The following is a 54,391-nucleotide window of genomic DNA, read 5'->3' as shown; positions in this document are numbered from 1 at the left end:
AACCAGTCGCGGATGGTGCACCGATGACGGAACGACGACCGCTCCTGAAAGGGCTCGCCGCGAACGGCCGGCAGGTCCACCGCTCGACGGTCGAACTCGCCGCAAACGACAGGACGGCTCTCCCGTGCGCGTGGCCCCGGCCCGCACTGTCGTACCGACTGGCCGTCCGCCCCGGCTGGACCGACGAGTGGCACACGACCCGGTTCCGTGGCGAATGGAGCCACTGTTCGGTGACCAAGATCGGGCCCGCGGGCGCGGTCGAGGAGCCGGTCGACTTCGAGTACACGCTACCGTGCCCGTCGACCGGCGCCGAGGCCGAGTCGTGTCGGTGACCGAGCCGGACCGACGACGAGCGACCGACGGCGGAGCATCCGGGACCGCGGGCTTCTTACACCCCGACTCCTTACCTCAGTCCATGTCAGCACTGCGCGACGCGTTGCGCGAACTCCCCGAAGCAGTGTTCGCGGATCTCCTCGAATCGGACGAGCAGTACCTCCTCGTCCTCGATCTCCCCGGCGTCACGGCCGAGACGGTCGAGATCAAAGTGGAGCGAGGCCGGCTCGTCGTCGAGGCGCGCCGGGAGAAGGACCTCCCGCCGGAGTTCCGCTACGTCAGGGAGAACCGCTCGCTGTTTCTCGACGCCGAACTCCCGCTCCCGCCGGACGCCACCGGCGCAGGCGCGGAGGCGACGGTCGACCGTGGCGTGCTCGAACTCCGCCTCCCGAAGCGGGACTCCGCCCCCGAACGCACCATCCCGATCTCGGACAAGGACGCGTAATCGGGTGGGGTGGTCACGCTGGTCAATCTCCGCGCGTACTGGCGCTTCTTCGTCGTCCTCTACCAGTTCTTCCCGCTCATCGTCGCCTACAGCCGGGACCGACGGCGGTTCGTCCTGTTCGGTCGGTCGCGGCAGGTCGACGCCGAGACGCAGGCCAAGCGGGCGAACGTCCTCCTGGACTCGCTTCTAACCCTCGGGCCGACGTTCATCAAACTGGGCCAACTGCTGTCGACCCGCCCCGATATCCTCCCGCCGGCGTACGTCGACGTGCTCTCGCGGCTCCAGGACGACGTCCCGCCCGCCCCCTGGGCCGAGGCCCAGACCGTCCTCGAAGAGGAGGTCGGCCCGATCGACGACGTGTACGACGACTTCGACCGCGAGCCGATCAGCGGGGCCTCCCTCGGCCAGGTGTACACCGCCACCTACCGGGGCGAGGAGGTCGCAGTCAAGATCCGCCGCCCGGGCATCGAGACGCTCGTCGAGGCCGACCTGCGCGTCGTCCGCTGGTCGCTCCCGTTGATCCAGCGGTTCATCGGCGAGGGCCGGGCGTTCTCGCTGGAGAACCTCGCCGACGAGTTCGCGAAAACCATCCGCCAGGAGATGGACTACTCCCGGGAGGGACGCGTGCTCACGACCATCCGCGGGAACTTCGCCGACGACGACGACATCCGCATCCCCGAACTCCGCGAGGAGGTGTCGGGACCGCGCGTTCTCACGATGGAGTACCTCCCGGGCATCAAGATCAACGACCTGGAGACGCTCGACGAGCGCGGGATCGACCGAACCGAACTCGCCACCCGGTTACAGCGCATCTACCTCCAGATGATCATCGACGACGGTGACTTCCACGCCGACCCCCACCCGGGCAACCTCGCGGTCGACGACGACGGCGCGATCATCTTCTACGACTTCGGGATGAGCGGCCAGGTCGAGCCGTTCATCCAGGAGAAGATCGTCGACTTCTACATCGCCGTCGCCAACCAGGACATCGACGGCATCCTCGATGCGCTCATCGAGATGGGGACGCTCTCGCCCGAGGCCGACCGACAGGTGATGGGTGACGTGATGGAACTGGCCATCGCCGACGCCCGCGGCGAGGACATCGAGCAGTACCGCGTCCAGCAGATCGTCGAGCAGGTCGAGTCGACTATCTACGAGTTCCCGCTCCGCCTCCCGCGGAACCTGGCGCTCGTCCTCCGCGTGGCGACCGTCGTCGAGGGCGTCTGCGTCACGCTCGATCCCGACTTCGACTTCATCTCCGTCGCCACCGACTACCTCACCGACCAGGGGTACCGCGAGGAGACGATCAAGCGCGTCGTCAGTGAGACCGGCGACCAGCTCCAAGAGACGACCCGGTCGCTGTTCCGCGTGCCGCCGAAGCTCGAACGCGTCCTCGACACCGTCGAGCGCGACGACCTGACGGTGAACGTCCGCATCGAGGACCGCAACGACGTGCTCTCGAAGCTCGCCCGGCGCATCGTCTACGGCTTCCTCCTCGCCGTGGGCGTGCTCTCGACGGCGATCCTCTACGCGTTCGATGGCGTCGAACCCGCCGCCGTGGCCGCGGTCGCGACGCTCCCCGTGGTGTTCCTGCTCTACCGGTCGTTCAAGCGGAAGACCGGACTGAAAGCCCGCCCGCAGTTCACCCGGCAGAACCTCCGGCAACGCCGCGGTGACTGATCGACCGAGGCCACGGTTCTTTTTACCCCCGCTCGGCGTAGCCCCAGCGTGCGACTCGATCTCTTCGGCTACGCGTTCGACCTCGACGAGGCGTTCGTCGACGCCTCCATCGCGGAGATCCGCACGCAGGTCCGCGCGTACGAGGACGGCGACCGCCGCGCCTTCTCCCTGTCGGTCGCGTTTCCCGACTCGTTCACCGGGCGCGTGATGGCCGCGATGGCCACGATCCCCTACGGCGAGACGCGGAGCTACGGCGACCTCGCTCGCGTGTTGGAGACGAGCCCCGTCGCCGTCGGCGGTGCCTGCGGGCGCAACCCGCTCCCGATCGTCGTTCCCTGCCACCGGGTAGTCGGCGCGGACTCGGTGGGCGGCTTCTCGGCGGCCGGCGGCGTCGCGGCCAAGGAGGCACTCTTGGCGCACGAGCGGGGCGCTCCCGTCCAGCGAACGCTCGGCTGAGATATCAGTCGGGTGAACGTTCGGGAAGGGTATTATGTACGATGAACCGCATATGTACGGTGATGACGCGTTGGCACGCGGTCGTCACCGGGCTCCTCGTCGCGCTCACGATGGAGGTCGTGATCTGGCTCGTCTCCGGGCGGTTCTCGCTCATCGGCGGCCTCGTCGGGAGCGGCGTCGCCGGCTACGTCGCCGGCACCGAACCGACCGACGGCGCGTGGCACGGTCTCCTCACGGCGCTGGCGTGGGGGATCGTCCTGATCCCGCTCGGCGTGCTCGTCACGCTCACCCGGGGAGCGGGCGTTCCGTTCCCGCTGGAGTTCGTCCTGTCGGTGCTCCGGACGCCCGGCGACGTGACGACCGCGATCCTGTTGCTCGTGACGCTCCCGAACGTGTTCACGGGAACCGCCGGGAGCCTCGTCCGCTGGGGGACCGGCCCGCCGGCGTGGATTCCCGAGGACTGGGCGTAGCGACCGGGAGGGCGTTCCGCGCGACGAACCCACGCCGAGTCAGGCGGTTCGTTCGGCGGGGTTCACCGCGACCGAGCCCACCCACATCGCCGTCGCGAGAACCGATCCGACGCCACCGCTGAGGCGGAGCGGAACCGACGAGACCGCCCCGACGGCGAGGCCACCGACGAGGACGATTCCCATCGCTGCGAGGACCAGGTCGGTCCAGGCGAGCGGCGCTGACTCGGACGGTCGGGCACTCATAATTACATGTCATTACAGCCTCGCCCAAGTATCTTGTCGTTTCACCGGCAGGTCGTGAGTGTCACTCGCGGCCGTGAGAACCCGAGGCGGGCGGCCGTTCGTCCGTACGGTCGACTCTCCGCGATAGCTACAAAAGCGGCTACGTCCCGGGTTCGGGTGTTCGGTCTCCGATCTTCTCGAACAGCCAGCCACCGACCGCGCCGCCGAAAAATCCGGCCGCGCCGATTCCAAGCGCCATCAGACTGAACAAGACCACCAACACGGCTGCCGCTGGAGCGAAGGACCACGCCTCGGCGATGCTCCGTGCAGTGACGAGGCTCGGCGAGAAGATCCACACCAGTCCCGGCAGGGCACCGATAACCCCGGCGCGGAGTCCGACGGGTTCGGCGTCGATCGAGTCCCGCTTGGCGAGATAGCCGGCGAGGAGTCCGCCAACGAACACCATGTTGAGCGAGAAGCTGTTTCCCATGCCGGAGAGCCAGTAGCGGCCGAGCGTGAGCGGCATGGAGACGAATCCGCCGACGAGGGCGTACGTCCAAGTTTCGGTTACGACCCCGGGGACCTCGTTCGGCATACTCACGGATCGGCGACCGCACCACCCATCGACTGCGGCGTGCCGGAGCCGTCGAATCCGTCCTGCTCGTCGTCTCGAACCTGTAGATACGCGGCCGCTATGGTCCCGTAGAGGAAGACGAACAGGACGCTGCTGACCGTGTTGGAGACGAGGTCGGCGACGACCGGCGTGCCGGCCAGATCGAGCACCGACCCGACGGTTCCGGTCACGAGGTCGGCGATCCCCGAGAGGATCACGACGACGCCGAGTTTCAGTCGGTTGCCTCGCGACAGACGCCAACTCCGCTTGAGCGCATCGATGACACCTCTGTCTTCGACACTGACCGCGAAAACGAAGAACAGGAAGCACGTGGCGAGGAACACTCCAGGCAGTACGAGCATCATCAGTCCAGCCGTGACTGAAACCGCGACGAGCATCCCGCCGCCGATCATGGCGAGCGTCGCGCGTCCGAGTCGGCGCGTGATCAGATCCGCAGGGAACGTAGAGAGCTCCGCCAGTGGCCGGGTGAGCGCTCGGGACAGGACGACGAAGTAGACCGAGCTGAGGGCGAAGGTACAGAGGAACAGAACGGTACCGACAGTCCCCGAGACGGGGAGTGTAAGCCCGAGCGTCTCCCCGAGTTCGGCTGCGGCTCGGGGAGGGAGGAACCCGACGACTGCCGTATTGACCGAGGTCTGGAGGAGAAATTGGATAGCGAGGAGTCCGAGAAACAAGATCCCGCCTGTTCGGGTGAGCACCCGCCTGATACCGTCGCTGAACGTTCAGCCGAGTTGGAGGGCCTTCTGGTGTCTCTTGGCCGGGCGGGGTAAAGACGGTCGAGACTCAAACCGGCGTTTCAGTGTGACAACGGATTCCACGCCGTGTGTGACGTCGTACCGTTCGCTGCGCCCGACGAAGCGAGTCGGAGACCGCATCGAACTCCGAGCGCCCACCGTCTACTCTTCCCCGCGACGATCGAAACCGAACCGCCCTCAACGACACCGGACGACTGCTCCGAGCCCGGCACCCACGGCCAAAGAGAGGCTCAGTAGCCGACGAAGAAACCCGTACGGACTTTCCGCCACACGAGTTTCGGGAGCTGCAACAACACCGTCGGAAAGCTCAGCCCGAGCTGTTCGGGGATCTGTCGTGAATCGAAGTACGGTCGCCACTCGACCACCTGTCCGCCTTCCACGACGAACTTGTCGATCGCCCCGATCTCGATCTCCCGCCCCGTCGGCGGAACGCCCAGAAACTCCCCTTGATGAGTGCCGGACAACATTAGCTCCGCCATGGCGATGGTGTCGCCGGCAACCAGCTCCTGCATCGAGAACTCGATATCGGGGAACCCTTCACGGTTCGCTCTGATGAACGACGCCCACTCGTCACGGCTGTGAACCTCGCCATCCGGCAACGCGGGCCCGTAGACGTCGACCGACTCCGCTATCGCTTCGATCTTCGACGAGTCGCCGTTGAGCCAATCGAACGCGTCGTGAACCACTCGTTCGGTATCGGTAGCTTCGCCCCCCATAGCCAGCTCAGATTCGGTAACGGCCAACAAGTAATCACCCAGTGATATTATATGACCGTACGGATCTACCACGTCGCGCGGGAACGACCGCGTTGCACGAGCCGACCGCGGTGGGGACGAAGTGTGTATCCTGTCGTCACTCGATCTACCGAACCGAGGCTGGATAGCCACCCGCGTGGTCGAACTTGTCGCCCGTTTTTTGTCTCGTTTACAGGTAATTGTCCATATAATATCATTTTCTATTATGAACGACAATGGATCGACGGACGTTCATCGGAGCGTTGTCGGTAGCCGGAACAGGTGAGGTCGTTGGGTGCCTCGGATCGAGCGACAGCGGCGGTGAGTTGCGGGGGGAGTACACGGCAGACCCGGCGACGGCTGAGTTCACCTACGAGTGTGAGGAAGCCGACCTCTTCGAGGACGTCTTCTATCTGATGGGCCGAGCGAGTTCGCTCGTCTTCGGCAACTCGGCCGTCGAGTGGCACATCGACATGGAGGCGGGCAAGGACCTCAAGATCGGAGTGTACAACGTCGAACGGGCCTCGAAAGCGGGGGTCCCGAGCGTACAGCTCATCGGACCGGTCGGTGCAGTTATCCTCGACGACAGCAGTTTGTCTTCCCTCTACGCCGTCTCGACGGAGTCCGCCGGCCGGTACGTCCTCCGGATACGAACCCGGGAGTGGATCGCAAGGGAGGGGTGGCGGGTACTGGTCTCGTGGTACGACGAAACCGGCTGCACGCGGTTTACCGGGCAGGAGTGAGCGGCCGTCTCGCGTCGTCTCACGGCAGCCGCGGCTCGTCGCGACGCGGTCACTCGCTGTCGTTCGCAGAAACGATGCGAGGGAAGGGATTTGAACCCTCGAACCCCTACGGGAGCGGATCTTAAGTCCGCCGCTTTTGGCCTAGCTCAGCCACCCTCGCGCGTCTTCCCGTTCTCCCGTCCCCCGAAAGTCGGTTTCGGTCCGTCGCGGTCCGCTACCAGTCAACCGACAGGGTGCCGTCGCCGTGGGGGTCCGGCGCGATCTCCTCGTCGGTCCGGCGGTCGATGACGTGGATGACGCCGCTCCCTTTCTTCGCCGGGCACACCTCCGCGGCCTCGACGTTCTCCGCCAGTTCGTCCTCGGCGATGTAGTACGACCGCGGCTGTGCCAGCCCCGTGTCGATGCTCATCGTCCAGTTGTCCGCCACCTCGGCACACCGCCCCGCGCCGAAGCACTTGTTGGCCTCGAAGATGATCTTGTACGGCTTCTCCTCGACGGGCGGGGCGTTCGCCTCGTCGCCGATATCGCTCGGTTTCGGGGGAGCGTCGCTCATTGACGTGGATAGCGGCGGCCCGGTCTTTCCTCTTTCGTCTGCGCCCGGTGGGAGGTCGAGGCTGCCCGTGTCGTGTCGCATCACGTCGGCTGGTGGACCCGTCCAGCCCGACTGCTGATCGAGTGTCTCTCGTAACGGGCGGAACTGATATACATCTCGTCGAAGACCGAGCTCGTGAGTCCCTCGACCGATCGCGCGGTCGCCAGAGCGGTGGCACCACAGCCTCCCCAGCCGATTCCGTCGCTCGTTCGTACGACCCACTCGCTCAGTCATCCCTCGCGCGTGAGTCGCGCCGATGAGGCGGCGCGACGTCACGCGCCACCGCCTGCGGTCGGCACGCGATGAACGAGCCGGCCGGGAAGGCCTTCGTGAGCGAGAACGCGAGCGAACGAACGGCTCAAACGGCGAAGCCGCTCCAGTGGTGTGGTTTCACCGCCCTGGAGACTGCCTTCGCTCCGTGTGCCCGTCCAGACGGAGGCGTGCGGATCACCTGGACTGCCTACTGGGACGACCGCCACGTTCGCCTTCTCCGCTAGAGTCCGCTCGTCCTCGGTGACGACCTCCGATCGGGCACGGCGAGGGAAGGCTAGCCGACCGACTCACCCCGCCAGGGACGCGTCCAGCGGGTTCAAGCCGTTCGGTGGCCCGACGCGTCCGAACGCCTCCGTCGGCTCGACCGACGCCTCGCTGGGGGAGTCTGCGTGGTACCGCTCGTCCGTCCGCGCGCGGAGGCGGAGGGTGACGACGTTCCCCCTCGGGTCAGCCGACTCGTGTGTCACCGTCCCGCCCGACTCCGTGACGATCCAGTGGACGAGCCACAGTCCGAGCCCGCTCGCCCCGTCCAGGCTCGACTCCCGGCCGACGAGCACGTCCAGATCCTCGGCTGGGATGGGCGGCCCGTCGTCCGTGACCCGGACGTCGACGTACCGCTCGCCGTCGACCGCGACCCGGTCGACCGACACCGACAGCCGGGGTGCGGCGGCGTCGTTGTGTTCGACGGCGTTCTCCACGAGGTTGTCCACCGCCGAGCCGACGAGATCCAGCGCGCGGACCCACGCGTCGGCAGGGAGGTCGGTCTCGACGGTCGCCTCCGGGTGAGTCCGTGCCAGCGCCGCCGTCCGCTCGCGCACCACCCGCGCGATGTTTAGCGTCGACAGCGTCGGCTCGTCGGCGTCAAGGTGGCGTTCGACCTCCCGGACGGTCTCGACGAGTTCGCGCATTTCGGCCGCCCGGGCGGCGAGCCCAGCGACGTACTCCTCGTTGCCGGGGTCGCGTTCGAGGAGCGCGGCGTAGTTCTCGATGACGGCGACGTCGTTGCGGAGGTCGTGTCGGAGGACGCGGTTGAGCACGGCCACCTCCCGTTCGCGCCGGCGGCGCTCGGTCACGTTGCGGAGGGTCAAGAGCCGTCCCGCCGTCCGGTCGTCCCGGAGCGGCGAGACGCGGACCTCGTAGTGGCGGCGCGGCTCGGAGACGACGAAGTCCGCGGGGGGGTCGCCGCCGGGGTCGATCCCGTCGACGAGATCAGCGAGCGGCGGCGCGATCGCCCGGAGTTCCGCGCCGACCGCGTCGTCGAGCGTCGTCCCGAGAACCGACTCGGCGCTCGGGTTCAGATCGACGACGCGCCCCCGGTCGTCGACCGCCACGACGACTTCGGGGAGGCGCTCGACGAGTTCCGCGCGGGCGATGCCACCCGTGACGGGGTGGACGTCGAGCAGGCGGTAGCGGTGGAGGCCGCCGCCGAGGACGACCGCCGAGACGACGAAGCCGACGGACGTGAGGTCGACCGCGGAGACGCCGGCGAGGAACGCCAGGTTCCCGAGCCAGGGCGCGGAGACGCCCGCCACCAGCGCGGCCGTCTGTCGCCGGAACAGCCGAGCGTTCGCGGCCGACGCAACCAGCAACAGCGTCCCCGCGCCGACCAGGGCGTAGGCGTACGCCGTCCACAGCCAGAACACGGGGCCGTACGTGACCGAGAGGACCGCGAGGGAGCCGTCCGCCGCGGGCACCAGATCGGCGCTCGCCCACACGAACCCGGTCGAACGCGTCGTCCAGGCGAGCGTGACCATCGCCGCGGCCGGAGCGGCAAGCACGACGAGTCGTCCCCGGCCCAACAGGTCGCCGCGGCCGGTGTACGCGAGCGCGAACGTGAACCACGTGACGGGGACGACGACGATCCCGAGGTACGCGAGCCGCCCGAACAGGAGCGCGCCGGCCAGGCTCGGGCTGACCAGTTCCAGCGCGTAACAGACCGACCACCAGCCCGCACCGAGCGCGAGCGCGGTCATCGACGCCGACCCGGGGCGGTCACGGCGACGCCGGACAGCGACGGCGACGCCGACGGCGAGGACCGCGGCGATCACGACAGGAACCACGTACGGCGTCGGCTCGAACGACACCTGCGAGACGACGGACGGGCTGGCGGAGGGGGAGGCCTCGGCCACACCGTTGAGTGGCCGCATCAGTCCCTGTACGCACTGGGGCGGCTTCGCTTTTGCTCCCGGTTGTCCCGGTCGAGCAGTGGGTGACGATCGGCGGGACCGGGAGTGGATACTTGCGTGGCCGGTCCTAACGGTCGACGATGCCGTCCCGTCCGACGCTCGCGGCGCGCCTCCGCGGTCGCCCACGAGAGGAGATCGCGGCGTTCGTCGCGGCGCTGTACGCGGCACGGGGCGCGGAGACGCACGTCGACGGCGAAGCGGCGGTCGTCGACGGCGAGCGGTACCTGGTCGTCCCCGCCGGCTACCGCGCCCGCCTCCGCCACCGCCTCGGCACGACGGCCGAGCGCGCGGACCGCGTCGTCGCTGTCGACCCCGCCCGCGCCGACGCGCTCGCCGCGCGGGACGACGCGTCGGTACTCACGCCGACAGACCTCGACGACCTCGCGCGCTACGGCCTCGACCGCGCGGCCGCCGACGCCGTCTTCCGCGATCGGCTCGGAGTCGCCGTCGGCGACCTCGCGCCCGCGGGCCGGTCGACCCCAGAGACCAAGGGGGCGACGCCCCCGACTCGATCCGGGAGCCGCGACCCCGACGGGCCGAGGAGCAAGCCGGTTCCGGCGGCGGTGACGGTCGTCGCCGCGGCTGTGCTGGCCGCCCTCGTCCTGTCGGTGGCCCCGGGGTCGCTCGGGGCCGACGTCGGTGTCTTCGCCGGGGAGGCTGAGCGAGCGGGAGCGTCAGGGGGTGTGACGGCGACACCTGGCGCGACGACGGCCGAAGCCGCCGTGGCGAACAGAACGAGCCGAGCGAACGGAACGGCCGAGCGCGACCCGCTCGGCCTCGCGCCCGGACTCACCGCCGACGGCGTCGCCGATCCGGAGGCGCTCGCCGACGCGCACGCGGCGGCGCTGGCGAATCGGTCGTACACCTGGGAAATCACGTACGTCGAGCGATCTAACGGGACCGAGGTCGGGCGTGCGACCGAGACGGTCGCGGTCGCGGCTCCGTCGACGTACGTCGCGAACGTGAGCCGCGAGGGCCTCCACGTCAGCCGCGGTCCGGTGGCCGTCGGACCGTCGTACGCCGACGGGGAGCGGCGGTACCGGCCGACCGACGAGGGCGTCGCCGCGTCGGCGGTCGAACTCGACGACGGCGTCGGCCCACAGGAGTCCCGGGCCCGGCGGTTCCTCGGGGTCCTCCTCGACGGTCAGGAGACGTCGATCGTTCGGACGATCCTCGGTGGACAGCGGCTGTACGTCGTCGACATCGAGGGGACGACCGAGAGCACCATCCGGCGCTACAGCGCGACCGCACACGTCGCCCCCGACGGCGTCGTCTACTACTACTCGGGGTCGTACTGCCTGGTTCCGATGCGGAGCACCGCGGTCAGCGAGGTCTGTCTCTCGCTCACGATGCAGTACCGCGACGTGGGCGGGACGGTCGTCGAACCGCCGTCGTGGTACACGGAGCGGGAACCGACGTCGGCGTGAGCCGGGAGGTGGGTTCTTGCCCGCTCGCTTCGACGTGGGGGACGATGTCGAACCGTCCGACGCTCGCGGCGCTCCTCCGTGGCCGGAGCCGGGCGGCGCTCGTGGAGTTCGTCAGGGCGCTCCACGCCGCCCGCGGTGCTGAGACGCGCGTCGACGGGAGCGTGGTGGTCGTCGACGGCGACCGCGTCCTCGTCGTCACCGGCCGGCGGTTCGCGGTCCTCGACGGTCTCGGAACGCGCCGAGCCACGCCGTCGAGGATCGATCGGGTCGTCGCCGTCGACACCGCACGGGCCGAGCGAATCGCGGCACGGTACGACGCCCACCCCGTGTCGGCCGCCGACCTCGACGGTCTCGCGCGCTACGGCCTCGACCGCGCGGCCGCCGACGCCGTCTTCCGCGAGCAGTTCAGCCGCCCCGTCTCGGCGGTCGAACCGGTGCCGACCCGGGCAGACAGGGACGCCCGGCGCGCCACGCACGGCCGGTCGTCCCCGACCGTTCTCGCCGGCGCGGTCGTCGTCCTCGTCACACTCGCGATGCTCGGTGTCGTGCTCTCCGGTGCGGGTGTGGGTGCGACGGCGTCCCCGTTCCCCTGGGCGTCCGAGGCGGTCGATTCGGTCTCCGTCTCCGTCCCGCTGGCTCCGGGATCGGTCGCGCCCGACGGCGAGGAGACGAGCGGGGGCCGGGCGATCGGGAGCGGAGCGCGGACGACGCTCGGATCCGCGGGGGCGGCCGGGCCGGGAGAGGCCGGGGCCGACCGCGCCCTCGCGCCGGGGGTGTCCGTCGACGGCGTGACGGACGCCGACGCGCTCGCGGCGGCACACGCGGCGGCGCTCGGCAACCGCTCGTACCGCTGGGAGCTCAGCTACGTCGAGTCGGTGAACGGCTCCGTCACCGCCCGCGGGACGGAGACCGTCCGGGTCGGGTCGCGCCGTCAGTTCGTCTCCAGGGTCGAGTGGATGGGCGATCCCGTCGGGCTGACCCCCGTCGCCGCCCGTCCCTCGTACGCCGACGGAGCGGTTCGGTACCGCCCGTCGGCCGCCGACGGGGAGGTCGTCACCCGATCACTCGGCGACGTGCCGCCGGCGGGCGAACAGGGGTGGCGCGCCTCGCGGTATCTCCGGTGGTGTCTCTCGGCGCGGTCGTCGACGGTCGAGCGGACGGTCGTCGACACGGCACCCCCGGTCGCCGTGGTGACGCTGAACGGCTCCGGCGATCCGAACGTCGCAGGGTACGCCGCCCGGGCGCGTGTCACCGCCGATGGGTTCGTCCGGTCGCTCTCCGTCTCGTACGTGCTCGCGACCCGCGACGGCTCACCCGCGGTCGACGTCGACGTGACGTTTCGCTACCGCGTCCCCGCGGACGGCTCACCCGCGCCCCCGCCGTGGTTCACTGGGGCGAGGCAGCGGACCGGCTGAGGCGGGACTCAATCCCAACACTCGCGGTGGACTGCCTCCCCCTCGGCCCGCAGGAGTGGCCCGACGACGGTCACGTCGTCGCGCTCGTGCAGATAGTCGCTCGTCGGGACGTCGTCGTTCGGTCTCGCGGGCGAGAGCGTCGCGGCCGTCTCGCCGTCGACGCTGTACACCAGCCGACCGAGCCCCGCGTACGCCATCGCGCCCGAACACATCATGCACGGATAGGTGCTCGTGTACATCGTCGTCTCGCGGCGCGCTGCCGGCGCGAGTTCCCGCGCGGCCCACCGGGCGAGTTTGAGTTCGGGGTGGGCGGTGACGTCCTCGTCGGTCAGCGTCGTGTTCTTCGACTCGGCGATCACCTCGCCGTCGTGGACGAGCAACGACCCGAAGGGGGTGTTGCCGTCGGCGGCGGCCTCCCGGGCGAGTGCCAGCGCCCGCCGGAGGAACCGTTCGTCGGTCTCGGCCGCGTCCGCGTGGTCGGCTCCGTCGTCCATGGGTGGCGGTCGGCGGCCAGGACCGAGACGCTTTCGACGAGGCGTGTTCGAGTACTGCCTCGGTATCGGTCCACGTCGCTCGGCATCGGTCGACACCGATCCACGTCGGTCGACTCGGTCAGCATCGGTCTACGTCGCTCGGCATCGGTCGGCATCGGTCGACTCGGTCAGCACCGATCCACGTCGCTCGGCATCGGTCGACTCGGTCGGATTCGACGTTCTCGAAGAAACGGCTTTTGAAAGCGCCATGAACGGTCTCGAACTGTCTGTGTCGTCGATAAACTGTCCGAACGGTTCTCCGATCCAGCGACGAACCGACGTGAAGCGTCTGAACAGCGGCCAACGGTTTCCCGGTTATAGGTGGGTGGCCCCCGATGGATCACTCGAAGATCGTCCCCTATGTCCGTCTCCGAACACGCCCTCGCCGAACAGGTCGCCCGCACCGCCATCGAAGGGATCGATCGCCTCCAGCGCCTCCTCGCGACGCTCGTCGTCCGCCTCACGGGGTCGGTCCGAGCCGCCGCGTTCTGGGTCGCGACGCTCCTCCCGCTGTCGTACCTGCCGCTCCTCGCGACGGGCGTCACGGCGGAGAACCCGTTCGGGTTCGTCGCCCTCCTCTGTGGGAACGGGGTCGCGTTCGTGATCGGCCACGCCCACCGCCGCGGCGAGCGCGTCGAGGCGCGCTGACGGAGCGTTGAAGACGCTCGACCGGGTAGTGTTCTCGTGGTCGACGACTTCGACACGGACTCCGACACGCCCGAGGCGCTCGACGCCGACGAGATCGACGACATGCCGACCGTCTCCTGTACCCGCTGTGGCCGCGAGTGGGACCTCGCGTACGAACTCGACGAACTCGTCGCCGGCAACCAGGCGGTCGAGCAGTTCGCGCTCGACCACAAGCGACATACGGGTCACTTCCCCGACGACGCGGCGACCTGGCTGGCGCGGTGCCGACACTGCCCCGAAGGGGTCGAACGGCTCTCACGAGGCGCCGCCCGCCGCTGGGCCGAGACGCACGCCAGACACACCCGCCACAGCGTCGCGGTGAGCCACGGGACCGACGGGGAGGGGACGCTCGTCGAGCCCGGTGACTGGGACGGGGCGTCCGGCGACGGCCCTCGCTATCCGTAACTCGTTCGTAACTCGTCGCCCAAGCGGCGGTCAGCGGTCACCGCTGGCCACGTCGACGGATGCGAGACGGACCTCCTCGCGGGGTCTGTCGGCCCCGTCGGTCGGGACGGAGCCGATCTCCCTGACGACGTCCATCCCGTCGGTCACGCGCCCGAAGACCGCGTGTCTCCCGTCGAGATGCGGCTGGGCGGCGAGCGTGATGAAGAACTGCGAGCCGTTGGTGTCGGGGCCGCGGTTCGCCATCGAGAGCACGCCGGGGCCGTCGTGGCGGAGGTCGTCGTGGAACTCGTCGGCGAACGTGTAGCCGGGGCCGCCGCGGCCGGTCCCCGTCGGATCGCCGGTCTGGATCATGAAGTCGTCGATGACCCGGTGGAAGGGTACGTCCTCGTACAGCGGGTCCGTGCGCGTCTCGCCCGTTTCGGGGTCCTCCCACTCCCTTTGTCCGGTGGCGAGGCCGACGAAGTTGGCGACCGTCTTCGGAACCTTCTCGGAGTAGAGTTCGACCGTGATGTCGCCCTTCGTCGTGTGCAGCGTCGCCCGCCGTGCCGAGGGGTGACCGTCCATGCCCGCCGCCGCGGTGGCGTTCTCTGCGGCCGGCGGTGACCCCGTCGGCGTCCGTGTTCGCGTCCGTGTCTGCGTCGTCGACGAGGACGTACAGCCGGTGATAACGCTTGCGGTCAACAGCGCGGCGGTCCGGAGGGCGTGGCGTCGCGTCGGGTTCATACGCTCTGAAACGTCCCGATCGCCATAACTACTGGTTCTCGTGGCCCGCCGCGGGTTCGGAGAGCTAATCGTCGGCGTCGACGGATGCGGCGGCTTAGCGATCGACGTCGACGGATTCGAGGAGGACGTCCTCGTGCGGCTTGTCGTCGCGGTCGGTCCGCACGGAGCCGATCTCCTCGACGACGTCCATGCCGTCGATCACGCGCCCGAAGACGGCGTGGCGACCGTCGAGGTGCGGGGTCGCGTCGAGCGTGATGAAGAACTGCGAACCGTTGGTGTTCGGTCCGCTGTTCGCCATCGAGAGCACGCCCGGGCCGTCGTGGCTGAGGTCGTCGTGGAACTCGTCGTCGAACGAGTAGCCGGGGCCGCCCCGACCGGTTCCCGTCGGGTCGCCACCCTGGATCATGAAGTCGTCTATGATTCGGTGAAAGAGTACGTCCTCGTACAGCGGATCGGTGCGTGTCTCGCCCGTCTCGGGGTCCTCCCACTCTTGGTCACCGGTGGCGAGACCGACGAAGTTCTCGACCGTGTTCGGCACCTTCTCGGGGTAGAGTTCGACCGTGATGTCGCCTTTCGTCGTGTGCAGCGTCGCCGTCAGGTCACTCATACACGGGTCGATGGCGGCCGGCGTGAAAACCCTGCCGTCCTCGCGGTCTGAGCCTCGCGCGACGGATCGTGAGACGGCGTGCGCGCCGGACGGGGTGAGGGGACCGTCGAAGGCGTTGTGGCGGGCAAACGAGAGAGGTCGCCAGAGCGGTGAGCCTACGACCATCATAGCCGATTTCGGGCTCTCACTCCCGTCGGTCGTTCGCAGGGCTCACGGCCCCGCCGTTCGCCTTGTCGCGGCGCGAAGCGCCGCGCTCTCCTCGCGCGCCCACTCGCTCACACCTGGTCGTCGACGGGGGGCAGGCCCGAAGCGTCATCGGTGATCACACCCCTCGATTCCCCGCCCGAAGCCCCAAGATAGCCCAGCACGACTTCCGGGTATGCACACTGCCGAGCGGCGGACGCTCGCTCGTCTCCCGTCGGGAACGACCGTCGAGACCACCGTCCACACGTACGGCTCGGGTGAGCCGACGGTGTACGTCCAGGCCGCTCAGCACGGCCACGAGGTGAACGGGACGGAGGTGCTCCGTCGGGTCCACCACGAACTGATGCGACGCGAACGCGAACTCGACGGAACCCTGATCGCGGTGCCGGTCGCCGACCCGATCTCGTTCGACCACTCGTCGTACACCACGCCGCCGGAGATCGACGCGAAGAACCCGAACATGAACAGAGCGTGGCCCGGCGACCCCGACGGGAGCATCCACCAGCGGATGGCCGCTCGGCTCTGGGCTGACGCCTCGACGGCCGACGTCGTCGTCGACCTCCACACCGGGAGTCCGGGGATGCTCACGCACACGGTCTACCGCCGCGGCGACGACGCCTCGCGCGAGCTCGCGCTGGCGTTCGGGACCGACGTCTGTCTCGCGGAGGCCGCCGGCGAGGACGCCGAGGACGAGTGGGCCGACCGCGGCTTCGACGGGAAGTTCCGCGTTGCGGCCTCCGCGGCGGGGATCCCCGCCATCACGCCGGAGCTCGCGCACAACAAACAGCTGGTCGACTCCGCGATCGAGACCGGTGTCCGCGGCGTGTTCAACGTGCTCTCCCACGTCGGCGTCCTCCCCGGCGAGCCCGACGCGCCGGCAGGCCAGCGAACCGTTCGGAACCACCTCGGTCGCGTCACAGCCACCGCGTCGGGGCTGTTCAGGCCCGCGTCCGACGCCGCGCTCGGTCGCGCGGTCGAGGCGGGCGACCATCTCGGCTACGTCACCGATCCGACGAGCTACGAGGAGAAACAGCGCGTCGAGGCGACGCACGACGGGCTGCTCTACTCGATCACCCGCAACGCGACCGTCTCCGCCGGCCAGAAGCTCGTCGGCATCGCGCTCCCGCTCAACGACGGCGCCGACACGGACGGCGCTGACGGGACGGGCGAGGCCGGGCGAACGGACTGAACGAACTGAACGACCGAGGCCGAGCGAGCAGACGAGAGAACCACTCGGGCAGGCGACGATGGTCGAAACCGACCCTCCGGTGAGGTGGGGCAGCTACGGCCGCCGCCCGGTCCCGTCGGCTCGCCCGCGGCCGCTCTCGTCGCCGTGGACCGCGCCCGAGACGGCCGCGAGCATCGGTTCGCCGCGCTCGGCCGCGCGGAGGCGGTCGAGCAGGGGCGAACCGACGCCGGGTGAGAGGAGCGCGTACGCCGACCCCGCAGCGACGGTCCTGACGCGCCACCGGACGACCGGCGCGAGACGCGGACGGTCGGCGAGGAGGACCGCGTTGTCCCACGCGAACGCGCGGGCCGCGCGGAGGCCGTGCAGCGTCGCCGTCTCGTCGAGTCGGCCGAACAGTTCGTCCACCTCGCGCAGGCCGGCCGCCTCGTACACCGACGCGAGCGTGGTCTGGACGACGTCGGCCAGCCCCGAGAGTACCTCGTTGATCGCCAGGTGGTCGGCGTGTCTGCGTTCCCGCTCGGCCCCGTCGCCGATCCCCACGTCGTCAAGCGCGAACGCCAGGTCGTGGACGATGTGGGCGTTGATCCCGAGCAGTGCGTCCTGGAGGACGAGCGTCTCGCCGCCCAGCGAGGCACCGAAGGCGACCCGCCAGGCCGGCGGGACCGACCGGCCGCGCTCGAAGTCGACGATCGCGCGTCGGTACCGCTCGGCGAAGGCGACGAGATACCGCCGCGTCCAGTCGGAGTCTTCGAACCGCCGGCCCCGGTCTCGGCCCTCGATTCCCGCCCGGACGCGCTCTGTCATCGCGGTGTACACCGTGAGGAACACCGCCCGGCGGTCCCCGTCGTTGCGGAGATGCGTCTCGGCCGCCGAGAGGCGGTCGTACACGTCGTCTACGCTCGAAAAGGGTGCCGCGAGCAGCGCCGTGAGTTCCGGGTCCGGGTCGGACGGGGGCGCGGCGAGCGTTCGGGTCAGCCGCCCCCAGAACCGGTCGACGACCGCGCGGAGTTCGGCGGCGAGCCTCGGCCGGCCGGCCTCTGGGTCGCGCGCGCTCGCCGCCGTGGTGGCCATGCGCTCAGAACGCCTGCAGTTCTTCGAGGGTCGCGGCGGCGTCGCCGCCGTCGATGACCTCGCGAGCACGGTCGAGTCCTGCGTCGAGGGTGTCGACGTCCGCGCGAGCGTAGATGCGGAACGCGGCGTTCAGCGCGACCGCGTCGGCGAAATCGCCGCTCCGTTCGCCCGCGAGCACCTCGCGGGTGATCCGGGCGGAGTCGCCGGCAACGTCATCGGGGTCGACGCCGAGGTCGTCGTACTCGAAGTCCATGCCGTACTCGGCGGTCTCGATCTCGTAGTCGGTGAAGTCGCCGTCAGTCCACTCGGCGACTTTCGTGTAGCCGGGGCGGATATCGTCGTACCCCTCCATCCCCTGGAACATGATGACGCGCGAGAGGTCGTGGTGTTCCGAGCGCTCGAACGTCTCGACGACCTTCTTCGCGAACGCCAGGTGGTAGAAGGAGCCGAGGTGGACGTCCGCCTCGGCGGGGTTGGCGAGCGTCTCGATGGTGTTGACGAAGCTCCTGACACCCATCTGGTCGCGGCGGTCGAACAGGTCGTGGATCGCGGGGTTGAACGCCGGCTGGTAGTAGAAGCCGAAGCCGGTCTCGTCGACCATGTCCGCGGACTCGGCGGGGGAGAGTTCGGTCCGAACGTCCAGCGCGTCGAGGACGTGCTTGTAGGCGTCCTGTTTCTGCGTCGGGACGCGGTCGCCGGAGTGGACGACGACGGGCGTCCCCGCGGCGGCGGCGACCAGTCCCGCGGCGACTCCTAAGATAGCGGTCTCGCCCTTGCCGTCGTAGTTCGCGCCGCAGTCGACCGGATTCGCCCGAGGAGCGGCGTACTCGACGCCCTCGCACATCACGTCGGTGTACGCCGCGAGCTCCTCGCTGTTGTTGTGCTTCCAGCGGTTCGCCAGCCAGAACGCACCCAGCGTAGTGGGGTCCGGCTCGCCCGCGAGTATCCGCCGCATCGCTTCGGTCGCCTGCTCGCGGCTCATGTCCTCGGCCGACTTGACGCCCGAGCCAACGACTTCCGTCATCAGCCGTTTGAGCGGCCACACGCCGAACTCGCGCTCGTGTTCTGGAGCTTGTGCCATACTCGCGCGTTCGGGCGCGTGCGGCAAAAGGGGTTCGTCTACGGATCGACCTGTGGAGCCTTCGATCGATCAACCGGGACGCGCGGCCGGCTCGACCGGACGGGCACTCGACGCCGACGGGACGGCTTCGGCCGTCGCCGCGCTCGCGACGGATCCCGGTGCCCAGTCGGCCGGCGGCGTGAGGCTGTCGGCGGCCGGTGTGAGCGGTGGCGGCGTCGTGGTCGTGTTGTTCTGTCCCGAACCGTCGCCGGCCTGGTCGGTCTCGTTCGGCGTGTCGGTCGACTCGCCGTCCTCGCCGTCCGTCGTCTCGTCGTCGCCTCCGTCGATCGAACCGCTGCTGTTGCCGCTGATGAGGAACTCGACGAGGAACGCGGCGAACTGCTCGTTGTCGCCGACGTTGAACCGATCGGCCCGGAGGAACGAACTGTCTCCGAGGAGGATCACGTTGTCCTGTTCCTTGTGGATGGCGACGGGGTGGCGGCCGCCGTCGTCGAGCCCCGCTTTGTGCGTGTTGGGGGCCGCCCGGAGCAGGACCGTTCCCCGGCGCGAGTTGACCGACGCCGCCGTAAACATGGTGACGCCGTCGAAGTCGAGCTCCGACGCGCTCGTCGGCCGCGCGACGACGTGCTTGTAGTTGCCGCCGTTCGTCTCGAGGTTGTAGAGGTACGCGGTTCCGAGGCTCATGTCGTACCGCGCCGCGAGCGTCGTGAGCGCGCTCTCGCGCTCCGTGATCGAGGTACCGAAGAGGCTCGCCGAGATGCTCTTGCGGTTCGGCTCGCCCACCATCAACAGGTGTCCGCCCCCGCTCGTGAACTGCCGGACGTCGTCGATCTCGTCGCGCGTGAACTCCTGTCCGGGGTCGATGACGAGGAACGCGTTGGCGTTCGACAGCTCCTGGTCGAGCGTCTGGTCGCCGTCGTAGAACCGGACGCCGTAGCCGATCGACGTCAGCTCCCTGACGAGCGGGGCGATGTCGGCCCGGCCGAACCGGTTCGAGTGGCTCTCGTCGATGACGACGACCCCGGCGCGGTTGCCGGCACTCCTGTCCGCGTCGATCTCACCCTGGGCGGGGACCGGCGTGGTCGCCAGCGTTTCGGCGTCGTACTCGGGCGTCGACAGCGGCTCGGACTCCGTCGGGGCGTTCGTCGCCGCCGGGATCGCGAACGCCGCCGCGAGGATGACGACGACGACGATCGCCGCGACGGCGAGCCGTTTCGCGAGCGCCACGCCGACGTCACGCGGGGTCACGATCGGCCTCCCGCGGCCGCCGCTCGGATCGGTGGCCGTTCGTACGCCCCTATCGCGCTCCCCGAGCCGGATACGCCGCCGTCCGCGGCAGCGTTCGTCGCCGCAGCCGCGTCGAGTTTCCACTCGGTGCTGACGTACGAGCCGGGCATCATGAGGAACGTCGGACCCGTCCCGGGGCGACCGGCGAAGTACTCGAAGTCGACCATCTCCTTGTTCGGCGCGTCCGACGCGAGGTAGTTGTTGCGCGAGACGAAGCGGACCACCTGGTCGGTCGGGCGGAGGGTCCGGACCCGGTACGATTCGAGGTTGGCCACCTCGGCCGCGCGTTCGATCGCCGCCTGGCGATCACCGATCCGGTCGGCGAGGCCGTTCTGCACCGCCTGGGAGCCGGAGTAGATCTGCGCCTGCGTCAGCTCTGCCGCCGTCAGCTGGAGCCGGTCGCCACGGCTCTCGACGACGGCACCGACGAACGCTCTCCTGAGCGATTCGAGGATGGAGTAAAACTCCCGGGAATCCCCACCGGAGAGCTTGTTCGGGCCGGTCGTCCCGACGATCTCGTTCGGTTCGAGGTCCTGCGGGAGGGTGCCGAGGACGCCGACGCTCCCGACGACGGAGGCCGGCTTGGCGTAGATCGTGTCGGCGGGGGCGATGGTGTAGTACGCGCCGGATGCGGAGCTCGCATCGATGCTCGCGACGACGGGGACCTCTTGGGCCGTTCGCTTCGTCTGGAGGTACATCGTCTCCGACGCGGCGGCCGAGCCGCCGCCGCTGTTGGAGACGAGGACGACTGCCTTGATGTCGGAGCTCTGCCGGACCTGCTGCATCATGTCGGTGTACGCGGTCGCGGTGTTGCCGTCGATGCCGCCGTCGATCGGAACGACGGCGACCGTCCCCCCGGACGCCGTAGCCGCGTTGTACGCCAGCGGGGCTACCGTGAGTCCGACCACGACGCCGATCACGACGAACAGTACGTAGGATGTCGCCATCCGGCGGAGGGCAGACCATATCGAATCGAGCATCAGTCTCGTGTGTGACTGTGTTCCACGATACTAAAGTGAATGGGTTCGGGGTGCCCGAACGGACGGTCGTATCCGGCGACGTGAACGGGACGGCGCACCGCCGACCGTCGGAGCGAAAGGGATAGGCGTGGTGACTCCTAAGCGCCGACAATGAGCGCACTGGACGACGACTGGCGGACGGGCCTCGACGAGGTCGACGGGACCCTCATCGACGAGTACCAGAGCGGGTTCCCCGTGGTGGAACGCCCGTTCCGGAGCGTCGGAGCGGCCCTCGGCGTGAGCGAAGCCGAGGCGCTCGACCGGGTTCGGAACCTCCGTGAACGCGGCGTCTTTCGTCGGTTCGGTGCCGTCCTCAACCCACCCGTCATCGGATCGTCGACGCTCGCGGCGGTCCAGGCACCCGAAGAGCGCTTCGACGACGTGGCCGAGATCGTAAACGGGTACCGGCAGGTGAATCACAACTACCGCCGCGACCACGCGTGGAACATGTGGTTCGTCGTCACCGCCGGCTCGCGGGCGAAACGGGACGGGATCCTCGCCGAGATCGAACATCGGACGGGCTGTGAGGTGCTCGTCCTGCCGATGCTGACCGACTACTACATCGACCTCGAATTCCCCGTGGTGAACGACGACCGGTTCGCGCGGGAGTCGCTCGCCGAGACCGACGTGTCTGCCACCCGCATCTCCGAGGACGCGACGGGGAACCTCTCCTCGCTGGAGGCGGCGCTTCTCGTCGAGATCCAGGACGGCTTCCCGCTCACGGAGACGCCGTACCGCGACGTCGCACGGGCGATCGACGCCCCCGTCGACGAGGTGCTCGCGGCGGTCGAGCGACTGCTGGCGGACGGCTGTATCAAGCGCATCGGCTGCGTCGTCAACCACATCGTGACCGGCTTCGACGCCAACTGCATGGTGGTCTGGGACGTGCCCGACGCCGACCTCGACGACCGCGGTACGAGCGTCGGGAGCCTCCCGTACGTGACGCTCTGCTACCACCGACCGCGCCGTCCCGAGCAGGAGTGGCCGTACAGCCTCTTCACGATGATCCACGGCCGCGACCCCGAGGCGGTCGACGCGAAGATCGACGAACTCGCGGCCGACCACCTCCCCTTCGCGCACGAACGGCTCTACTCGACCGGCACGCTGAAGCAGACGGGCGCGCGGTACGACGAACTCGTCGCGTCGGCCTAGTCGGACGACTGACGCCGGGACGACGAGCCGATCAAGGATCGAGACACCGTCTGGCAAACTGGCGGCACTCTACCCCGCCACGACGCGTCGTGCCGCACGCCGCGTCCCGCGCCGTGGACGCGCTCAGCGCACACGGCCGATGGCCGCGGCTTCCGGTATGAAGCCTCGGGGTGATGTCGGACGGGTGAACGCAACGGAGACCACGGTAATCGACGGTATCAGCCGGACAGCGGCGACAGTCGGTAGAGGAGTCGCGCGGCGCTGATCGCGCTCCGGGCGGCCGTCCGTCCGCTGACGAGCGCGCCCTGTTTGGCGTAGTAGCCGCTCTTGCGGCCGGCCGCGATCGTGTAGTGTTTGGTGCTGACCCGGAAGGGTGTTCGTCGCCCCTCGACGCGCGTCGAGCCGTTCCTGATCGCGTCGAGGACGTGGTCGGCAGTGAGCTCCGCGCGGGTGATCCCGTCGAGTTCGATCTCGGTGTAGGCACGCCCGACGAACCCGACGTGGTGGGCGTCGCTCCCGGCGACGCCGGGGTAGCCCTGTTTGTCGGCGAACCGACGCGCGCGACGGTTCTTGTAGCCCGTGAAGAGCCAGGAATTGTACACCTCGACCGCGTCGGCGTCGGTGAACGCGCGCTTGGGAACGCCGTGTCTGGAGCGCTGGAACGGGTGGGGGACGATCGCGACGCCGCCGTGTCGGCGGACCCAGTCGACGGTCTCGTCGAGGGGTCTGCGCCGGGGCGGGAGCTCCTCGATCCCGAGCGCGAGGAGGTGACCGTGGGCGGTCGACACCTCCACCCCGGGGATGCCCACGAGTCCGTAGTCGGCGGCCAACTCCGCGGCCGTCAGCGACGCGTGCATCACGTCGTGGTCGGTGACGACGACCGCGTCGAGGCCGATGTCCGCCGCCTGCTCGAGGATGAGATCGACGGGGTCGTGCCCGTCGTACGAGGCGCTGGAGTGGACATGTGGGTCGATGCGGACGGTCAGAGACACGTGTAGGTGTTGGTGGCGACCGATATAAGCCTCGTGTCTCCAGGCGTCGCGCGCGCGCGAGGAACAGCGGCCGACCGCGTGTCGCCGTGGATCTCGTCAGCGGCTCACGGAGCCCCGCGACGGCTCAGTCGACCAGGAACGAGCCGACGCGTTCGAGCGCGTCGAGCCCCTGCGCCTCGCCCTCCAGTTCGGGAACCCGACGGACGGGGAGATCGAACCGCTCGCCGACGTCGCCGAGACGGGTCGCGTGGCGCTCGGCGTCGCGACGACAGCGGTCACAGGGGCACGCCGCCTCGTTCTCGAAGACACGGTTCACCACGAGCGACCCGACGGCGATGTCGGCCTCCGAGAGCCGCGCGACCAGCCGCTCGGCCTCGGCGATCGCCATCTGTTCGGGCGTGAGGACCACCCTGAAGCTCGTTCGGGCGGGGTCCCGGAGGAGCGATCCGACCCCGGCGATGCGCGCCTGCAACGAGGTGATCTCGTCGGTGTCAGCCGTCGTCCCCCAGTACGCCGCCGGACCGAGCACCATGCTCTTCGCGGCGCGCCCGGCGCGTCGGACGCGCCGCTGGACGTCGCCGGCGACGCCGAGCGTCTCGGCCAGGACGTCCGGCAGGTCGAGGAGTCGGAGGGTGTGGCCGGTGGGCGCGGTGTCGAAGACGACGTGGTCGTAGCCGGCGTCGGCGTAGCGCGCGACGTACTCCAGCGCGGCGACCTCGTCACCACCGGGAATGAGGCCAGCCTCGAAGAGCCGTTCGAGGTCCTCGTCGGAGAGGCGAAGCCCGGCGTCGCGGAACTCGGCGGCGAGCGCCTCCACGACGCGCCGGTACGCCGCCTGGCCGGTCTCGGCGTCGACCTCGACGGCGGAGAGACCGGCGGCGACCTCGGTGGGGTCGCCGCCGAGGTCGCGCTCGAAAGAGTCACCGAGCGAGTGGGCCGGGTCGGTCGAGACGACGAGCGTCTCCCCGTCGTCGGCGAGGGCGAGCGCGTGCGCCGCCGCGCAGGTCGTCTTCCCGACGCCACCCTTGCCGCCGTAGAGCACGATGTCGGCCGTTCCCGTGGGCGAGCGCGCTGGCTGGGTCATCGTGTCGACAGAGGAGCCGGACACGTACAAAGACGTGGGTCGGGCGGGCCCGGGCACGTCCAAAGACGTGGGCCGGGACGACGCCGCGGGGGCGGCGGATCAGCGTCCGTCCCCGTCCGCGCCCGGGTTCGCGTCGGGTCGCGAGTCGTCGCGCTCGGACGCGGCGTACCCCTCTTCGGCGGAGCTGTAGTCGAGGACGGTGACGTCGCCGAGCGTGAGTGCCTCGGGGTGGTAGGTGCCGTCGGGCGAGTGGTAGCCGGCGGCTTCGAGCACGCTCGAGACGATCGCCTGGTCGTCGGCGTCGATCCCGACGGCGTCGGCGACGCGTTCGACGCGGTGTTCGGTGCAGAGGACGTCCTGGATCTCCCAGGTGAACCCCTCGTAGTTCCGGAGCATGACCACGGCAATATCGCCGACACCGAGGTCGGCGTCGTCACCGGCGCTGGCACACGCCGCACACCGAACCGTCCCGCGAGCGACGTCCTGGCGGACGGCGAGGCTCTCGACGACGAGCCCCGTAAACGCCCGTCTGAGCTCCGCGTCGGTGCGTCGTGGCAGAGCCATCGTCTCCTCCGACGGAGTCGAGCGACATAGGTGCTCCCCCGGGCGCTTCCCGGGCGGTGAGAACGGATGACAGCGTTCTTGCCCCGTGACGTACTCTCTCCGAACGAGCCCGATGTACGACGATATCCTGCTTCCGACGGACGGGACCGAGTCGATGGACGACGTCTACGCCCACACGCTCGATCTCGCCCGACGCCACGACGCGACGGTCCACGTCCTCTACGTGGTCGACGACCGCGCCTTCCTGACGCTCGCGCCCGACCTCGTCGACGACGTGGTCGGCGAACTCGAAGGCGAGGGCGACGAGGCGACCGCCGCCGCGCTCAACCGACTCGCGGCGGGCGACGTCGAGACCACGGCCGTCCTCCGTCGCGGGAGCCCCGCGGAAGAGATCATCGCCTACGTCGAGGAGGCCGGGATCGACATCGTCACCATGGGAACCCACGGCTCGAACTACCGACAGAACATGGTCGGGAGCGTCTCGGCACGGGTCGTCGCCGACGCCCCCGTCCCCGTCCTGACGGTGAACATCAACGGTAACGGCGACGGCGACAGCGACGACGACCGCGAGTAACGACACCTCCCCGACGCGACCCCGACCGGGCAGTCGTTCTGACGACACCGGAGCGACGGTTATGCCGATCCGGCGCGTAGAAAGGTGGCGATGACCGGGAACTCCGACGTGGTGGTGATCGGACCAGCGGACGTGCGCGCGGTCGCGGGAACCTCGCGGCCGACGGTCGAGACCGTGGTCGAGAGCGACGGCTTCGCGCTCTGTCGGACCCGGCTCGCCGGGACGTCGTCGTGGCACCACCACGGCGAACGGACCGCCTACGGCGTCGTCCTCGACGGACGCGGACGGATCGAGTTCGGTCCCGACCCCGGGGAGTCCGTCGACGTTGGCCCGGGGGAGTTCTTCGTCGTCCCTCCGGGAGTGGTCCACCGCGAGGTCGCGACCGACGACGCGCAGGCCGCGCTCGTCGGGTTCGCCGGCGAGGGGCCGCTCGTCGTCGACGCGGCTCGTCCCCGGAGACGACCGTCAGTGCGGCCGCGCGTCGCCGGCGACGACGACCTCTCCTCGGCGGGAACACTGCAGAACGTCACCCGGCTGACCCCCTTCCCCGACAGTCCGGTCCAGCAGGTGCGGGGTCACGCCGCCGGCGCGGTCGAGTCGAGTCGAGTTGGCACCACCACGGCGACAACCACGTCTTCGGCTACGTCGCCGCGGGCGAGGGGTACATGCAGTGGGGGATTGGACCGAGCGAGCGGGAACTCGTCGGGACGGGCGAGTGGTTCCACCTCTCGCCGGCCGTCGTCCACCGCGACGTGAACCCGAGCGACGCCGACCAGCACTACATCCTCTGGCTCGTCGGGAGCGAGCCGCGGACGGTGCCGGTAGACGGTCCGGACGGGAGCTGAGTAGGGACGGACGGTCGTCGACGGACGCGGACGGACGCGAACGGATGGACGCGCCCCACCCGGTCGCCGGTCGTCGAAGTCGCGGGCACCCGGGAGGCTCGGTTGCGGATCGGTGCCCGGGCCGTGCGGCCACGACCGGCCGCCGTGGGCGGTTGGTTCATATGTCATCGAGTTGTAATACTGTGGAAGATGCGTCTAGTACAGGTGCTTATTCCGCGCGGACGTCGTGAAGCGGTCCTCCACGCGTTGGACGAGGCGGGGATCGACTACGCACTCAGTGAAGAGGTCGGCAGAGCGGAGTACGAGGCACACGTCTCGTTTCCGCTGCCGACGAGCGCGGTGGAGCCGGTGTTGAGCCGACTCCGTGACGCGGGCGTCGAAGAAGACGGCTTCACCGTCGTGCTCTCCGCGGAGACGGTCGTCTCGAAGAACTTCGAGCGCCTCCGGACGAACTACACGGCCCTCGCGCTCTCCCGTCCGGAGCTCATCGCGCGGGCCGAGGAGATGGCCCCCGCGCTCTCGACGTTCGTCGTGATGACGATCGTGAGCGCCGTCGTCGCGACGACGGGCCTCCTGTCGAACTCCGCGGCCGTCATCATCGGCGCGATGATCATCGCACCCGTCATGGGACCCGCGATCTCCGCCGCCGTCGGGAGCGTCCTGTACGAACCGAAACTGTTCCGGCGGGGCGTCGGCTTGCAGCTGTTCGGCGTGGCGCTCGCCATCGTGAGCGCACTCGCCTTTTCGGTGCTCCTCAAGGAGACGCTCCTCGTCCCGCCCGGGTTCGACCCACTGAGCGTCCCGCAGGTGCAAGAGCGACTCGCGCCGAACGTGCTCTCGCTCGTCCTCGCCATCGGGGCCGGCGTCGCCGCCGTCTTCAGCCTCACCCGGGGCGTGTCGTCGGTGCTCGTCGGCGCGATGATCGCCGTGGCGCTCGTCCCGCCGGCGGCTACGGTCGGCATCGGGGTCGCGTGGAACGAGCCGCTCGCGGTGTTCGAGGCCGGGACGCTCCTGCTCGTGAACGTCCTCGCCGTGAACCTCGTCGCGCTCGGGCTCCTGTGGGTCAGTGGCTACCGCCCGGTCGTCGCAGACCGGGTGGGAACGGCACGGAAGACGACGATCAGACTCGTCGGCGTCATCGCCGTCTCCCTCGTGCTGTTGAGCCTCGTGCTCGTCCTCACCAGCGCGCTCTCGCTCGTCGACGCGGAGTTCGAGTCGAACCTGCACGAGGAGGTCGAGCGCACCCTCGCCGACGAGGAGTACCGCGGCGCACGGCTCGTCGAGGCGGACGTGGACGTCTCGCCGCTCAGATCGGTACTGTTCAACCAGATGGTCGAGGTGACCGTCGTCGTCGATACACGCGACGGCCTCCCGCCGGAGGGGCTGGCAGAGGGACTCCGGACCACGATCAGAGACGAGCAAGGCTTCGACGCCATCGTCAGAATCGAAACCGTCGACGCCGCCTTCCCGTCGGACGACGCCGATGAGCGCCGACGAGTCGCACTCGGCGCGCTGGCTCCGTCGGGCCGGTCTGCGATCTGAGAGACCGGCCGAGACCGGGAGGACCCACAGCTGCGTCGTCTCCGAGCCGTCCGGACCGACGACGCGGAACCGGTTTGAGGCTGTACGTCGGAGGTACGAGTGGCCGATGACGATGCACTCGCCCCGAACCGGGGTGGCACCCGGTGGTGACGAACCCTATGAGTGCCGAGGCCAGCTTTCTATCCATACATTTCCGAGGAGAAGTGAACGAACGTCAGGGAATCGCGTCTGCTACCCTCTGACAGAGGACAGTCGTAATCAAGAGGTGAATAGAGTACACTCTGAGGGGGTTTTGTAGCGTGTGACCGAGGGCCGAAATATTGCCCTCTACCAAGACCTGAGAACAGGCCGTTGGCTCTGTTGAAATCCTTATCAGATGACGTTTTCCAGATTGGTGTGGTCAATACAGGTGGACGAATTAGCGCAGGCGATTGAGACCTATCCATCAAGTGGTAAGTGACCCGTGCAAGATATAGAGGCTAAATTCAGCACGGAGTACTATTGCGTAGAGACGATCTAAACGGCTGATTCACAACCACTCTGGTCTCAGGACACAGAGCGTGGCGTATCCCGTTTGATATCCGTGACGGCGAGATTCCTATTGAGAGTGACAGTAAGTGTGTCAGCATTGTGAACGATCGAAACAGCAATCTCCCATGGGTCGTTCGACTGGACAGTGGTGTAGTCGTCACTCACACACCAGTCCAGCCGCCAGTATGGTGTCGCCCGCAAATCGAGACCGTGGTCTCGGTAAAACGAGATAACCGCTGACTCGTCAAGGAGAACTAGTGCCGCTTCAAGCGTGATTTGTTGGATATAGCTGACGGAGTTTGATACGTGCGTCCTCGGTGGTGAACTGCCAGTCGATGGCCGAGTTATCCTCATTTCGAGTGCGCTCCCACGCAGCTACCTCCGCACGGAGGGTCGCTGCGTCGGGAATACGACGATCGAGGCATTCGGTAGTGAGTGCGCTGAACTCTATTTCGGCCATGTTGAGCCAGCTACCGTGTTTGGGCGTGAAATGGAACTCTAGCTTCCCAAGCAGACGGCGTGCTTCCTTCGGTGGGAGAAATTCGTAGAACGCGTAGGCTTTGTGCGTATCGAGGTTGTCGAGCACCACCCGGATGCACTCGGCATCCGGGTAGTGCTCATCGGAAAGTGTCTGCATCTGCTGGACGAATTCTTGCTTGCGACGGCGTTTTGTCACCTCGACGTGTCGCCAGCCAACGAGCGGTTCACTCATCATGAAGAGGTTCCGTGTGCCGTTTCGTTCGTAGGTGTAGTCGTACCGAGCGACCGCTCCCGGACGGGCCGGGAGCGGGTCACGGACGTGCTTGTGAAGCGCTTTGTTACTCTCGTCGAAGCAGACGACAGGACGAACTGGGTCGTACGGTTCGTGGTAGAGGTCGAGGAGGTCTTCCATCCGACAGACAAACGCGGCGTTGTGTTCGGGTTTGATCACCCACGATTCTGATCGGTGAGGGTGTAGCCGTGTTTTTTTAGCACCTGTCGGACGGTTTCGTGAGAGATCGACTCGACGTCGATCTCGTTGAGGGCAACGAGGTGTTCGGCTAGAAGGTGAAGCGACCAGCGAGAGCGTCCTTCTGGTGGGTCGCTACAGGCCAATGCGATGAGGTGAGCTTCTTCGCGCCCATCGAGTTTACGCTCGTAGACACGGTCGGCCTCGCGGCGATTAATCGCCGCAAGGCCGTCCTCCACGTACCGTTTCCGAATGCGTCCAACCGTGCCGGGGTGACAGCCGACGGCTTGACTGACCTGCTTGTCAGTCAAGCCGTCATCGGCGTGCAAGAGACACCGTGCACGCGTGAGAACGCGTGTTTTGTGCGTTCCAGCCGCTAGCATCGCTTCGAGTTCAGCTCGTTCATCGGCAGACAGATCGACAACGTACTGTTTGGTTCGTGGCATGATGGACTTCAGAACACGTCTGATACTCCTAAGAGGTGCGCTGAGGAGAAAAATCTAGCAGTTCAGGGCTGAAGCGGCACTAGCCCAATTGGAGAGCAGAGGCTATGCTGGCACTGCTTACAGGTATATTCGGCGCGAAGATCGGAATCGAGAAAGCAGTCGTCCCCCCGGGCGACTCGTGTCTTCATCTGGCCACTGCATTTGGGACAGACACCATCTCTGGCGAGGCAATGTAGATGTCGCACCCGTTGGTTGAACGCAGAAAGGATGGCCTGTTCGTCGCGACCGATCAACCCACCCGGCGGGAACGAGTACTGTCCATGTGTACGACCACAGGCGGGACAGCTTATCGCGAGTTTCTCCTCGGCGTATGTCGCCACGAGTGATCCACTACACTGGGTACACTGATCCCCGGTTTCGAACGGCTCAATATCAGGGTGGGCATTGAACGACCCCTCGACCACGGCTTGGATAACTCTCTTCCCGGCAGTCCGGAGTTCGTATCCGTCATCGCGTTTGCAGACGAAATGCCCGGTTAGCTGGTCTAGGTGGTAATTGAACTGGGCACTATTGTCTGTCTCAGTCATCTCGTAGAGTGTGGTGAACTCCGCTGGCTGTTCGTCGATCTGCCAGAGTGCTTCTAAGATTGCGACTCGCGTTTCGTCCCCAATGAGCGCGAACGCTTCGGCTGGCCTGAGACAGTGCTCCGATTCCTCAGCAAGTTCCATGGCCTCAAGCCGATTCATATGCCGAATATGATGCTAAAGATGGTAAAAGGCTTGGACAAGTTCGCTTTTGAAATATTATTGATAGTTCGACAGACTCTCATTCCGCCACAACAGTCCCGTTCATTCGGCCGTTAAATCAAGCACCAGCTTCCCGCGTACATGGCCGTCTGCACTCTTATCGAGTGCCTCCTGTGCCTCGGAGAGTGGATAGCTGCCACTGATAGTGGGTTCGAGAACCCCTCCCTCAACCCGGTCAGTCACCGACTGAAGTGTCGCCGGGTCTGACTCGGTAAGCACATCGAAAAACTGGACTGCAACGTCGTGTTCGGCTTGGAATCGTTCGATAGTATCCGCTGCCGGCTGATCAGGAAGTGTGACAATCAGGCCCCCTGACTGGGCAACCTCAACCGACCGTTCGAGCACCTCACCACCGATGGCATCCAACACAATATCGACATCGTCGATAACGTCCTCAAACCGCTCCTCTCGGTAGTTGACAAATTCATCGATACCGAGGCCTCTGAGAAACTGTTCGTTTCGCCCGGATGCAGTACCAATCACATGTGCACCGGTATTCGTTGCGAACTGGACGGCTATATGGCCGACACCACCGGCGGCGGCGTGGACGAGAACGCGTTGCCCAGCATCAAGTTCGCTCGCCTGATACAGCGCGTGAAAGGCAGTCTGGCCTGCCATCGGAAGGCCCGCAGCCTCGGTATGCGAGAGTGACGGCGGCTTTGCTGTGACTTCATCCACAGTCATCGTGGTGTATTCAGCGAACGTTCCGCCAGCACCAGGCAACCGAACCATGCCACAAACGGCGTCTTCCGGTTCGAACTTCGTTACGTCCGCCCCAACAGATTCGACGACGCCCGAGAGTTCCCAGCCGGGAATCCACGGCAGCGGTTCGTCGCGTAACTCCGGGAGGATGCCACGGCAGATGAGCCAGTCCAGTGGATTCACGCCAGCCGCGTGTACGCGCACTAGTAGTTCGTCGTTGTCAGGCTTTGGACGTGGAACACTTTCGTAAGTCAGCGCGTCTGTTCCGTCGGTTTCTGTGAGCTGAATCGCTTTCATATTAGTCGTCTGCCTCGCAGTCGGTTGTATGGAAAACTGACTGTTGGTTCGGTTCCGGATGATTCGACACGCCTGCATAAGCAACGAGTTCTTGCCCCAATCGGCGCGTCCGCTCGGCGATCTCGGAGTCGCTGATACCATCGTCGGTGATCAGTGCGTGCGAGTTGGGAACCGCAACCTCCGTCGGTAAGGTCCAGGCACGAAGCGTTCGGCTGACAGTTCGAAGGTGGGTAAGTGCCGAGCCAGGAAACTCCCCCGCTGCGACTTCAAGCAAACCGACAGTCTTTCCCTCGAATTCGTCACGGCCACAGTAGTCAAGCGCGTTCTTGAGTGTTCCAGAGTAGGACCCGTGGTAATTGGGCGTCCCGAGCAGGACGCTATCAGCCCCACTAATGGTTTTCTGAAGGGCCTCAGCGTCCGGGATCTCTGTATTCACAGCGTTCAAACTCGGCAAATCGTAGGACCGCAGATCTACGAATTCCGTCGTCGCACCTGCCTTGTCTGCGGCTATGAGGGCTACATTCGTGGCGATACGTGTCCGACTTTCGTCACGCAAACTGCCACAGATTGCAACCACGTGTGGGGTGGTTCGGTTTGTCATCAGCACTAGAAAGAGTATGCCGACAGAAAAATTATTTCTAATCTGATATTTTGTAGCGTGATTTGCAAAAACAAATTTTAGCAACTTGATCCCACTACTCTGATATGGTCAACTTCTGCTAGTCATTACGACCGATTCGCGCCCTGCATCTTGCACGGCGCTCTGAACATCATCTGATACTGGTAGGAAACCCAGCGGTCGGTTCGCACACCTACTGAACGGCTGTTTCACCCGAGAACCTATCTGAAGAAGGGGGTCTCAACAGAGCCAGGCCGTTACAAATAGATCAGCCAACCACGGCGAAAGTGAATCCAATCGCCATCTTCTTGTTGCATTTTCATTTCGGTTCGATGAACTATTAGACAATACCAGAAGTTGAGACCGGCGCTCTCAATGCATACGCCCTGAGCGACACAGTGTTTATCTTAAATTACTGTCTTCTCAGTATCAGGCGTCTGTATGAACTGGGATGAATTTGTGCCTAACCTGTGGCCGATCTCGGCAATCGACTAAGTCAGTTCACTGGCCAGTACGATCTGTATGTCATCAGATATCTCTCGGAAAGCGTTTCTTCGTGCAACCGGAGTCGCACTTGCTGCGACTATCGCAGGGTGTAATAGCATAGCTGACAGTGGCGGATCGAACACAGGTACACAGACTTCTCCTGAAGACACTCCGCAATCCGAACAACAGAATAACGACTCTCCGACGTTCGGAAATTTCTACGTCGGCAACGCAGATACAAGCAGTAGTACGGTCATCGATGGACGTGCTGAAGTCGTATATACACGGCCCGGTACGGCTACCGACAAGTCACCCGTGGTAATGGTGCCTGGCCTCGGGTTGTCACCGTACATTTACCGGACGACACCTGACGGTCGACGCGGCTGGGTGGAGTACTTCGCCGAAGCTGGCCATCCAGTGTATGTATTCAACCCTCCTCGAAACGTCGATTCAGGTGGTCTAGATACTGCTGCCCTCCAGAACTCTGACTCTGCGTCACTCTCTCGATGGTCTATCGATCGAGCATGGCCGACGTGGGGATTCGGTCCCGAAGCCGGGACTCCGTACGAGGACGTTCGATACCCGGTCGAATCGGTAGACCAACTCGTTGCGTCATTCCCCGCATACGTTAGCACCGGTGGCGGAGGTAGCGGTAGGCAAAGTAGAAACCAGACTGGCGGACGTGGCGGCGACCGGAACTCCACATCTGCGGAGTCCACTGAGACAGCAACTGGAAACCAGACTGGGTCGACTACCGGAGGTGGCGGTGGGAGTCGGTTCGCATCACCTCAGGAGACTGCCGCCCTAGAGGCACTTCTCAATCGTGTTGGCCCGTCAGTGTTGCTCGTCCATTCAGCAGGTGGTGGCTCCGGATTCGCAGTCGCACAGACTGTGCCTGACCTCGTCGAACGGATCATCGCAGTTGAACCGGTCGGCGCGCCGACTGACCCGCAAACTGTGGCGGAGATGGGTGGTAATGCACCGTTTATGGGTGTGTATGGCGATTACGTCGGCGAGCGTGGACAGACTAGTCGCAAGGAAGCGACCCGGACAACTGCAGATCTCGCAGGAGAGACAAATCCCGCATCAACGCTGCTTAGTCTTCCGGACGACGGGATCTCCGGAAATACACACCTCATGATGCAGGACGATAATAACGGTGAAATTGCTGATCGAATTATCACCTGGATTGGTGACTAATTCGGGGGAGTAGTGTCGCTCGGACTGAGACAGAATGTATTTGCACCGACCAAATGAATACTCGATAGATGCGGCAGTTGCTTTGGTGGCTCATTGGTGGGTCTCGTGGAGGCCGCAATCGGCTTCGTATCCTCCGCGCACTCAACGACCAGCCACGAAACACCAATCAATTGTCGAATGACCTGAATCTGAACTACAAAACAGTGCAGCACCACCTCGAAATCCTCGAAGAGAGCAATATCGTGATCACGGAGGGTGACAACTACGGGCAGATGTACTTCCTCTCAGACAGAATGATGAACAACCTCGATATCATGGAAGACGTGGCGGAACAGGCCGGAGTTGGTGATGATTCGTAACTGGATTGAGAGTCCACTTGGAACGACAGTAGCGAGTGCGACCATCGCGAGTGGTATCGCACTCTTAGTCTCACTTTTCACATCAATTCCATCTCATGGCCCTCCGTCGAGGGCGCTGTCTTCACAGGTTGAACTGCTCATTCGGATGGAAGTTTTCTTTACAACCCTGAACCTCCTGTTGCTGGTGGCACTCGCAGTCATCTACGTGCAGCTCTATCGCGATCTTCCGAACAAGTACACAGCAAGCCTGCTTGTGCTAAGCCTCGCGCTACTTCTATACGCGGGTACATCAAATCCATTAGTACACAACGTCTTGGGCTTCCGCCCTCGCCCAAATATCGGTGCGTTCGTGTTTCTCCCAGACTTCTTCATCGGACTTGCCATCTTGGTTCTCCTCTATCAGAGCCAGACCTGAGCTCGCAGCAATTTTTTAGTATGGATAGATTGTGAGTCGTGAGTTCCGAGGCCGCCATCTTTCACGGTAGAACGTATCTCTGATGGTGTCTGGTTCTGGCCGCGGTAGACATAGGCCCCGGTCAGTTGCCCACCGAGCGAGCGGACACGGATTTATGAACGTTGCCGAGCAATCACGCGATATGGCCGCTGAAATTTCCGACCGGGTTCGAGAAATCGCCAAGGCTCGCGGACTTCCCGAGTCCGAGGTGTTCGAGCGTGCACTCGAACGCGGCCTCGAAGACCTGTGGGAGGACCTCGTTCTCGCGCAGTACCTCGACGGCGAACTCGACCGCGAAGAAGCAATCGAGCGTGTCGGTCGGACGAAAGTCGAGCGGGTAGAGCAAGAACGTGAGGTTGTCGAGGAAGACGTCGATTGGGGCTTGAACGCGTGACACTCGCGGCTGTTTCTGATGCAGGGCCACTCATTCACCTAGCTGAAATCGATTCACTCGAACTGCTCGCGACGTTTGACACACTCCTCATTCCAGAGACGGTTTACAAGGAGGTCGACACCGGTGGTATTCCGGACGGATTGGCCGACCTCTCGTACGAACTCGTCGAAGCCGATGAAAGCCGGGTCAGGGATGAAGAGTTAGACGCCGGGGAACGCGCCGCGATTGCAGTCGCCGAAGAGCGGGGAGTCGTTCTCCTAACCGACGATCTCGCCGCCCGAAAGGCGGCATCCGACGCGGGTATCGAAGTACGCGGTTCTATCGGCGTCATCGCGCTCGGTTACGGCCGCAGATTGCTCGATAGAGACGAGTCGGCTTCCCGTATGCGGGCACTCCAGCAGGAGACGAGTCTCTTCGTGACCGAGGCGGTCGTGGAGCGCGGCATCCAGATGCTGGACGAACAGTAACGGGACGAGCGGGCTCTATAGACGATATAAACACATTCACTATGGATAGATTGTGAGTCGTGAGTGCCGAGGCCGTTCAGCACTCGTGACGACCCGCTCCTCACGGAGCGTGTCGACAGTGCCGTTTGCGGCGAGCCACGCGTCGCTGCCGGTTTTCGTGTTGCGAACGCGGGAGAAGTGGGCCGGCGCAGATGTCGAACACGGGAAGACGGTCGCTCACTTCGTTCGCGCTGCGACTTCCCTGCCCGAATCTGCTTGGCGTGCATTTCACACCCACTACGGACTCCTCGCTGTCGCTCGTCGTTGCGAAGTGGGGTGAAAATGGGCCGGCGCAGATTCGAACTGCGGTTACGGCCACCCGAAGGCCGAAGGATACCAAGCTACCCCACCGGCCCGCACCTCTCACTCATGACAGGGCCGTGTTTAACAGTTGTGATCCGCCGTCTCCCCGGCGCTGTCCGTCAGTATTGCGCGTAGCCCGCGGTGTCGAGGTAGTTGTGGGCGACGGTGATCGCGTGGTCCGCGTGGATCGCCCGCGGCCCGAGTCGGACGCGCTCGTCGGCGAGGTCGGCGAGGAGGTCGGCTTCGGCGGTCGAGAAGTCCCGGTGGTCCGAGAGGACGAACGCCGGATCGTCTGGGGGGTCGATGTCGACGACCGGCGTGCCGTCCTCGTGGAGTTCGACGACCGTCGATTCGCTGGCGACGTCCCGGAGCGTCTGCTCGAAGCCGACCCGTCGGATCGAGACCCCGGGGCTCGTCTCGGCGGGGATGTGCCCGATCGCCTCGTCGCGTTCCTGCAGGGCGGCGCGGACGAGCGCGGCCGTGCTCCGCTCGTCGGGGTTCAGTCGCCGGAGCTCCCGGCCGTCGAACGTGACGGTGAAGGCGTCCGCGAGGACGAGATGCACTCGGACGTCCTCGCGGATGGCGTGCGAGAGGAAGAACGCGGCACCGACGCACCGACAGAGGACGTCGAGTCGCCCAGCCCCGCTCGGCAGGTCGTCGAGCGAGAAGTCGGCCGTCGTGGGCGCGTCGTGTCCCGTGACCACGAACTGTCGCATGCTCGCTCCTCCCCTCGCAGAGACTTGGCTCTGTCCACTCGCTGGCGTACGCGAGACCGACCGGAACGTGCGCCGAGCGAGGCGTCACCCACCGCCCGTCACCGCTCGCGGGGTCCGCGGGCCGATAACGGGTCGTTATCGGGGGACGCCGACACACAGCCGGGGCTCGAACGGCGACTGGAGACGGCGGTCTCCCGCGGTTAAACCCTCGGTTAACGGGGCCACACCGACCGCTTGGTGAAGTCACTCCCGTCCGACGTGAGGGTGTACGGAGACGGAGGGCGGGGTCGCTTTCCGCTACGTGACGAGACCATGTCCGACACCACACTGACCACGCCGGCCCGGTTCGCGGACGGAACGGTGAGCTACGAAGACGTCCAGACGGTCATCACGCCGGAGGCGCGCGACCACTACACGGTGACGGTGCGAGAGGCGGACGGCACCACACACACCCACGCCGTCGAGCGGGTCGTGATCAACACGGCCGAGGTCAAACTCGCGGACGCGGTCTGGTTCGTCGACATCAAGGTCGACGTCGGCGTGCCGGCGACCGGCCACGGCGATGTCGTCTGGGTGTGGGTGTAGGGACGACCGACGCCTCAGTACGGCGCGACGGTGCCGTCCTTGCGGGGCTCGGTCGCCCCCGAGAGGGTTCCGTCGTCGTTCCGCGCGAGCTGTGCCCCGCCGAACTGGCCCGGCGGGAGCACCCGGACGTCGTGGCCCCGGCGGGCGAGCTTCGTCGCCCCCGGCAGACGCTCTTCGACGGCGAGCGTGCCGTCCTCCCGGTAGCGCCACCGCGGTTCGTCGAGCGCACGCTGGACGGGCAGGTCGCGGTCGGCGAGGTTCGACACGACTTGGACGTGTCCCTGCGGCTGCATGAACCCGCCCATGACGCCGAAGGCGGCCCAGTCATCGCGCGCGTCGTCGGGCGCGAAGTCGAGGAGCCCCGGGATCAGGGTGTGGAACGGTCGCTTGCCGGGGGCGAGCCGGTTCGGGTGGTCGGGATCGAGCGAGAACGACGCACCGCGGTTCTGGAGCGCGATGCCCGTCTCGCCCGCGACGAGCCCGGAGCCGAAGCCCGCGAACAGGGAGTTGATGTACGAGACGACGTTGCCCGCGTCGTCGGCCACGCAGAGGAGGACGGTGTCGGCGTCCTCCGCGCGGCTCCGCGGCAGGAACGAGACGTCCCCGGTCGCCTCCGGGCCGATCCGAGTCGCCCGCTGGCGCGCCCACGACCGGGAGTTCAGTGGCGGCATCTCCTCGTGGTCGGGATCCGTGATGTACCGATGGCCGTCGTGGAAGGCGAGTTTCGTCGCCTCGGCGAGGAGGTGGAGCCGTTCGACCCCCTCGGCCTCGGGCGCGCCGACCTCGCTCGCGACGTTCAGCGCCTCCAGCGCGACGAGCCCCTGGTTGTTCGGCGGGAGTTCGTACACCTCACAGCCGTTGTACGTCGTCGAGACCGGGTCGACGAACTCCGGCTCGAACGCGGCGAGGTCGTCCATCGAGAGGAAGCCCCCCTTCGACCGGACGGCGTCGACGATCGCCTCGCCCACGTCGCCCTCGTAGACGACGTCCGCGCCCGCCTCGCCGATCCGTTCGAGCGTGCGACCGAGCGCCGGAAGCCGGATCTGCTGGCCGACGTCGGGGGCGTGACCGTCGAACAGGAACGCGTCACGGGCGTCGTCCTCGAAGAGGTCCTCGCCGTGGTCCCACTGGGCGGCGATGACCTCGCTCACCGGGTAGCCCTCGGTCGCGTACCGAACGGCGGGGGCGAGACACTCCGCCAGGGTCAGTCGCCCGAGTTCGTCGACCGTCGTCTCCCACCCGCGGGCCGTGCCGGGGACGGTCACCGTGTGCGGCCCGCGGAACGGCATCGACGCGCCGTCGTCGGACTCCCCGCCGACCGCCTCGCGGACCGCGTCGAGGGTCGCCGCGGCGGGGGCTCCGCCGCAGGACCGGAGCGCGCCGACGTCGCCGTCGGCGGTCCGGTAGAGCGCGAAGACGTCGCCGCCCAGGCCGGTGCTCATCGGCTCGACGACGTTCAGTGCCGCGGCGGTCGCGACGGCGGCGTCGAAGGCGTTGCCTCCTGTCCGGAGGAGTTCGACGCCAGCTTCGGCGGCGAGCGGCTGGCTGGTGGCGACGACACCACGAGAGCCGTAGACGGTCGAGCGACGGGACGAAAAACGGTCGAGATCCGGAGCCGGCATACCCACGCTTCAGCGCACGGGTGTAAAATACCCCGCGTGTACCCGGCCGAGCGCTACTCCCGACGGCGGAGCGCACGGCGGCCGGCGTCGACGAGCAGGGCGGCGGCGGCGCGGAGCACGCTCGGGTTGCGGACGCGGGCGAGCGCGAGGCGGTCGTAGACGCGTTCCGGCAGCAGCGCCCGGCAGGCGAGGAGGAGCCGCGCCTGTCCAGTGACGGGGTAGCGCGCGGCTGGCGACGCCGACTCGACCGCGTCGACGACCACCCGGGCGACCCGTTCGGGCGGGACGCCGCCGGGGTCGTAGCGGGCGTCGACGCGGTCGTACAGCGCGCGGTGGGGCGAGTCGTCGTACCCGCGAAGCGCGGCTTTCGCCCGCTCGTTCAGTCCAGTCCCGACCGCGCCGGGTTCGACGAGGACGACGTCGACGGCGGACTGTTCGGCGCGGAGCGCGTCGAAGATCCCTTCGAGGGCGTGTTTCGTCCCGGCGTAGACGCCGTGGAGGGGGAGCGACGCCCGGCCCAGCACGGACGAGAGCGTGACGACTCGGCCACCGTTCTCCCGGAGACGCGGGAGCGCCGCCCGGGTGACCGCGAGCGTCCCGAAGACGTTGACGCGGAACTGCGCTTCCACCCGGTCCCAGTCGGCGTCCTCGACCGCGCCGAGTTCGTACGTCGCGGCACAGTTGACGAGCGCGTCGAGGTCCGACGGGAGGACCTCACGGACGCGTGACTCGTCGGTCACGTCGGCGACGCGGGTCTCGACGGTCGGCGGGAGCGACGCCAATCCCTCGGCGTCGACGTCGACGCCGACGACCCGGTGCCCACGCGCGGCGAGTCTGGTCGCGGTCGCGCGGCCGATGCCCGAGGCGGCGCCGGTGACGAGAACGGTCATACGTCCGTCGACCGACCGCGGAGAAAAAGACGTGTCGACCGCGTTACGCCGGCGTCGGGGCGGGGGACGGCGTCGGCCCCGGTTCGTCACCGCCGCCCGACGGTGGCGCGGGACCGGGTCTCGGGGCGGGACCGCCCGGCGACCGCGGTTCCTCTTCGCCCGGCGGCTTCGGTGCGCCGGGCGTCTTCTCGCCGCTCACGAGGAACGCCGCGAGGTTCCCGATGAAGACCTCGTTGTCGGCTGTCGCGGCGTTCTCGCTCCGGAGGAAGTCCGTGTCGCCGACGGCGACGACGCCGCCGTTGCGGGCGACGAGCGCGTGGTCGCCGGCGCGGCGCGTGGTCGAGAGCGTCGTCTCGCCGGCGTCGCTCGCGACGACCGTGGCGTCGTCGCTCGCGGCGACGGGGACCGCCTCGCGGAGGACGAGTCGGTCGACGCCGGCGGCGAGGCCCTCACTCCTGGTCGGCTCGGCGGCGACGGATTTGAAGTGGCCGTCGTCGGCCATGTCGTAGAGGTAGCCGTCGCCGAACCCGAGCCCGTAGCCGGAGGCGACGCCGGTGTGGGTGTCGCCGACGGTGCTGAAGGAGACGCTGAACAGGCCGCCCTGAACGGTGGTCTTCGGCGGTTCGGAGAGGAGCAGGAGGCGGCCGCCCGCGTCGACGAACGCGCGGATACCGGCCACCTCGTCGGGAGAGAAGGGCTGTCGCGGCGTGGCGACGACGTAGGCGTCCGCGCGGCGGAGCGACGCGTTCAGGTCGCCCTGGCTGTGGACGCGCACCTCGTGGCCGTTGCGGACGAGCGCCGACGTCATCGGTTCGAGATCGGACTCGTCGATGGCGTTGCCGTGGGCCATGTCGACGACGACCGTCTTCTCGCCGGCCGCGTCCATCTCGACTGTGCCCGTCTCGTCGTCCGCGGCCGGCAGGAGCGCCGACGGCTGGAACTGCTCGTTCTCGACCGGCGTGTACGCCGGGGTCGACTCGGTCGCGAACGCCGCGATCCCCGTGCCGCCGAGGAGGAGTCCGACGACGAGGACGAAGACGCCGCCGACGCGGAGGAGCTCACGCGCTCGCATTCGCGATCACCTCCCCGTCGAGGTTCACTTCGCCGTGAACCATCAACAGCCGCGTGGTGTCGACGCCGCGGTAGCCGATCCCGGGTTCGACCACGACCGTCTCGTTCTCCGTGGACGCGAGGATGATGCCACCCCGCCGCGGCTGTTCTTTCTCGACCACGTCGTAGTCGGCGAGGCCCGCCATCGAGGCGGCGTCGTCGACCGCCTCGGAGAGCGGTCCGATGCGGTCGGCCATCCCGTTGTCGACCGCCCGCGCGCCGGTGTACACCTTGGCGTGGGCGACCTGCTCGCGGGAGATCGAGAGGTCGTCACCGCGGTGTTTCATCACCGTGCCGACGAACGCGCGCTGGAGCGTCTCGATCTGTTCGCGCCGCTGGTCCATCGTCCCTGACGCCTTGTCGGGGCCCGAGCGGATCTCGTAACCCGGGGCGGGCGGCGGGACCGTCCCTCGGACGCCGACGCTCCCCACCATCGACGCGGGCGTGACGTACACCCGCTCGGCGGGGAGCATCCCGTAGTACGCACCCGACGCGCCCATCGACTGGACGCTGGCGACGACGGGCATCTCCTGGGCGGTGCGCTGGACCGCCAGGTAGAGCCGTTCGCTCGCCGCGGCGCTGCCGCCGGGGCTGTCCACTTTGAGGACGACGGCGTCGATGCTCTCGTTCTCGCGGGCCTCGCGGAGGTCGTCGGCCACCGAATCGACCGAAGAGGATGAGACGAAGCCGGTGATGGGGACGACAGCGACGCTCCCCTCGGAGCGGGTGCCGTAGTCCCAGACCACGGGCGCGAGGGCCGCGCTCACGACGATCGCTGCGACGACGGCCACGACGTACGCGGCCGTCTTCGAATCCGTGTCGAATGCCATGCGTCCCGAGCGAAGAGTCGTCCGTAAAAATCGGTTCGCGAGAGTCAAACAGCCGTTTCACCCACACGTGACCGGAGAGGTCACGATCGGCGAGCACCGAGGAGACGCGGTCACTCGGTCAGCCCGTAACCGCGTTTGAACAGCGCGACGTTGACGCCGACGAGGACGACCGTCATCACCGAGAGCACGACGAGCGAGGCGTTGGGGTCGACCTCGCTCTGCCCGAGGAAGCCGAACCGGACGCCGTTGACCATGTACACCATGGGGTTGGCGAGCGACAGGGTGCGGAGGAACCCCGGGAGTTCGCCGAGCGAGTAGAAGACGGCCCCGAAGAACACCAGCGGCCGGAGGATGAACTGGTTCAGCATGGTGAGGTCGTCGAAGTCGTCGGCCCACAGGCCGCCGACGATGCCGAACGACGAGAAGAGGAGGGTGATGACGAGGGCGAACGCCAGGAGGTAGATCGGCTGGGCGACCCCCACCGGCGTGAAGAGCGCGCCGATGACCGCGATGAGGACGCCGACGATGAGCCCGCGGACGGCCCCCGCGACGGTGTACGCCCCGACCATCGTCGAGTACGACAGCGGCGAGGTGAGCGACTCCTCGATGTAGCGGTTCCACCGGCCGTGGAAGATGGAGAAGGAGGCGTTCTCGAACGCGTTGGAGATCGCCCCGAGGACGACGAGCCCGGGGAGGATGAAGAGGATGTACGGGACGCCGTTGATCGTGCTGATGCGCTCGCCGAGGATCACCCCGAACACCGAGAAGTACAGCACGTTCGTGATCAGCGGCGGGGCGAACGTGTTTTTCGGCCGGCGGAGGAAGCGCTCGATCTCGCGGCGGGCCAGCGTCCGAAAGCCGACGCTCGTGACGCTCGAGACGAGGGCCAACACCGTGCCGAGGGCGGACATCTACCGGGCACCCCCGACTTCGACTTCGGTCTCGGACTCGGATTCGGACTCGTCGTCGCCCGCGGGGATCGTCTCCTGGGAGTTGGTCATCTCGACGAACACTTCCTCCAGCGAGGTCCGGGAGATGTCGATGTCGACGATCTCGAAACCCTTGCGGTCGAGTTCGCGGACGAGGTCGGGTGCGAGCAGGCCGCCCTGGCGGGCGGTGACGACGATGTCGGAGTCGGTGAGTTCGACGGCCTCGACCTGCCCGTTGCCGGCGACGATGTCGGGGACTTTCTTGGGGGGATTGCGGAGCGTGACCCGGACGCGGTCGGTCCCGCGGTTCATCAGTTCGTCGGGGCTGGCCACTTCGACCACGCGGCCGTCGTCGAGGATCGCCACCTCGTCGCAGAGGCGCTCGGCCTCCTCGATGTAGTGGGTGGTGAGTAAGATCGTGGTGCCGCGGTCGTTGAGTTCGGTGATGAGCTCCCAGAGGTCCCTTCGGAGTTGAACGTCGACGCCCGCGGTGGGCTCGTCGAGGATCAGGAGGTCGGGGTCGGTGACGAGCGCCCGGGCGAGGACGAACCGGCGTTTCATCCCGCCGGAGAGCCAGTCGAAGCGCGTGTCGCGTTTCTCCCAGATGCCGACGCGCTTCAGCACCTCCTCGGCGCGCTCGCGGGCCGCCGACCGGGGAACGCCGTGGTAGCCCGCCTTGTGCTCCAACACTTCGCGGATGGGGAAGAACCGGTCGACGTTGAACTCCTGGGGCGCGAGTCCGATGCGGTCGCGCGCGCCCCGGTAGTCGGCTTCGACGTCGTGACCGAACACTTCGGCCCGGCCACCGCTCTTGCGGACGAGTCCGACGAGGACGTTGATGAACGTCGTCTTGCCCGCGCCGTTCGGACCCAAAAGCCCGAAGAAGGATCCCTCGGGGACCGTGAGGTCGACGCCCTTCAGCGCCTGTACGTCGCCGTACTGCTTGCGGAGGTCTGCAACCTCGATGGCTGGTGTCACTACCTGTGAGGTGGGGCGCGAGCGGATTAAGACCGACGACATCGGCCGAAGAGTGAGTCGCGTGAGCGCGTAGCGTGACGGGTTCGTGGCCCGTTCGGAGGTGTCCGATCAGAGCTGTGGGCCGTCAGCGTTCCGGGAGAAATCGTTCCCCGCGATCGTAACCGACGCCTTCGACCCGGCGAAGATGCCGTAGCCGGCACTCCCGTGGACCGTACTCCCCACGATCACCAGACGGCTCCCGCCCGAGACGACGACGTTGCCGCGTCCGCTCGCGTGCGAGAACTGCGGGTCGCCGCCGCCGTACTCGACGACGGCGTTCCGGAGTCGGTTCTCCTCTCGGTTCGAGTTGTAAAACTGAATCCCGCGCCAGTAGCCGCGCGTCTTCTGCGCCCCCGTGAAGGTGATCGGCCTCGACGCCTCCGTGTCGGGATCGATCCCGACGACCGTCAGCGCGCCGTCCTCGACGATCAGCGACGAGCGATGTCCGAACTCGACGGTCACCCCCGGTGCGATCGTCAGGTGTCCCGCCACGTCGATGTCGGTGTCGTCGATGACGCGGTATGGAACGTCGATCGCAGCCCACGTCACGTCGTCGTCGAGGGCGTCGTCGTCCACGATCCAGGCGTCCTCGTCGTTGCCGGTGTACGACGAGGAGGTGTCCAGCACCCCGGCTGACAGCGGCGTCCCGAACCCTGCGTGGGCGTTGGCAGTCACGTGGTTGTCTGTGAACGCGTCGACCGCCGCTGCGTGCTCGAAGACGACACCGTAGTCGCCGCTCTCGCGGATCGTCGAGTTTGTCATGGAGAACCGCTTCGCGCCGACCGCGAGATTCGCCGCGGCCGACGCGTGGGCGTGCGAGTGCGAGCCGCCGTCCTCGACGATGACGTGCGAGAGGGTCGAGGGGCCGGCGCTCTCGCGGAGCTGGACGCTCCGCCAGACGCCCCGGGTCGCCCCCTCGCCCGTGAACAGTATGGGTTCGGCGCACGACCCGACCGCGTCGAGACGGCCGCCGTCCTCGACGACGAGTCCCGTCCGCGACGAGAAGCTCAGTCGCTTCCCCGGAGCGACGGTGAGCGTCCCTCCGTCGCGCCGACCGTCCACAGGGGCGTTCGTCTATCGGTCGTGGCTCGTCGGCGGGAAGTCAGACGGTCCGTTCAGTACGTCGCATGATTACTTCTCCGAAAGTAAAAGTTCATCTGCAGGTGACGAATCTCTTGGTGAGACGGCCGATGAACCGGACCACCGCCTGGTTTACCGAGGAAACGAATCCGAAATAATGACAACCAAGTATTACATTTTTGTTCTACACTTTCAATTGATTGGTTGAGAATCGGTTATCGAACAGTTCTGCGCCCGATAGGAACCTGTTCTGCGTCGAAATAAGAATTATGCTAGACAATGACAAACATTTATACACCTAAAATCGGTGTGCAGAATAATAGTTGATTATAGAATATTATCATTATAGATCATAAACTTTATTCGTAGGTCTGTCGTTGCCCGAGATGCGCCAATGACGACCGTACACGTATCCGGAGCGACCGACCGCACCCCGACCGACTCGACACGCCAACCGAAGCCTCCGATACGACGATAACATGAGCACGCACTCCGACACGACCCGACGAACCGACAGCCGAACCGACCGCGAAGAACAAGAGACCGAAGCGCCGCTCTGTCCCGATCTGGGGCCGAACGGCGTCGATTCTACCACGCAGCTCCGCCGGGAACTGGAGACGATGCGCGCGCAACTCGACCGGATCGAGCGCCGACTGGAGGACGAGCGATGAGCGACGCGCCCCTCGAACCGACCGAGATGGATTCGGACACGTTCACCCGCGACATCGACAACCCGATGGGACGGGAGCTACGGCGGAAACTCGACGAGGAGCCGTTCGTCTTCGCGCCCGGCCTCTACCACGCGCTCGACGCCCGGCTCGCGGAGATGACGGGCCACGACGCCGCGTACATGTCGGGCTACTCGACCGTCCTGGGACAGTTCGGCTTCCCCGACCTGGAGATGGTGACGATGACCGAGATGGTCGAGAACGCAAAGCGGATCGTCGAGGCGTGTAACATCCCGGTCATCGCCGACTGCGACACCGGCTACGGCGGCATCCACAACGTCCGCCGCGCGGTGCGCGAGTACGAGAAGGCCGGCGTCGCAGCGATCCACATCGAGGATCAGACCTCGCCCAAGCGCTGTGGCCACATCGCGGGCAAGCAGATCGTCTCGCGCGAGGAGGCCCGGTCGCGGTTCGACGCGGCCGTCGACGCGAAGCAGTCCGAAGACACCGTGATCATCGCCCGGACCGACGCCTACGGCTCGGCGAACGGCGACTGGGAGGAGCACCTCGAACGGGGGCGGATCTACGCCGACGCGGGCGTCGACCTCGTCTGGCCGGAGATGCCCGACCCCAGTCGGGAGGACGCCGTCCAGTACGCCGAGACGATCCACGAGACCCACCCCGACCTCGACCTCGCGTTCAACTACTCGTCGTCGTTCGCGTGGTCCGAAGAGGAGGACCCGCTCACCTTCGCCGAGCTGGGCGAGATGGGGTACAAGTACATCTTCATCACGCTGTTCGGCCTGCACTCGGGCGCACACGCCGTCTACGAGGACTTCAAGCGGCTCGCGGAGGCCGACGAGGAGGCGCAGTTCGGTCTCGAAGGACGCTATCTCGACCACCCGACCGAGTCGCACCACGAACTCTCGTTCGTCTCGCGCTACCAAGACATCGAGATGGAGTTCGATCCGCTGGCGCGCGAGCGCATCGAGGGCTCGGAGGGGTTCACCGAGGAGCAGAGCGCCCCGGTGACCAGCGAAAGCGACGATGACTGACGAGGTGACGCTCCGGCGATCGCAGCTGGCGACGCCCGGGAGCGATCCGAAGATGATCGAGCGCGCGCCGACGTCGGGGGCCGACGAGGCGTTCCTCGACCTCGAAGACAGCGTCGCTCCCTCGGAGAAGATCGGGGCGCGCGCGAACGTCATCGAGGGGCTCTGCGAGTACGACTGGTCGGAGACGAAGCCGTGCTTCCGGATGAACGGCGTCGAGACGCAGTGGTGGTACGACGACGTCATCGAGGTGGTGGGCGCGGCGGGCCGGCACCTCGACACGATCATGGTACCGATGTGCCACGACGCGTCGTACGTCGGGACCGTCGACGACCTCCTCACGCAGGTCGAGGTCAACGAGGGGCTCCCCGAGGGCGAAATCGGCCTGCAGTGTCAGATCGAATCGGCGAGCGGGATGACCAACGCGCCCGAGATCGCGCGCGCCTCCGACCGGATCGAGTCGCTCGTCTTCGGCCCCGGCGACTACACCGCGAGTGTCGGCGCGGCCGGGCTCACGATCGGCTCCGGCGAGGGCTATCCGGGACACTACTGGCACTACCAACTCGCCCGGCTCGCCCACGCGGCCAAGGCGGAGGGGCTACAGGTCATCGACGGCCCCTTCGCCGACATCGAGGACACGGCGGGCTTCCGCGACTCCTGCCGACACGCTTCGTTGCTCGGCTGCGACGGCAAGTGGGCGATCCATCCCTCGCAGATCGAACCCGCGAACGAGGTGTTCGCACCCTCGCCCGACGAGGCCGAGCGGGCCCGGCGGATCGTCGACGAGTACGCCGCGGCGATGGACGCCGGGAAGGGCGCGGTGAGCGTCGACGGCGAGATGGTCGACGAGGCGACGAACAAGATGGCCCGGCGGATCGTCGACCGCGCGGAGCAAGCAGGCGTCCTCAGGGAGGGGTCGAGCGCGGACTGAGCGCGCGGTCGGCCGGGGACCGACCCACGACCTCGAGACTCGGCTTGGTCTCTCCCCATGCTGGTGCGGCTTTTTTCGCGCGAACTCCACAGGAAGCGAGCGAGATCACCGGGCGTGCCGAGCGGCGGGGATCGCGCTCGCCGTTCGGGGATCACCGGGACCGACGGCGTCGGCCCACGGGAAGTGCGTTCAGTCCGCGGCGTGTCGCGGGACGTAGCCGCAGTCGACACAGCTCCACGACTGGTGGGCGAAGACGACCGCTCCGTCACACCGTGGGCAGGAGTACGCTCGTTTCGACGCGTGCTGTTGTGTTGCCATTACCGTACGGATCGGTCTCCGGCTAAAAGAAGTTTACTGTGATCCGAGTAAAATTACAGAGTTCGTGAACGCCACGGTGTCGCCGCCGGCGGTGATCCCGGGAGACTGTGGCTCCGTGGTGTCGCCGTGACGCGTGGGATCGAGCGGACCGTCGGCGCGGTCGGTTATCGGGTACGAGTGGTCCGGCCGCGGATCGAGTAGACGTCGTCGTTGCCCACTATTCACCACGCTTTTGCCCCCTGGTAGCAACGTGCCGGTCGTGGTCGCGCTCACGCCCGGGATCGTCGTCGTGTTCGCGCTCATCCTCGTGGCGCTCGTCATGTTCGCCACGGAGCCGGTTCCGGTCGACGTGACCGCCATCTCGGTGATGGTCGCGCTGATGCTCGTCGAACCGGTCTCGGGGCTCTTCGTCGAGGTCGGCGTCCTCGGCGCGCCGATCCCGATGGTCACCCCCGAAGAGGGACTGTCGGGCTTCGCCAACGCCGCGACGCTCACCGTGCTCGCGATGTTCATCCTCTCGGAGGGCGTCCAGCGGACGGGCATCGTCCAGAAGCTCGGCGCGTTCATCTCGCGGTACACCGCCGACAGCGAGGGCCGACAGCTGGGTGCGACGGTCGGCGTCGTGGGGCCGATCTCCGGCTTCATCAACAACACCGCCGCCGTCGCCATCCTCCTGCCGATGGTGACGGATCTGGCGGAGCGGGGCGGCACCTCCCCGTCGAAGCTCCTCCTGCCGCTGTCGTACGCGTCGATGTTCGGCGGGATGTTGACGCTCGTCGGCACCTCGACGAACATCCTCGCCTCGGAGCTGTCGGCACGCCTTTTGGGCCGTCCGTTCGGGATGTTCGAGTTCACACAGCTGGGGATCGTCGTCTCGGTCGTCGGCACGCTCTATCTCCTCACCCTCGGGCGCTACCTCACCCCCGAGCGGATCAAACCACGGGTCGACCTCACCGAGGAGTTCGAGATGGCCGACTACCTCACCGAGGTGATGGTGCGCGAGGACTCGCCGCTCGTCGGGATGCGGGTCCAAGAGGCGCTCGTCGAAACCGACTTCGACGTCGACCTCCTGCAACTGATCCGCCACAACCAGGTGTTCCTCGAACCGCTCGGTCCGAAGGAGATCCAGGTCGGCGACGTGTTCGCCCTGCGGACCGACCGCGATACGCTGGTGGAGTTGCTCGACGCCGAGGGGCTCGACCTCGTCCCGGTCAGGGTGGACGAGGCCGAACTGGAGACGGCCGAACGAGGGCAGAACCTCGTCGAGGTCGTCGTCGCGCCCGGGTCGTCGCTCGTCGGCGAGTCGCTCGTTACCGCGCGGTTCCGCCAGCGGTACGACGCGACCGTCCTCGCGCTCCGCCGGGGTGGCGAACTCGTCCGCAACCGCCTCGACAACGTCCAGCTCCGCGTCGGCGACACCCTGCTCGTCCAGGCGTCGGCGGACAGCATCGAGCAACTGGATCGGAACCGCAACTTCATCGTCGCCCAGGAGGTCGAGCGTCACGACTTCCGCGAGTCGAAGATCCTCGTCGCCGTGGGCATCGTCGCCGCCGTCGTCGCGCTGGCCGCGCTCGACTTCGTCCCGATCGTCGTCTCGGCGCTCGCCGGCGCGGTGGCCATGGTGGCGACGGGCTGTCTCCGCCCAACCGAGATCTACGACGCCGTCCAGTGGGACGTCGTCTTCCTCCTCGCGGGGGTCATCCCGCTCGGCATCGCTATGGAGCGAACGGGCGCGGCGGCGCTCATCGCCGAGGGGGTCGTGGCGAGTTCGACGCTCCTCCCGCTCGTCGGCGTGCTCGCGCTCTTTTACGTGGTGACGGCGCTTCTGACCAACGTCATCTCCAACAACGCCTCCGTCGTGTTGATGATCCCCGTGGCGGTCGAGGCCGCGACGACGCTCGGCGCGAACGCCTTCTCGTTCGTCCTCGCGGTCACCTTCGCGGCGTCGACCGCCTTTATGACGCCTGTGGGGTATCAGACGAACCTCTTCGTCTACGGCCCAGGAGGGTACAAGTTCACCGACTACATACGGGTCGGTGGACCGCTCCAGCTGGTGTTCGTCGCCGTCACGACGCTGGGGATCGTCTTCTTCTTCGGGCTCTGACGAGCGCCGTCGACCGACTCGGTACCGGTCGCACGGCGCAGGCGACCGTTACGCCCAGCGTTCGAGACAGCGCGTCCGGCAGAAGACGAGTTCGTCGTCGGAGCGTCGTCGGATCCGACCCGCCGAGGTGTCGCTCATCGAGACGTAGTAATGGCGGCTGTCCAGTTCGACGCAGTCCCCACACGCCGCGCAGCTGTGTGTCGCGTCCGACCAGCGCACGCGACGGCCGACGTGGGTGATGCGCCACGGGTCCGAACGGTCCGGCGGGACGTCGCCGGCTTCGGGGATCATCTCGGCTCGCTCGTTCGGGGGGTACGCATAAATGTGGAACGAAACGGACCAAATATTGCGTTTCTGCCCGAATTATAGACACGTTCGTGTATCGAACCCGTCCGAGTTGCCGATGCCGGCACGGGCGTCGACCGACCGCGAGCGACGACCGGACGACTGGTGCCTTGACCGTCTCACGTTCCTCTTCTGAGAGACCGTACTGACCGCGACGATCGAAGCGAGTCGCGGGCCGACGACCGAACGGAGCGAAGCGGAGTGAGGGAGGAGTGCTTTTGATCCAGGTTTTACCGAGGGGTGGCGGAGTCAGCCCGCAGTGTAAAAGCTGGTGGAATGAGACCGCCCGGATTCGAACCTCGCCCAGACGTGCTCGCTCGCTGCGTTCGCTGTGCTTGACTGGACTGGTTCGACTCCTCTGCTGCTGTTTTTCCCCACGTTTTTGCGAGGAAGCGGAGCGACCGAGCGAAAAGTGGAATGGGACCGCCCGGATTCGAACTGGGCCGAGACCTCACTACGTTCGGCCTCGTCGAGTGCGAATCCGCAACTACTGTTTTTCCCCACCTTTTTGCGAGGAAGCGAAGCGACCGAGCAAAAAGTGGAATGGGACCGCCCGGATTCGAACCGGGGTCACGGGCACCCAAGGCCCGAAGTATACCAGGCTAACCCACGGTCCCGCACTCGAACCTGGGCCAGCGTGGGTGTAAAGCGTTTCGTTGCGCGGACGGGGGGACACACCAAGCTGCTCGGCCACCACAGAACGTCTCCGACACAGGAATGTAACACAAAATATGTATATCCAACTACACGGCTGTCGCTCATGGAACGTCGACCGTTCCTCGCTCTCCTCGCGACCGCGGTCGCCGGCTGTAACGCGACCAGCGACCCGGGGACGCAGACATCGCGGCCGACGGAGGCACCAACAGCGACGACGGCACCGAGCGACACGGCGACCACGACGCCGACCGACACCGCCACGTCGACGGCGACGGACGCTCCCACGGAGACGCCGACGTCGGAGGAACGGCGGGCACGGGAGGCGATCGCAGCGGTCGAATCGACCCTCGGTGCGGTGGTCGAACAGTACCGAGGGGACGCCGGAGAGACGATCCTCGCGACCGACGCCTCGTACACGGGGTTCGGCGATCGGAGCGTCCAGGCGGGCGTCTCGGAGGCGACGAGGGAGATCGAACGGGCCAGAGAGGCGGCAGTGACGGAGCGCCAAGCGGCGACCGTCGAGCGCCTCGCCACGACGAGGCGGTTCCTCGCGGCGGCCGCGGAGGTGCAGGTCGCGCTCCTCGGCGCGTACCGTCACCTGCAGGTCGCCCGCGACGCGTTCGCCGACACGGACGCCGGGGCCGCCGGGGCCGCGATCGACGAGATGGACACCGACCGGCGGATCGCCCGCGGACCGTACAGGACGATCGTCGAGGAGACGACCGCCGAGGCCACGGCCGCGCTCCCGGCGCTCGACGCGTCGACCTACCGCGGGAAGCGCGAGCAGTTCGACGCCGAGATGCGCGCGTTCGGCGCGCTACGCGGCCCGCTCGGGGAGTTCACGAACGGGGTCGGGAAGCTCGAATCGGCGCTCGCCCTCCGGCGGAACGGCTCGGCCGAACAGGCCGAACGGACGGCCCGAGCGGCTGCTCGACGCCTCGACAGCGCGTCGGCGTCGCTCGCGGCGTTCGCCGACGGCCTCGACACGCCGGCCGACTCGCTGGTCGAACCGAGCCGGGCGCTGAGCGATCTCGCGGCCGCGAAGGCGTCGGGGGCCCGTGACCGGTTCGAGCTGTCCGAGGAGGACGAGACGACCGGGACGGCGGAGAGCCGAACACGGGGCTGAAACGCCGGTTAGGACGGTCCTACCGACGCGACGCCGGCACCGTCGGTCTCGCCCGGCGACAGTCGACCGGCGATCGGCCGGGCTGCGATTAGACGCTGGGCGGCGCGGGGGAAGCGGGCGCGACGGTGAGGCTCCCGTCGGCGACCATCGATTCGAGCGGGTTGTCGTCGATCTCCAGGGGGAGGTCGACACGGCCCCGCCGACGGGCGGACTCCCAGCTGGCGAAGATGAGTTCCTCGGCCACGAGCGCCGCGTCGACGGAGAGTTCCGACGCCCGGTCCTCCCGGAGGGCAGTGACGACCTCCTCGATGGCCCGTTCCTCGTACGTGGTCGTGGTCAGCCGGTCGGCGAGTCCGGTCGAGAGCCTGCTCGCGATCGAAGTGACGAACGAGCGAACGCGCCCAGGGGAGGGGTTGTGGACGCCGTCGAGTCCGGTGTCGACGGTCGTCCAGTCCCCGCTGTCGGCGCGGAACCGCAATACGGCGTCGTCGCCACCGAGTTCGATCTCGCCCCCAGAACCGACCACTCGGAGCTGGCAGCCGACGAAGTCGGCGGCACGGCCGGTCGAGGCGAGCCCGTAGACGCCGTTTTCGTACCGCCACTGCGAGACGGCCTGGTTCTCGTTGTGGGTGCCGAAGAGGACGTTCTCCTCCGTGTAGTCGACGTTCGCCAGCACCCACTCGGCGGGCGAGCCGTCGGTGAGATAGCTGCAGATGTCGAAGAAGTGCGTCCCCATGTCGGACAGCGTCTCGGCACCGAACTCGACGCGCTGGACCGTCCCGATCGTCCCCCGATCGACGAGCGCCTTCATCCGGCGGACCGGGGTCCCGAAGCGCTTCTGGTGGTTGATCGTGAGCTGGACGCCCGCCGCCGCACAGACGCGGGCCATCTCCCGGGCGTCACCCCACGTCAGCGCGATAGGCTTCTCGCAGTGGATCGCCTTCACGACGCCGCTGCGGGCGGTGCCGATGACGAGTTCCGCGTGGACGGCCGGCGGCGTGCAGACGCTCACGATGTCGGGTTCCACCGCCGAGAGCATCTCCCGGTAGTCAGTGTAGACGCGGTCGGCGGGGATCCCGTGTGCGTCGGCGAACGCCGCGGCGTTCTCGCGGACGATGTCGGCACAGGCGATCAGTTCGCAATCGTTGAGCCGCTGATACCCCGGAGCGTGGCGGTACGCCATCGCGAAGCCGTCGGTGCTGGGGTTGTTCGGATCCGGACCCGTACCGATGAACGCGACGCTGAAGGTCATATCAGACGAAGAGTACAGCCGAAGAGGCATTAAACAAGCACTCACTAACCGTCTGTGGGGCCCAGGATCGACACCGCGGAGGGAGGTGGGTCACTCGGGCGAGATGCCGTCGGACTCCCGACGCGGGGGCGACGGTGACGCCGTGTCGGCGTCCGTCTCGGTCGACGGCGGTGTTCGAGGCACCGGCACATCGACCCGTCCGAGGAGTTGCGCGGCGAGGCGACGCGCCCGTCCGAACCTGACGACGAGTTCCGCGACAGTCTCGACCGGCTGCCGGCGGAGGACGTTCGTCGGCGCGCACCGCCACAGCCGCGTGCGAAGCGGGACGGCGTCGACCGCCCACCAGTCGGCGTCGGCCCTACCGTGGCGGTACGCTTTCGCCCAGTACTGGCGGATCGAGAAGGCGTAGTAGTGCTCGACGACCATGCTGGGCTCGTAGTAGATGTCGAAGTGTCGGCTGATGCGGCGGCCCAGTTCCGTCTCCTCGTGGCCGTGGAAGAACGCCTCGTTGAACCCACCGACGGCGTCGAGGACGCGCGTTCGCATGGCCATGTTGCAGCCGACGATGAGCTCCGTGTGCCGCCCCTCGTCGCCCTGGTCGTACCAGGGGAGCTGTTTGTACGTGATCGGTGCGTCCGCGGGCTGGAACACCCGCCCGGCGACGACGTCGTGGTCGTCGAGCGCCGCACTCGCCGCCCGCAGGTAGCCCGGCCGCGGCATCGAGTCGTCGTCGAGGAAGACGAGCTTCTCCGCGTTCGCCCGCTCGATCCCCGCGTTGCGCGCTTTCGACGCACCAGGGTCGGACCTGATGATCACCTCGTAGTCGTCGAAGTCCTGGCGCTCGAGGTACCGGAGACAGACGATCTCCGACTCGGGCTTGATCGTCGGGATGATGATGCTGAGTTCGACCATGCGGTGATCAGTGACGACGTACAGTTGGTCAGTTGAGGAGATATATGTTCCCGTGAGCGTCACTGTCGGGTGAGGGTCCGTCCGCCGTGTGAGCCGCGAACCGGGCCGAGGGGAGCGAAACGCGGCGTCCAGTGGAAGCGGAGGGGTCTCCGCGTCGACGGTGACGGGGGCTCCGACACGCCACGATCGAGTGACGTCGGCCGCGCTGGACCCGAATAGTAATCAATCAACCAAGGTTTCCGGTGCGAGAGGCCGACGGCGGGCCGAGGGT

Annotated in this window: 59 protein-coding genes and 3 tRNA genes; 26 read left to right on the top strand and 36 right to left on the bottom strand. The window is 67.0% G+C overall.

Annotation, left to right across the window (positions count from 1 at the left end; translation table 11 throughout):
• Positions 1-23: 23 nt before the first annotated feature.
• From NKJ07_RS17585 to NKJ07_RS17565, 5 genes are all read left to right on the top strand, one after another.
• Entirely contained in the window at positions 24-332 is a 309-nt protein-coding gene (locus NKJ07_RS17585; protein WP_318568089.1) for a hypothetical protein, read from the top strand.
• An 83-nt stretch (positions 333-415) separates the two neighbouring features.
• Positions 416-778 (top strand): Hsp20/alpha crystallin family protein, encoded by a 363-nt coding sequence (locus tag NKJ07_RS17580; RefSeq protein WP_318568088.1) that lies wholly within the window; start codon positions 416-418, stop codon positions 776-778.
• Between the two features lie 9 nt (positions 779-787).
• Positions 788-2,458 carry an ABC1 kinase family protein gene (locus NKJ07_RS17575; RefSeq protein WP_318568087.1) on the top strand — a complete coding sequence of 557 codons (1,671 nt, stop codon included), beginning with the start codon at positions 788-790 and terminating at the stop codon, positions 2,456-2,458.
• Positions 2,459-2,506: 48 nt separating this feature from the next.
• On the top strand, positions 2,507-2,914 hold the full coding sequence (locus NKJ07_RS17570; RefSeq protein WP_318568086.1) for a methylated-DNA--[protein]-cysteine S-methyltransferase: 408 nt from the start codon (positions 2,507-2,509) through the stop codon (positions 2,912-2,914).
• Between the two features lie 62 nt (positions 2,915-2,976).
• Positions 2,977-3,384 carry a DUF5518 domain-containing protein gene (locus NKJ07_RS17565; protein ID WP_318568085.1) on the top strand — a complete coding sequence of 136 codons (408 nt, stop codon included), beginning with the start codon at positions 2,977-2,979 and terminating at the stop codon, positions 3,382-3,384.
• Between the two features lie 39 nt (positions 3,385-3,423).
• Here NKJ07_RS17565 and NKJ07_RS17560 read toward each other — a convergent pair whose 3' ends face one another.
• From NKJ07_RS17560 to NKJ07_RS17545, 4 genes are all read right to left on the bottom strand, one after another.
• A complete protein-coding gene (locus NKJ07_RS17560) occupies positions 3,424-3,627 on the bottom strand; it encodes a DUF8015 family protein (RefSeq protein WP_318568084.1) in 204 nt (67 codons plus the stop codon).
• 139 nt (positions 3,628-3,766) lie between these two features.
• Positions 3,767-4,201 (bottom strand): DUF5518 domain-containing protein, encoded by a 435-nt coding sequence (locus NKJ07_RS17555; RefSeq protein ID WP_318568083.1) that lies wholly within the window; start codon positions 4,199-4,201, stop codon positions 3,767-3,769.
• A 2-nt stretch (positions 4,202-4,203) separates the two neighbouring features.
• Entirely contained in the window at positions 4,204-4,938 is a 735-nt protein-coding gene (locus NKJ07_RS17550; protein WP_318568082.1) for a DUF7847 domain-containing protein, read from the bottom strand.
• Between the two features lie 287 nt (positions 4,939-5,225).
• Entirely contained in the window at positions 5,226-5,783 is a 558-nt protein-coding gene (locus NKJ07_RS17545; protein ID WP_318568081.1) for an ester cyclase, read from the bottom strand.
• Between the two features lie 182 nt (positions 5,784-5,965).
• Here NKJ07_RS17545 and NKJ07_RS17540 point away from each other — a divergent pair, with 182 nt between their 5' ends.
• Positions 5,966-6,472, top strand: a complete 507-nt coding sequence (locus NKJ07_RS17540; protein WP_318568080.1) for a hypothetical protein — start codon at positions 5,966-5,968, stop codon at positions 6,470-6,472.
• A 75-nt stretch (positions 6,473-6,547) separates the two neighbouring features.
• Here NKJ07_RS17540 and NKJ07_RS17535 read toward each other — a convergent pair.
• The 3 genes from NKJ07_RS17535 to NKJ07_RS17525 all read right to left on the bottom strand — a co-directional run bounded on the left by NKJ07_RS17535 (position 6,548) and on the right by NKJ07_RS17525 (position 9,484).
• Positions 6,548-6,632 (bottom strand) — tRNA-Leu (locus NKJ07_RS17535).
• Positions 6,633-6,686: 54 nt separating this feature from the next.
• Positions 6,687-7,025, bottom strand: coding sequence for a ferredoxin (locus tag NKJ07_RS17530; protein ID WP_318568079.1), 339 nt, complete (start codon positions 7,023-7,025; stop codon positions 6,687-6,689).
• 599 nt (positions 7,026-7,624) lie between these two features.
• Positions 7,625-9,484 (bottom strand): histidine kinase N-terminal 7TM domain-containing protein, encoded by a 1,860-nt coding sequence (locus NKJ07_RS17525; protein ID WP_318568078.1) that lies wholly within the window; start codon positions 9,482-9,484, stop codon positions 7,625-7,627.
• A 119-nt stretch (positions 9,485-9,603) separates the two neighbouring features.
• Between NKJ07_RS17525 and NKJ07_RS17520 the strand changes: the two genes are divergently transcribed.
• Complete coding sequence (locus tag NKJ07_RS17520; protein ID WP_318568077.1) at positions 9,604-10,950, top strand: hypothetical protein; 1,347 nt, start codon at positions 9,604-9,606, stop codon at positions 10,948-10,950.
• Positions 10,951-10,994: 44 nt separating this feature from the next.
• Positions 10,995-12,365 (top strand): hypothetical protein, encoded by a 1,371-nt coding sequence (locus NKJ07_RS17515; RefSeq protein ID WP_318568076.1) that lies wholly within the window; start codon positions 10,995-10,997, stop codon positions 12,363-12,365.
• An 8-nt stretch (positions 12,366-12,373) separates the two neighbouring features.
• Here the strand turns inward: NKJ07_RS17515 and NKJ07_RS17510 are convergent, their stop codons facing one another.
• Positions 12,374-12,859: a nucleoside deaminase gene (locus NKJ07_RS17510; protein WP_318568075.1), complete on the bottom strand. Its 486-nt coding sequence runs from the start codon at positions 12,857-12,859 to the stop codon at positions 12,374-12,376.
• A gap of 399 nt (positions 12,860-13,258) precedes the next feature.
• On the opposite strand from NKJ07_RS17510, the gene NKJ07_RS17505 reads away from it, so the two are divergent.
• On the top strand, positions 13,259-13,546 hold the full coding sequence (locus NKJ07_RS17505; protein ID WP_318568074.1) for a DUF8028 family protein: 288 nt from the start codon (positions 13,259-13,261) through the stop codon (positions 13,544-13,546).
• Positions 13,547-13,648: 102 nt separating this feature from the next.
• Complete coding sequence (locus tag NKJ07_RS17500; protein WP_318570484.1) at positions 13,649-13,990, top strand: DUF8062 family protein; 342 nt, start codon at positions 13,649-13,651, stop codon at positions 13,988-13,990.
• Positions 13,991-14,020: 30 nt separating this feature from the next.
• Here NKJ07_RS17500 and NKJ07_RS17495 read toward each other — a convergent pair whose 3' ends face one another.
• On the bottom strand, positions 14,021-14,554 hold the full coding sequence (locus NKJ07_RS17495; protein WP_318570483.1) for a peptidylprolyl isomerase: 534 nt from the start codon (positions 14,552-14,554) through the stop codon (positions 14,021-14,023).
• Between the two features lie 253 nt (positions 14,555-14,807).
• Entirely contained in the window at positions 14,808-15,320 is a 513-nt protein-coding gene (locus NKJ07_RS17490) for a peptidylprolyl isomerase (protein ID WP_318568073.1), read from the bottom strand.
• Positions 15,321-15,699: 379 nt separating this feature from the next.
• On the opposite strand from NKJ07_RS17490, the gene NKJ07_RS17485 reads away from it, so the two are divergent.
• Positions 15,700-16,713, top strand: coding sequence for a succinylglutamate desuccinylase/aspartoacylase family protein (locus tag NKJ07_RS17485; RefSeq protein WP_318568072.1), 1,014 nt, complete (start codon positions 15,700-15,702; stop codon positions 16,711-16,713).
• Between the two features lie 93 nt (positions 16,714-16,806).
• Here NKJ07_RS17485 and NKJ07_RS17480 read toward each other — a convergent pair whose 3' ends face one another.
• The 4 genes from NKJ07_RS17480 to NKJ07_RS17465 form a co-directional block, all read right to left on the bottom strand.
• Positions 16,807-17,784 carry a DUF5995 family protein gene (locus NKJ07_RS17480; protein ID WP_318568071.1) on the bottom strand — a complete coding sequence of 326 codons (978 nt, stop codon included), beginning with the start codon at positions 17,782-17,784 and terminating at the stop codon, positions 16,807-16,809.
• A gap of 4 nt (positions 17,785-17,788) precedes the next feature.
• The gene (locus NKJ07_RS17475) at positions 17,789-18,865 is read right to left on the bottom strand and encodes an anthranilate phosphoribosyltransferase (RefSeq protein WP_318568070.1); all 1,077 of its coding nucleotides are present in this window, start codon (positions 18,863-18,865) and stop codon (positions 17,789-17,791) included.
• 69 nt (positions 18,866-18,934) lie between these two features.
• Entirely contained in the window at positions 18,935-20,113 is a 1,179-nt protein-coding gene (locus tag NKJ07_RS17470; protein ID WP_318568069.1) for a DUF4350 domain-containing protein, read from the bottom strand.
• On the bottom strand, positions 20,110-21,099 hold the full coding sequence (locus tag NKJ07_RS17465; RefSeq protein WP_318568068.1) for a S49 family peptidase: 990 nt from the start codon (positions 21,097-21,099) through the stop codon (positions 20,110-20,112). The genes NKJ07_RS17470 and NKJ07_RS17465 overlap by 4 nt, the downstream gene beginning before the upstream one ends.
• 183 nt (positions 21,100-21,282) lie before the next feature.
• Between NKJ07_RS17465 and ahbB the strand changes: the two genes are divergently transcribed.
• Positions 21,283-22,323 (top strand): siroheme decarboxylase subunit beta, encoded by a 1,041-nt coding sequence (gene ahbB / locus NKJ07_RS17460; protein ID WP_318568067.1) that lies wholly within the window; start codon positions 21,283-21,285, stop codon positions 22,321-22,323.
• A 218-nt stretch (positions 22,324-22,541) separates the two neighbouring features.
• Here the strand turns inward: ahbB and NKJ07_RS17455 are convergent, their stop codons facing one another.
• The 3 genes from NKJ07_RS17455 to NKJ07_RS17445 form a co-directional block, all read right to left on the bottom strand.
• Positions 22,542-23,315 (bottom strand): PHP domain-containing protein, encoded by a 774-nt coding sequence (locus NKJ07_RS17455; protein ID WP_318568066.1) that lies wholly within the window; start codon positions 23,313-23,315, stop codon positions 22,542-22,544.
• 124 nt (positions 23,316-23,439) lie between these two features.
• The gene (locus tag NKJ07_RS17450) at positions 23,440-24,399 is read right to left on the bottom strand and encodes an ArsA family ATPase (RefSeq protein ID WP_318568065.1); all 960 of its coding nucleotides are present in this window, start codon (positions 24,397-24,399) and stop codon (positions 23,440-23,442) included.
• A gap of 99 nt (positions 24,400-24,498) precedes the next feature.
• Positions 24,499-24,963, bottom strand: coding sequence for a hypothetical protein (locus tag NKJ07_RS17445; protein WP_318568064.1), 465 nt, complete (start codon positions 24,961-24,963; stop codon positions 24,499-24,501).
• Positions 24,964-25,075: 112 nt separating this feature from the next.
• On the opposite strand from NKJ07_RS17445, the gene NKJ07_RS17440 reads away from it, so the two are divergent.
• The 3 genes from NKJ07_RS17440 (at position 25,076) to NKJ07_RS17430 (ending at position 27,924) form a co-directional block, all read left to right on the top strand.
• On the top strand, positions 25,076-25,537 hold the full coding sequence (locus tag NKJ07_RS17440) for a universal stress protein (protein WP_318568063.1): 462 nt from the start codon (positions 25,076-25,078) through the stop codon (positions 25,535-25,537).
• A gap of 90 nt (positions 25,538-25,627) precedes the next feature.
• Positions 25,628-26,293, top strand: coding sequence for a cupin domain-containing protein (locus NKJ07_RS17435; protein ID WP_318568062.1), 666 nt, complete (start codon positions 25,628-25,630; stop codon positions 26,291-26,293).
• A 293-nt stretch (positions 26,294-26,586) separates the two neighbouring features.
• On the top strand, positions 26,587-27,924 hold the full coding sequence (locus NKJ07_RS17430) for a TIGR00341 family protein (protein WP_318568061.1): 1,338 nt from the start codon (positions 26,587-26,589) through the stop codon (positions 27,922-27,924).
• A 546-nt stretch (positions 27,925-28,470) separates the two neighbouring features.
• Here the strand turns inward: NKJ07_RS17430 and NKJ07_RS24460 are convergent.
• The 5 genes from NKJ07_RS24460 to NKJ07_RS17410 all read right to left on the bottom strand — a co-directional run bounded on the left by NKJ07_RS24460 (position 28,471) and on the right by NKJ07_RS17410 (position 32,256).
• Complete coding sequence (locus NKJ07_RS24460; RefSeq protein WP_425504681.1) at positions 28,471-28,809, bottom strand: DUF7351 domain-containing protein; 339 nt, start codon at positions 28,807-28,809, stop codon at positions 28,471-28,473.
• Positions 28,721-29,850 (bottom strand): IS630 family transposase gene (locus NKJ07_RS17425; RefSeq protein WP_318568060.1). Its coding sequence is split into 2 segments (ribosomal slippage): positions 28,721-29,415 and positions 29,415-29,850, totalling 1,131 coding nucleotides; the frame shifts between segments, so codons are not numbered across the junction. The genes NKJ07_RS24460 and NKJ07_RS17425 overlap by 89 nt, the downstream gene beginning before the upstream one ends.
• A gap of 62 nt (positions 29,851-29,912) precedes the next feature.
• Complete coding sequence (locus tag NKJ07_RS17420) at positions 29,913-30,596, bottom strand: DUF7351 domain-containing protein (RefSeq protein ID WP_318568059.1); 684 nt, start codon at positions 30,594-30,596, stop codon at positions 29,913-29,915.
• 102 nt (positions 30,597-30,698) lie between these two features.
• Positions 30,699-31,655: an NADP-dependent oxidoreductase gene (locus NKJ07_RS17415; protein ID WP_318568058.1), complete on the bottom strand. Its 957-nt coding sequence runs from the start codon at positions 31,653-31,655 to the stop codon at positions 30,699-30,701.
• A gap of 1 nt (position 31,656) precedes the next feature.
• Positions 31,657-32,256: an NADPH-dependent FMN reductase gene (locus NKJ07_RS17410; RefSeq protein ID WP_318568057.1), complete on the bottom strand. Its 600-nt coding sequence runs from the start codon at positions 32,254-32,256 to the stop codon at positions 31,657-31,659.
• Positions 32,257-33,651: 1,395 nt separating this feature from the next.
• Between NKJ07_RS17410 and NKJ07_RS17405 the strand changes: the two genes are divergently transcribed.
• From NKJ07_RS17405 to NKJ07_RS17385, 5 genes are all read left to right on the top strand, one after another.
• Complete coding sequence (locus NKJ07_RS17405) at positions 33,652-33,960, top strand: alpha/beta hydrolase family protein (RefSeq protein ID WP_318568056.1); 309 nt, start codon at positions 33,652-33,654, stop codon at positions 33,958-33,960.
• 68 nt (positions 33,961-34,028) lie between these two features.
• On the top strand, positions 34,029-34,319 hold the full coding sequence (locus tag NKJ07_RS17400; RefSeq protein WP_318568055.1) for a winged helix-turn-helix domain-containing protein: 291 nt from the start codon (positions 34,029-34,031) through the stop codon (positions 34,317-34,319).
• A 184-nt stretch (positions 34,320-34,503) separates the two neighbouring features.
• Positions 34,504-34,734 (top strand): DUF8036 family membrane protein, encoded by a 231-nt coding sequence (locus tag NKJ07_RS17395; protein WP_318568054.1) that lies wholly within the window; start codon positions 34,504-34,506, stop codon positions 34,732-34,734.
• 181 nt (positions 34,735-34,915) lie between these two features.
• On the top strand, positions 34,916-35,167 hold the full coding sequence (locus tag NKJ07_RS17390; RefSeq protein WP_318568053.1) for a hypothetical protein: 252 nt from the start codon (positions 34,916-34,918) through the stop codon (positions 35,165-35,167).
• Positions 35,164-35,634, top strand: a complete 471-nt coding sequence (locus NKJ07_RS17385) for a PIN domain-containing protein (protein WP_425504773.1) — start codon at positions 35,164-35,166, stop codon at positions 35,632-35,634. The genes NKJ07_RS17390 and NKJ07_RS17385 overlap by 4 nt, the downstream gene beginning before the upstream one ends.
• Before the next feature lie 322 nt (positions 35,635-35,956).
• Here NKJ07_RS17385 and NKJ07_RS17380 read toward each other — a convergent pair.
• Both NKJ07_RS17380 and trmY read right to left on the bottom strand, forming a co-directional pair.
• A tRNA-Pro gene (locus NKJ07_RS17380) sits at positions 35,957-36,029 on the bottom strand.
• A 66-nt stretch (positions 36,030-36,095) separates the two neighbouring features.
• Complete coding sequence (gene trmY / locus NKJ07_RS17375; RefSeq protein ID WP_318568051.1) at positions 36,096-36,692, bottom strand: tRNA (pseudouridine(54)-N(1))-methyltransferase TrmY; 597 nt, start codon at positions 36,690-36,692, stop codon at positions 36,096-36,098.
• Between the two features lie 312 nt (positions 36,693-37,004).
• Between trmY and NKJ07_RS17370 the strand changes: the two genes are divergently transcribed.
• The gene (locus NKJ07_RS17370; protein ID WP_318568050.1) at positions 37,005-37,277 is read left to right on the top strand and encodes a hypothetical protein; all 273 of its coding nucleotides are present in this window, start codon (positions 37,005-37,007) and stop codon (positions 37,275-37,277) included.
• A 14-nt stretch (positions 37,278-37,291) separates the two neighbouring features.
• Here NKJ07_RS17370 and NKJ07_RS17365 read toward each other — a convergent pair whose 3' ends face one another.
• The 7 genes from NKJ07_RS17365 to NKJ07_RS17335 form a co-directional block, all read right to left on the bottom strand.
• Positions 37,292-38,899 (bottom strand): gamma-glutamyltransferase family protein, encoded by a 1,608-nt coding sequence (locus tag NKJ07_RS17365; protein WP_318568049.1) that lies wholly within the window; start codon positions 38,897-38,899, stop codon positions 37,292-37,294.
• A gap of 53 nt (positions 38,900-38,952) precedes the next feature.
• Complete coding sequence (locus NKJ07_RS17360; protein WP_318568048.1) at positions 38,953-39,789, bottom strand: SDR family NAD(P)-dependent oxidoreductase; 837 nt, start codon at positions 39,787-39,789, stop codon at positions 38,953-38,955.
• A gap of 43 nt (positions 39,790-39,832) precedes the next feature.
• Positions 39,833-40,861 (bottom strand): DUF4350 domain-containing protein, encoded by a 1,029-nt coding sequence (locus NKJ07_RS17355; RefSeq protein WP_318568047.1) that lies wholly within the window; start codon positions 40,859-40,861, stop codon positions 39,833-39,835.
• Complete coding sequence (locus tag NKJ07_RS17350) at positions 40,848-41,729, bottom strand: S49 family peptidase (protein WP_318568046.1); 882 nt, start codon at positions 41,727-41,729, stop codon at positions 40,848-40,850. Before NKJ07_RS17350 ends, NKJ07_RS17355 begins: the two co-directional genes overlap by 14 nt.
• A 110-nt stretch (positions 41,730-41,839) precedes the next feature.
• Positions 41,840-42,640: an ABC transporter permease gene (locus tag NKJ07_RS17345; RefSeq protein ID WP_318568045.1), complete on the bottom strand. Its 801-nt coding sequence runs from the start codon at positions 42,638-42,640 to the stop codon at positions 41,840-41,842.
• Entirely contained in the window at positions 42,641-43,636 is a 996-nt protein-coding gene (locus tag NKJ07_RS17340; RefSeq protein ID WP_318568044.1) for an ABC transporter ATP-binding protein, read from the bottom strand. It lies immediately after the preceding gene.
• Positions 43,637-43,744: 108 nt separating this feature from the next.
• Entirely contained in the window at positions 43,745-44,737 is a 993-nt protein-coding gene (locus tag NKJ07_RS17335; RefSeq protein WP_318568043.1) for a right-handed parallel beta-helix repeat-containing protein, read from the bottom strand.
• A 497-nt stretch (positions 44,738-45,234) separates the two neighbouring features.
• On the opposite strand from NKJ07_RS17335, the gene NKJ07_RS17330 reads away from it, so the two are divergent.
• From NKJ07_RS17330 to NKJ07_RS17320, 3 genes are read left to right on the top strand one after another with little or no spacing between them, the layout of a single operon-like run.
• Positions 45,235-45,426: a hypothetical protein gene (locus tag NKJ07_RS17330; protein WP_318568042.1), complete on the top strand. Its 192-nt coding sequence runs from the start codon at positions 45,235-45,237 to the stop codon at positions 45,424-45,426.
• Positions 45,423-46,478 carry an isocitrate lyase gene (aceA, locus tag NKJ07_RS17325; RefSeq protein ID WP_318568041.1) on the top strand — a complete coding sequence of 352 codons (1,056 nt, stop codon included), beginning with the start codon at positions 45,423-45,425 and terminating at the stop codon, positions 46,476-46,478. The genes NKJ07_RS17330 and aceA overlap by 4 nt, the downstream gene beginning before the upstream one ends.
• Positions 46,471-47,406 (top strand): HpcH/HpaI aldolase/citrate lyase family protein, encoded by a 936-nt coding sequence (locus NKJ07_RS17320; RefSeq protein WP_318568040.1) that lies wholly within the window; start codon positions 46,471-46,473, stop codon positions 47,404-47,406. The genes aceA and NKJ07_RS17320 overlap by 8 nt, the downstream gene beginning before the upstream one ends.
• 189 nt (positions 47,407-47,595) lie before the next feature.
• Here NKJ07_RS17320 and NKJ07_RS17315 read toward each other — a convergent pair whose 3' ends face one another.
• Entirely contained in the window at positions 47,596-47,724 is a 129-nt protein-coding gene (locus NKJ07_RS17315) for a hypothetical protein (RefSeq protein ID WP_318568039.1), read from the bottom strand.
• A 259-nt stretch (positions 47,725-47,983) separates the two neighbouring features.
• Between NKJ07_RS17315 and NKJ07_RS17310 the strand changes: the two genes are divergently transcribed.
• Positions 47,984-49,828 (top strand): SLC13 family permease, encoded by a 1,845-nt coding sequence (locus NKJ07_RS17310; protein ID WP_318568038.1) that lies wholly within the window; start codon positions 47,984-47,986, stop codon positions 49,826-49,828.
• A gap of 48 nt (positions 49,829-49,876) precedes the next feature.
• On the opposite strand, the gene NKJ07_RS17305 is transcribed toward NKJ07_RS17310, so the two are convergent.
• On the bottom strand, positions 49,877-50,119 hold the full coding sequence (locus tag NKJ07_RS17305; RefSeq protein WP_318568037.1) for a hypothetical protein: 243 nt from the start codon (positions 50,117-50,119) through the stop codon (positions 49,877-49,879).
• A gap of 598 nt (positions 50,120-50,717) precedes the next feature.
• Positions 50,718-50,790: transfer RNA gene (locus tag NKJ07_RS17300), tRNA-Pro, on the bottom strand.
• A 143-nt stretch (positions 50,791-50,933) separates the two neighbouring features.
• Here NKJ07_RS17300 and NKJ07_RS17295 point away from each other — a divergent pair.
• Entirely contained in the window at positions 50,934-51,956 is a 1,023-nt protein-coding gene (locus NKJ07_RS17295) for a hypothetical protein (protein WP_318568036.1), read from the top strand.
• Between the two features lie 88 nt (positions 51,957-52,044).
• Here the strand turns inward: NKJ07_RS17295 and NKJ07_RS17290 are convergent, their stop codons facing one another.
• Together NKJ07_RS17290 and NKJ07_RS17285 are read right to left on the bottom strand one after the other, a co-directional pair.
• A complete protein-coding gene (locus NKJ07_RS17290) occupies positions 52,045-53,208 on the bottom strand; it encodes a Gfo/Idh/MocA family protein (RefSeq protein WP_318568035.1) in 1,164 nt (387 codons plus the stop codon).
• A gap of 90 nt (positions 53,209-53,298) precedes the next feature.
• Complete coding sequence (locus NKJ07_RS17285) at positions 53,299-54,120, bottom strand: glycosyltransferase family 2 protein (protein ID WP_318568034.1); 822 nt, start codon at positions 54,118-54,120, stop codon at positions 53,299-53,301.
• Positions 54,121-54,391: the final 271 nt, after the last annotated feature.

The sequence above is a fragment of the Salinigranum marinum genome, assembly GCF_024228675.1.
GTDB lineage: Archaea > Halobacteriota > Halobacteria > Halobacteriales > Haloferacaceae > Salinigranum > Salinigranum marinum.
Note: the sequence above shows the minus strand (reverse complement) of the source record. Positions and strands in the feature narration are given on the sequence as shown.

What these genes read in the sequence shown, in the direction of transcription:
- NKJ07_RS17520 (WP_318568077.1), top strand. Translation starts at nt 9,604, where the DNA reads ATGCCGTCCCGTCCGACGCTCGCGGCGCGCCTCCGCGGTCGCCCACGA.
- NKJ07_RS17420 (WP_318568059.1), bottom strand. Translation starts at nt 30,596, where the DNA reads ATGAATCGGCTTGAGGCCATGGAACTTGCTGAGGAATCGGAGCACTGT.
- NKJ07_RS17565 (WP_318568085.1), top strand. Translation starts at nt 2,977, where the DNA reads ATGACGCGTTGGCACGCGGTCGTCACCGGGCTCCTCGTCGCGCTCACG.
- NKJ07_RS17585 (WP_318568089.1), top strand. Translation starts at nt 24, where the DNA reads ATGACGGAACGACGACCGCTCCTGAAAGGGCTCGCCGCGAACGGCCGG.
- NKJ07_RS17440 (WP_318568063.1), top strand. Translation starts at nt 25,076, where the DNA reads ATGTACGACGATATCCTGCTTCCGACGGACGGGACCGAGTCGATGGAC.
- NKJ07_RS17305 (WP_318568037.1), bottom strand. Translation starts at nt 50,119, where the DNA reads ATGATCCCCGAAGCCGGCGACGTCCCGCCGGACCGTTCGGACCCGTGG.
- NKJ07_RS24460 (WP_425504681.1), bottom strand. Translation starts at nt 28,809, where the DNA reads ATGAGGATAACTCGGCCATCGACTGGCAGTTCACCACCGAGGACGCAC.
- NKJ07_RS17400 (WP_318568055.1), top strand. Translation starts at nt 34,029, where the DNA reads ATGCGGCAGTTGCTTTGGTGGCTCATTGGTGGGTCTCGTGGAGGCCGC.
- ahbB (WP_318568067.1), top strand. Translation starts at nt 21,283, where the DNA reads ATGAGCGCACTGGACGACGACTGGCGGACGGGCCTCGACGAGGTCGAC.
- NKJ07_RS17475 (WP_318568070.1), bottom strand. Translation starts at nt 18,865, where the DNA reads ATGGCACAAGCTCCAGAACACGAGCGCGAGTTCGGCGTGTGGCCGCTC.
- NKJ07_RS17360 (WP_318568048.1), bottom strand. Translation starts at nt 39,789, where the DNA reads ATGACCGTTCTCGTCACCGGCGCCGCCTCGGGCATCGGCCGCGCGACC.
- NKJ07_RS17510 (WP_318568075.1), bottom strand. Translation starts at nt 12,859, where the DNA reads ATGGACGACGGAGCCGACCACGCGGACGCGGCCGAGACCGACGAACGG.
- NKJ07_RS17320 (WP_318568040.1), top strand. Translation starts at nt 46,471, where the DNA reads ATGACTGACGAGGTGACGCTCCGGCGATCGCAGCTGGCGACGCCCGGG.
- NKJ07_RS17490 (WP_318568073.1), bottom strand. Translation starts at nt 15,320, where the DNA reads ATGAGTGACCTGACGGCGACGCTGCACACGACGAAAGGCGACATCACG.
- NKJ07_RS17315 (WP_318568039.1), bottom strand. Translation starts at nt 47,724, where the DNA reads ATGGCAACACAACAGCACGCGTCGAAACGAGCGTACTCCTGCCCACGG.
- NKJ07_RS17295 (WP_318568036.1), top strand. Translation starts at nt 50,934, where the DNA reads ATGGAACGTCGACCGTTCCTCGCTCTCCTCGCGACCGCGGTCGCCGGC.
- NKJ07_RS17560 (WP_318568084.1), bottom strand. Translation starts at nt 3,627, where the DNA reads ATGAGTGCCCGACCGTCCGAGTCAGCGCCGCTCGCCTGGACCGACCTG.
- NKJ07_RS17500 (WP_318570484.1), top strand. Translation starts at nt 13,649, where the DNA reads ATGCCGACCGTCTCCTGTACCCGCTGTGGCCGCGAGTGGGACCTCGCG.
- NKJ07_RS17540 (WP_318568080.1), top strand. Translation starts at nt 5,966, where the DNA reads ATGGATCGACGGACGTTCATCGGAGCGTTGTCGGTAGCCGGAACAGGT.
- NKJ07_RS17555 (WP_318568083.1), bottom strand. Translation starts at nt 4,201, where the DNA reads ATGCCGAACGAGGTCCCCGGGGTCGTAACCGAAACTTGGACGTACGCC.
- NKJ07_RS17290 (WP_318568035.1), bottom strand. Translation starts at nt 53,208, where the DNA reads ATGACCTTCAGCGTCGCGTTCATCGGTACGGGTCCGGATCCGAACAAC.
- NKJ07_RS17365 (WP_318568049.1), bottom strand. Translation starts at nt 38,899, where the DNA reads ATGCCGGCTCCGGATCTCGACCGTTTTTCGTCCCGTCGCTCGACCGTC.
- NKJ07_RS17435 (WP_318568062.1), top strand. Translation starts at nt 25,628, where the DNA reads ATGACCGGGAACTCCGACGTGGTGGTGATCGGACCAGCGGACGTGCGC.
- NKJ07_RS17285 (WP_318568034.1), bottom strand. Translation starts at nt 54,120, where the DNA reads ATGGTCGAACTCAGCATCATCATCCCGACGATCAAGCCCGAGTCGGAG.
- NKJ07_RS17465 (WP_318568068.1), bottom strand. Translation starts at nt 21,099, where the DNA reads ATGGCGACATCCTACGTACTGTTCGTCGTGATCGGCGTCGTGGTCGGA.
- NKJ07_RS17495 (WP_318570483.1), bottom strand. Translation starts at nt 14,554, where the DNA reads ATGGACGGTCACCCCTCGGCACGGCGGGCGACGCTGCACACGACGAAG.
- aceA (WP_318568041.1), top strand. Translation starts at nt 45,423, where the DNA reads ATGAGCGACGCGCCCCTCGAACCGACCGAGATGGATTCGGACACGTTC.
- NKJ07_RS17350 (WP_318568046.1), bottom strand. Translation starts at nt 41,729, where the DNA reads ATGGCATTCGACACGGATTCGAAGACGGCCGCGTACGTCGTGGCCGTC.
- NKJ07_RS17390 (WP_318568053.1), top strand. Translation starts at nt 34,916, where the DNA reads ATGGCCGCTGAAATTTCCGACCGGGTTCGAGAAATCGCCAAGGCTCGC.
- NKJ07_RS17410 (WP_318568057.1), bottom strand. Translation starts at nt 32,256, where the DNA reads ATGACAAACCGAACCACCCCACACGTGGTTGCAATCTGTGGCAGTTTG.
- NKJ07_RS17505 (WP_318568074.1), top strand. Translation starts at nt 13,259, where the DNA reads ATGTCCGTCTCCGAACACGCCCTCGCCGAACAGGTCGCCCGCACCGCC.
- NKJ07_RS17355 (WP_318568047.1), bottom strand. Translation starts at nt 40,861, where the DNA reads ATGCGAGCGCGTGAGCTCCTCCGCGTCGGCGGCGTCTTCGTCCTCGTC.
- NKJ07_RS17445 (WP_318568064.1), bottom strand. Translation starts at nt 24,963, where the DNA reads ATGGCTCTGCCACGACGCACCGACGCGGAGCTCAGACGGGCGTTTACG.
- NKJ07_RS17525 (WP_318568078.1), bottom strand. Translation starts at nt 9,484, where the DNA reads ATGCGGCCACTCAACGGTGTGGCCGAGGCCTCCCCCTCCGCCAGCCCG.
- NKJ07_RS17480 (WP_318568071.1), bottom strand. Translation starts at nt 17,784, where the DNA reads ATGGCCACCACGGCGGCGAGCGCGCGCGACCCAGAGGCCGGCCGGCCG.
- NKJ07_RS17370 (WP_318568050.1), top strand. Translation starts at nt 37,005, where the DNA reads ATGTCCGACACCACACTGACCACGCCGGCCCGGTTCGCGGACGGAACG.
- NKJ07_RS17515 (WP_318568076.1), top strand. Translation starts at nt 10,995, where the DNA reads ATGTCGAACCGTCCGACGCTCGCGGCGCTCCTCCGTGGCCGGAGCCGG.
- NKJ07_RS17450 (WP_318568065.1), bottom strand. Translation starts at nt 24,399, where the DNA reads ATGACCCAGCCAGCGCGCTCGCCCACGGGAACGGCCGACATCGTGCTC.
- NKJ07_RS17345 (WP_318568045.1), bottom strand. Translation starts at nt 42,640, where the DNA reads ATGTCCGCCCTCGGCACGGTGTTGGCCCTCGTCTCGAGCGTCACGAGC.
- NKJ07_RS17580 (WP_318568088.1), top strand. Translation starts at nt 416, where the DNA reads ATGTCAGCACTGCGCGACGCGTTGCGCGAACTCCCCGAAGCAGTGTTC.
- NKJ07_RS17530 (WP_318568079.1), bottom strand. Translation starts at nt 7,025, where the DNA reads ATGAGCGACGCTCCCCCGAAACCGAGCGATATCGGCGACGAGGCGAAC.
- NKJ07_RS17485 (WP_318568072.1), top strand. Translation starts at nt 15,700, where the DNA reads ATGCACACTGCCGAGCGGCGGACGCTCGCTCGTCTCCCGTCGGGAACG.
- NKJ07_RS17415 (WP_318568058.1), bottom strand. Translation starts at nt 31,655, where the DNA reads ATGAAAGCGATTCAGCTCACAGAAACCGACGGAACAGACGCGCTGACT.
- trmY (WP_318568051.1), bottom strand. Translation starts at nt 36,692, where the DNA reads ATGCGACAGTTCGTGGTCACGGGACACGACGCGCCCACGACGGCCGAC.
- NKJ07_RS17330 (WP_318568042.1), top strand. Translation starts at nt 45,235, where the DNA reads ATGAGCACGCACTCCGACACGACCCGACGAACCGACAGCCGAACCGAC.